Here is a 57,671-nt window from a genome sequence, read left to right as displayed (position 1 = left end):
AACTAAGAGAGTGTGTACAACAGGTGCAATGTGTTTCTTATTTTTCACTACAAAACCTGTTAAAAACCCAAAACTGACTCCGCACAAGGAAAAAAGATAGGCATTCATACTCATTAATAGTATTTGTATATCAAGATACTTTTTATGAATGAAGAAAAAACCAAATACAATAAAAAAACTTGTCACAAAAAAAGTCAGCAGCAGGCTGCCCATCCATAATTGCAAATACAGATTTACTGAAGATACTGGTGCAATTGCAATTCGGTTTTTCAATTTAACACTATTAATAGAAAGCATGATTCCAGCAATGCAGATAATACAAATACACCAAATGCCATATGCCAGATAATTGTAATATTTACAGATTATCGTATAATCTTTTGTTTCCTCCATATACCAAGAAACAGCATTATCTTCCTTAAAATCTTCCCCCGCCTTTTCTACTGCTTCAAGAAGACTCAAACCCTCTGCTTTTTGATATGTTCTAACTACTGAAAGATACTGATCCACTGCCAAATCCAACAAAACCATACTTCTTTGATCGGTAACCTCTTCTTTCAAAATATATGCTTCTTTATCATTTTGAAAGTTTTCCGTAAATCCTTCTGGAATTTTAATTACCGCAGAAATATTGTAAAAAAACAACCTCCCTTCCATATCTATTTGCTTTTCTTTTACTGGAATAAAATTGCAGTAATCTTTTAGATACTGGTACAACCCAGTTGTAAGAACATTTTGGTAATCATCACATTGAAAAGCGACTTGAAATTTTTCTTGATTATACAATGTACTTTTTGTCTTCTCAATGGCTAACATCATTCCTGTTGCTCCAATGAATACCATGCACACTACCATCATAACTAGAATCTTCTTTTTTACTAATTTGAAATAGAGTTTAAAAATCTGCATAATTTCCCCCTTACTTCTTCATTTTCTTACGCCGGATTAAATATACTTGGGTGATTAAGCCAATAAGAAATCCTACTATACTTGCCATACTGCATAATTGTATAAGAAGCAAAATCTGATTTTGATAAAATGCCCCAAATACATAGCTCATAAGAAACAAAACTATTCCTATTTCACTGAATTGAACAGCCAGCGCAGCAAGTGCATTTAGTAAAAATAATCTCCACTTTGGTATAGGTGAAATCTGAAGTCTTGCCCCCAAAACAGAACAACTGCCCTCCATCCCAGCTACTGTTTTTATTCCAGCAATCCATGAAAATCCACACATAATTGCCAGAATCACATAATAATAGAAAACAGAATGCTGCTTGGTAGATTCTATCTCACTATTTCTCACAAATGACAGTTCATTAGTTTGGGTTTTACTATAATGCTCAACAAAATTTTTTACGATCATTTCCTCTACACCCATTTGATTAAAATACAGTTCCATTTTCTTTCCCATTACAATGACTGCAATAACCTTCTGTGCTTTCAATTTTTCTTTTGCCACATGAAACGAATATTTATCAGCCGAAAAAATTCTGGTTCCACTTGCTGATTCCATAGCAACAAGTGCTTGATAAAAACCATCATCCTCTGGCACATTTTCAACAACAGCAACTGGTATACTGTCAAAAGAATCTCCCTTTCCTATATCACTAAATGCAAAATAGACAACCAGACTTAATGCAATAGGCAGGAGTAATGTCCATGAAATATACTTTTTATCTCTTACTATGCTTTTTACCTTCATCAAAAGCTGAATCGAAAACATCACCTCACCTCACATTTCTTAGTTCTTTCCCAGTTATCTCTGAAAACACATCTTTTAATGTAGGTTTTTCAGAAGCTACCTCCCCAAAAGGAATATTGCTTTTACTCAAAAAATCTAATAACGGAAGCAGGTTACTTTTACCTCTTTTTGACTTTACAGTCAAAACGCCATTTTCATAACTTACCATGCAGACATTGGATTTTTCCTCTATTTTTTTTATAATTTCCTTTTCTAACACATCTATTTGAACAGTTATTTTTTCTCCAATTGAAATCATAGTTTTTAATTCATCCTTTGTTCCAACTGCAAGCATTCTCCCCTTATCAAACAGTCCAATTCTGCTGCACAAAGACTCCACCTCTTCCACACAATTGGATGTATATAAAATGGTCGTCCCCTCAGCATTTAGTTTTTTAATCGTTTCGTAAATTCTATTTCTGCTTTGCACCTCCACATTCCCTAACGGATCATCAAAAATAACCAGCTTAGGTTTATGTACAATTCCACAAGCAACATTCAGCCTGCTTAACAGTCCTTCCCCTAATTTTCCTGGATAAAAGTTACAATAGTCCATTAATCCTGTATCCCGAATGGCATCCTGCACCAGCCGTTCTACCTCATCCTTATCTTGTTCATATAAGCTGCAAAAATAAAAAATATTATCATATACTGTTAGCTCATTAAAAACTGCTGGTTCTTGAAAAACAACTCCAATGTTTCTTTTGATGTCTGCTGTGCTGACAAGCATATTGGTATCAAATATTCTTACACTTCCTTTCTCATACTGCAACAGCGACAGCATACACTGGACAGCCGTTGTTTTCCCTGAACCTGAGGGACCCAGAATACCAAACAGTTCCCCTTCCTGAACTTCTAAATTTAAATGATCCAGCACCATCAAATTCCCATATATTTTTACCAGATTATTAACTGCAATAACCACAAAATCACTCCTTTCAAACTCTATCACTATAATAGCAGATAAATAGAAAATTGTTAAGCAATCATCATAAAAGGATTGCAAACCATCTTAAATTCATTCATAATAGAAAAAAATATATTTGAAAGGAAACTGGTATGGACAAGATTATTGATAAGGTGATTTTACTGCTTTGTACTACTGTTCTCTGCATTTTTTCTGTAGGAAATGAATATTTGATAATACCTGTTATCATTTCACTACTAGTCAGTGCTCTTTGCATTTTCTTTGAGCGGTCAGAAATTCATCTTGTCCTGTACCTATTATTTACTGGACTTTGCTCTGTCTACCCACTGTTGTGCATTTTTCTTCCATTAATTGTATACGATTTATTTTTTACCAGATATCAGTATTTTATTTTATTTGTAATTCCATTATTAATAGTAAAGAGTGCTCTGAATAATTCGTCATTATCTACTCTCATTATTATGTTTTGTCTGCTATCATACTTTATGAAATTTAAAACTACACGCTACCAAAAGCTTCTTTCAGCGTATCACGGAGTTATGGACGACAGAAATGAATTAGCCATTATACAGGAGGAAAAGAACAGGAGCATATTAGAAAACCAGGATTATGAAATAAGTGTTGCCACATTGAACGAAAGAAACAGAATTTCTAAGGAAATTCATGATCATGTTGGTCATCTTCTGTCTCGGTCACTGATACAGATTGGAGCTTTACTTACGATAAGCCGGGAACCTGTTATTAAGGAGGAACTGTCGGCATTAAAAGAATCTATATCAGAAGGAATGGACAGCATCCGTGCAAGCATTCACAATATGCATGATGAATCTGTAGATTTATATGCCACACTAGAAAAGCTTGTAAGGGATTTTCAGTTTTGTCCTGTTCAATTTGAATACAACATTACAACAACACCCTTACTGAAAATGAAATACTGTTTTATTGCCATTACAAAGGAAGCCTTTTCAAATATTATCAAGCATTCTGATGCTACCCAGGTATCTTTGCAATTAAAAGAGCACCCAGCAATGTATCAGTTAATTATTTCAGATAATGGCACTGTCAGTGAAAAAACCAAGGCTATTATACGACGTTTTCAACTGGCAGAGAACAGTCTGGATGGAATGGGTCTTCAAAATATGGCTGACAGGGTAAAAGGATTTTCAGGAAATCTGAATCTTACAATTGAGCAAGGTTTTAAAATATATGTGACCATACCAAAAGAATTGGTCAGGGAGGAATATTAAATGAATATTTTATTAATTGATGATGATAAGCTAGTTTGCTCTTCACTAAAAATAATTTTGAGTGCCTCTGAGGGAATCCAAGTGGCTGGGATGGCGCACGACGGGGTAGAAGCAGTTGAACTTTACCGCCAGCTTAAGCCTGATATACTGCTTATGGACATTCGTATGGGTACTATGACAGGATTAGATGCTGGTGAAATCATTTTACAAGAAGATCCACAGGCTAAAATTTTATACCTTACTACTTTTTTAGATGATGATTATATTGTAAAAGCATTAAAAATTGGTGCAAAGGGCTATATGCTTAAACAAGATTTTGAAAGCATTGTTCCAGCACTTCATGCCGTTTATAGTGGTCAGAATGTATATGGAAATGAAATTATTTCTAAGCTCCCTGATTTGATGTCATCCTCCTCAGATAAAGCATGCTACAAGGAATGTGGTATTACCGAGAAGGAACATGAAATTATTCTGTTAATAGCGGATGGTAAATCCAACAAAGAAATGGCAGAAGAATTATTTTTATCAGAAGGTACTATTCGGAATTATATTAGTACTATTCTTGAAAAATTAGAGTTACGGGATCGTACACAAATTGCAATTTACTACTACAAACATAAATAAAAATTTTTTTTAGAAAAATGCTTGACTTTTTTTTATATTTGTATATAATATATTTATGTCAAGCGGGTGTAGTTCAATGGTAGAACACTAGCCTTCCAAGCTAGATACGTGGGTTCGATTCCCATCACCCGCTTTTGTCATACTCATTTTTCTATTTGCAGTGCTTTTTAAGAAATTCTTCCACGTGATATATGGTTTCTTCATTAATATAATGTTCTATTTTTTCAACCATTTCAAGTTCACTTTTTGAATGATTTATATAGCAGAAAAATTTATTTAATACATCGTGTCTGTGTAATAAATATTGACCTAGCTTTTTTCCTTTTTTTGTCAGTTTTATGATGCCATATGGTTCAAATTCCACATAGCCCTGTTCTTTGATTTTCTTTACCATTTTAGAAGAAGATGGCGGACTTACATGTAGCATCTGTGCAAGTTCATTTACCCTTATATATTGGTTTTTACTTGCAATCCGATAAATCATTTCCAGATAATCCTCCATTGTGTGAGAAAACTCACTATGATTTTTAATTTCATAACCTTTTAATGTATAGAAATTTTCTTCCATTTTTCTTGTCCCCTGACATTCATAGTTCTCTTTATACACTATGTTAAAACTTTATATTTTAAACCTGTTGTTCTCCCGGACTTCATTAAAAACAGGTCACAAAGGCAATTTATTGGCATAGTATAAAGAAACAAAGTTAACCTAAGTTAATTATTGAGGTGATAAAATGTCCATCCAATGTACACTAAACGAAATCAAAGAGGGCCAGCAATGTATTGTTAAAACAATTCTGACAAGGGGAGCGATGAGAAGGCGCCTTTTGGATTTGGGAATTATCTCTGGTACACGTATTGAGTGCCGGCAGAAAAGCCCCTATGGTGATCCTGTTGCATTTCTCATACGAGGTGCTGTAATTGCATTAAGAAATGAAGATTCTGTCAATATTATTGTAGAACCACTATTTGAAAGAGGGGATGCAAAAAATGGGATTAACCAGTAAATCAATGGGTATGCATGCACTTGATAACCCGTTTACGATTGTAAAATCACAGCCAGATGATATAATAATTGCCTTAGCTGGAAATCCAAATGTAGGAAAAAGTACTGTTTTTAACAGCTTGACTGGACTAAATCAGCATACTGGTAATTGGGCTGGTAAAACTGTTACGAATGCTCACGGAGTTTTTAAAAAAAATTCTCGCAATTATATTCTTGTAGATTTACCAGGAGCTTATTCCATTTTTCCTCACTCGGCAGAAGAAGAAGTGGCAAGAGATTTTATCTGCTTCGGAAACCCAGATGCCATTTTAATTGTATGCGATGCAACCTGCCTGGAACGAAATCTTAATCTGGTTTTTCAGATTATAGAGGTAACTCCTTGTGTAATGCTGTGCATCAATTTCATGGATGAAGCAAAAAAAAAGCAAATTGATATTAATCTGCCTCTGTTGGAACAACTTTTAAAAATTCCGGTTGTTTCCTCCTCTGCACGCAATCGGAGCGGTCTTACTGATCTAACAAATCAATTAGTAAATTTTTCTGCTTCACCAAGAGCATCCTATGAAAATCCACACATTCTATATCCTGAACCAATAGAAACGGCAATAAAAATAATTTCCTCCGGGCTAGAACATTCTTTTTTAAGCAACATCAATAAGCGGTGGATTGCGCTTAAATTATTAGATTATGATGATTCTCTCTGGAACGGCATTACCAGACATCTGCATTTAAATCCTTTGGACGATGTCAGCCTTCTGGCTGCCTGTAATGAAGCAAGGAAACACATAGAGCAGGCTGGCTACACAAAGGAAAGTCTCCGGGACGAATTAATCCGTTCAATTGTAAAAAAATCCGAGCAGGTTTATCAACAGGTTGTGACCCAGAATACCTCCTCTTCTTGCCAGCGGCAAAAAAGTCTGGATAAATTATTAACTAATCGTGTTTCTGGCATTCCTATTATGCTTAGTTTACTATGCCTTGTATTTTATCTTACTATTACAGGAGCCAACTACCCCTCCAAGTTACTTTCCAGCCTGCTGTTTGGATTAGAATCCCACCTTTCTAAATGGTTTCGATATGCTGGCATTACTGAATGGATTCGGGGTCCTTTAATTGATGGTGCATACCGTGTCCTTGCATGGGTAGTTTCCGTTATGCTGCCACCAATGGCAATTTTCTTTCCTCTTTTCACATTACTAGAGGATTTTGGCTATCTGCCACGGGTGGCATTTAATCTGGATCATATTTTCAAAAAATCTTGTACCTGTGGAAAGCAATGTTTATCCATGTGGATAGTTGCTATATGCTATACTGTTTCACTCACATCTCTTCTCATAAATTTATAATAAATTTTGATTTCCTGCCGTTTCCGTTTTCCTTCTGGTGTCTGTTCATAACCTCCCTGACCAATTTCAATACGGTCAACCAGTTCGTATAGGATTTCCTGAGTCAGCTCTGTTACGTTTAAATACTTACTCAAAAGATTATAGACCATTTCATCGTCTGGTTTACTTGTGGAACTATAAGCGATTTTCTGCTGAATCTGTAGAATTTCTTCTTTAATGTCCTTCTGTTCTTCCTCATAGCTTCCTGATAATTTTCGAAACCTCTCTTCACTGATTTTACCTGAAATGGTGTCCTCATACAGTTTTTTTATTATAAAGTCCAGTTCCCTGTCTCTGGCTTTTAAACATGAAATTTTCTTGTTTTGCCTATCTGATTCCTGTCCGTCGACTTGCAGCACACGATTTTTTAAGACCTTACCAATTACCTGTCTGTCCTCATCCGATAGGATTATCTGTTTTTTTATTTCATTCAGTACAATCTGATATAATATTCCATAGTCCACAAAATGATTGCTGCACTCCTTGCTTCCAAATAATTTGTATCCTCCGCAGACCAGATTGGTAACTGTCCCCTTTTTTCTGGTTCCTGTGGTGGACATGTTTTTCCCACAGTCCATGCACTTTGCAATGCCAGAAAAAATATTTTGAAAATTTCCTTTTTTACAAGAACGTCTGGAAGTCATTTGCCATCTTACTTTTTCAAAGGTCTTTTGACTTATAATTGGCTCATGGGTATGTTCAACAATAATCCATCTTTCCCTTGGAGCAGTTATCATTCTTTGACTTTTAAATGATACCTTCGTTGTCTTTCCCTGTACCATATGTCCAAGATATACCATGTTTTTAAGTATTTTAGAAATGGTAGAAGAAGTCCATTCTTTTCTTTTTGTATAATTTTCAACATTAAGATAAGGTCTGGATAGACAACGATAGAGTGCTGGTGTTAGAATTTTACTTTCATTTAGTAGGTCAGCAATTTCTTTTGGCTTGCTTCCCTCTTCTGCCAGATGAAATATCTTTTTTACGACACTGGCAGCTGTTTCATCTACTATTAACTGGTTTTTATTATCAGGTGCCTTTTTGTACCCATAGGGAGCAAAATTTCCAATAAAACTGCCCTCTCGCATTTTTGTTTCAAAGGAAGATTTAATTTTTTGTGAAATATCCCTGGCATACATCTCATTTACAATATTTTTAAAGGGCGCAATGTCATTATGCAGACTTTCCGAATCATAGCCGTCATTTACTGCAATATACCGAACTTCATGGACCGGAAAAAAAATCTCAGTGTACTGTCCAGTAGTAATATAGTCTCGACCCAATCTAGATAAATCCTTTGTAATTACCATATTCACCTTTTTTCTCTCTATATCCCGAATCATACGCTTAAACTCAGGTCTTTCAAAATTGGTCCCGCTGTATCCATCATCGATATAAATATCCACAATGCGAAACCCTTTTTCCTTTGCATAGGCTATAAGCATTTTTTTTTGTGTTGTAATGCTGGCACTTTCCATTGCTCCATCATCATCCTTGGATAACCGTAAATACAGTGCTGCATAGTACTGCATAGTTTTGCTGTTCAACTTGCTACCACCTCAAATCCTGTTCTACTTTTTTGATCAGCATTTCAATTAAGATTTCTTGGATGGTTTTTGAGCTGCTATAAACAGCATTTATCTCATAGACATTTTTTTCAATGCATTCTATTGTGGAGTTCTGATTGCAAGTCTGCATGATTATCACCTCTGTATATCATATGAAATCACTATTTTGTCCTATACGGCATTCCAACCCCTTCATCCAGAAAAAACACGCCATGCGTGTTTTCTATGGTTGCAATTATCTATTACTATTTAAAAAATGCTCCTGAAATAAAATAAAAACATTCCTCTCCATCTGGACTTGGCACATCCTGTTCCTTTATCTTCGTAAACCCATCTTCTTCAATCTGATATTCATATATTTTAGAATTTTCCACTATAAACAGGCAGCCCTGATTTATATAAAAACAATTAACTGGATGGTCAAACTGATAAGTTTTATACTGATTTGAATCAAAATCATAAAGAGTAATAGAGCCATTATTATTTTTGGAAAAGCCTGAACTGTATAATTTCCCATCATACACCTGTATATCAAACGAATCCTTCTCTGGTATTTCCAAACGGGAAAGACTATAATCCGCTAAAGAAAGCACTCCTATACAATGATTTGGATTATCACTTACATCGCTGATAATATTGAAATATAGCCTGTCATTCTCTATGCAGGTATTATAGGTTCCGATCCCAAGTGAAGTAATGTCAATGGTTTTTAACAAATTCAGTTCATAATCTAGTAGATAAATATAGGAATTAACGCTAGTTCCATAGTTTTGTGCAAATGCAATTAACTGGTTTTCATAGCACAATATAGTATTAATACAAGATACTTCCTTTTTAAACTCCTTAATCTCCTTAGTTCCCTTTGTGCATCTTACAATATGTGATACTTTATTTAGATTATTGCATACAAAAATATAGTCGTCTGATTCTGCGCAATCCGAAGGCCCGACTAATTTATGATTATATTGATTCGTTTTTCCAGATTCCAGATTAATTTCAAGTGACAGTCCCAGATTCTTTTCTCCCATTAAGCCAGCTGCATTTACATAAAGATATTGGTTCCGAGATTCTGGTCTGATAAAAGTACTTCCTACGTTTCCATATGGTATTTTTTTCGTTCCTGCCAATTTTAATTCAGAATCATAGAAATACAAAAATGAACTTTGCTTTTGTTCTGTTGTCAGAATGATTCCCATATAAAAATCAGAAGGAAATTTACTATTTTTCTTATTTATATAGTTACAGGCACTTAATAAAACAATTCCTACGCCTATTACTGTTATTATTTTTACTATTCTCTTCATTCATTTCCTCTCAAAAACAGAGAACTAAGTGATTTTAAACACTTAATTCTCCTATTCTTTCACATTATGTTATGTATTATTCTTTTGCATATATTGTTACAGTTTTTGATGTATTCACTAATTCTAATGGATGAACAGCTGCCCCAAAGGTGGATGTGTTCAAATCAATTCCTAATGAATCATAGTATGCAGCCCATACTAATTGGGAACAATAAAACTTGCTTCTGGTGCTGACATTAAAATAGTTATAATTATATGGCAACCCAACATACCCCTGAGAAATTATGTAATCTACAGTGCCTGCATCCTGACTTACTGTTGTAGAACTACAAGTAACACCATAGCAGGTATCTTTGCTGGAATACCAATTATTACTTCCAAATTGAACACCATCACTTAATGATTCAATTACCTGACTGCTGTTGTAAACGATGGCAGCATGTCCTGTAGGTATCAATCCCTTATAATAATCGCCAGTAACTAAAATAACGCCTTTTCTTGTTGGATATGTACCACTTGTAGATGTAGTGGATGCTGTACTAACTGACAAACTGCTTAATCTACTAGTGCTTTGTGTCTTATCTGATACTACAATGGAATTAGCCGCTTCTTCAGCAAGTCCTTCTGTTATGACACTCTTCTGGAACAGTGAACTATTCTGTGCATTTACTGTGGCAGCTGCATTTACACTGGTAGAAATGCTGCATACAAACGCAAAGGATAAAACAGACGCACATATAGCCTTGGAAAATAAAAACTTAAATTTCATTTTTCGTATCCTCTCTTCTTTCTTTTTTTATTACTTTTCCATTATATTTGTTTTCTCTACAAAACGCAATTGTTTTTACCATTTTTTACTTATAATTAACATATAGACAATGCCCCATAACAAATTAAAAACCAACAAAAAACAATACTAACTTGTCTCTTGTTGGTTTGCCTCATATTATAATATGCACTCTCCTTGCTGATTGTTTCTATTTCCCTGCCTTCCCCTATTAGAAGAACCATATCTTCCTAAACCACTTTTTCCTAACCCTGTACCATCACAATCTCCTTGTCTCTGATAAGCTTGTAAATGCCTGTCAGACGCACTTATTAGTTCTTCAAATACTTCTTTTACGTTATCTGGAAGTGTTTCCTTTAAAAAGCTTTCATACATTTCAATATTATCTTCCTCTGCCTTTTCCCCTGCTTCATATGCTGCCTCCAGTGAATCTGGCAATACAACCATGTTGTCCCAATCCTTCACAGGCAGCTCAATTCCATATTCCTCAAAAAGTGCGGTAAGCAGATTAATATGAACCTCTTCTGCTTTCACATGATTAGAAAACGGTCTGGTTACATCAAACTTATCCATAATTGCCTGATACTGCGCTTTTGCCAAATATTCGTCCTCAATTGCTGTTAGCAACATATTCTGTATCACCGTATTATCCACTACAGCTGCTGCATTGCTTTCTATGCTTGCCGCTGCATAGGTGTTTACTCCTGTTGCCAATCCAGTTGCTAATACTCCTGCTACTAATATACTACCTGCCATTTTTTTAATATTTCTTCTCATCTGAAACATCTCCTTCTAAAGTTTTATTATATGTTTATTATAGTGAAAAGTTTTGATAGAAGTATGATAGAATTCAGAAAGAAGTATGAGAATCAGCCTTGTTCAGCACAAACCAGAAGATAGTTCCTTTTCCAAGCTCACTTTCCACCCCATATGCAGACTGGTGCATTTCTAATATGCTTTTTACAATAGCAAGTCCCAATCCTGTTCCACTGTGCTTTTTCCCATTTACACTTTTTCCTTTGTAATAACGTTCAAATACATGCCCTAAATCTTCCTTTGCAATTCCCTCCCCTTGATCTATGACTTCTATTTTTATTCTACTTTCAGTTTCACTTATTCTAATTTCCACATTTTCAGTTTCAGGCGAATGGGAAAATGCATTAGCAATTAAATTGTAGAAAACCTGCTGAATTCTTTTTTTATCACCTACTACAGCCGCTTCCTCCTTTATCAAACTATAAATATTCAGTTCTCTTTTTTCTTGCTGCAATTCAAATCGTTCTTTCATTTGATAAAGCATTTCACTTAAATAGAATTTCTCACATTCCAGAATAATAGTCCCTGACTGCATCTGGGAAAGACTCAGAATATCTTCCACAATTTCACTTAACCGTTGAGTTTCTTCAATAATGATGCCTATTTGTTTTTCTCTTTTTTCCTGATTGTCACCTGTCACATCACGAATAATTTCTGCATAGCCTCTAATTAGAGATAATGGTGTACGAAGCTCATGTGAAACATTTGCAATTAGTTCTTTTTGCAATACCTCGTTCCGTACCAGTGCTTCTCCCATCTCATTCATTCTTTTTGCTAACTGCCCAATTTCATCATTCCTACTATTTTCTATCCGTTTTTCAAAATTCCCATAAGCATAGGTTTCTGCCATGTTGCTAATTTGTAAAATGGGATTTGTGAAAGAACGTGCCAAAATAAATGCCGTCACAATAGAAACTACAAATAAAATGCTTACAATAATAAGCAGCTGAGTTTTTAATATCTGCTTAGTCTCTTCCACTGAAGCTAATGGTATGATTGCTATCATTGCGCCACTAATGTATTCCCCTTTATAAACTGGCACTCCATATATCATAAAGTGATAATTAAATTTGGGATGAATGACTTTTTCTCGATACACAGTTCCTTTCAAAGCGCTTTCCTCTGCCTTTGCAACAGGTTCCTTCATCGCCCCTGGCATATTGGAACCACTTCCATAAGAAGCCTGATATACGTTATTAAAAGAAGAATCGATTATTACCAACGAAAGTTGCTTTTCATAGATCAGAGTATCCATTTCTTCCATAATATAAGTTGATTCTCTGATTTCAGTTAAACTATTTAAATTGTTAATTTCATTTACAATCTGATTGATATTTTTTGTTACTGTTCCCAATTCCAGTGTCAGATAAAATTTCTCCAAAAAAACAATTTGAAACATCCAGAGCAATACAAAAATAATTGCAATTAATGCCATTATCCAAATCCAGAGCTTTGTTCTCACACTTCTCATGTTGTTTCCTCCGCTTCAAATTTGTATCCAATACCCCAGACTGTCACAATCCACTTTCTGTATTTGCCTAGACTCTCTCGTAACATTTTTACATGAGTGTCTACGGTTCTAATATCACCCACAAATTCATAACCCCACACCAGATTCAGCAATTGTTCCCTAGAATATACTTTCCCAGGATTGTTTACAAAGAAACGAAATAAATCGTATTCCTTAGGAGTCATATTGATTCGTTTTTTACCATAGTATACATTTCTTGCGTCAAAATCGATTTGTATCTCTTGAAACTGTTTTCTATTGGGTTTTGCCGGTTCTTCCCGAACTTTTTCGCTTCGGGAAAATATTGCTTTCATCCTCGCCAATAATTCTTTGGGACTAAATGGCTTTACAATGTAATCATCCACACCTAGTTCAAATCCAAATAGCTTGTCATATTCTTCACCACGAGCGGTCAGCATGATAATCGGCACTTGAGATACTGACCTAATTTCTCTACAAACCTTCCATCCGTCCATTTTGGGTAGCATTACATCTAAAATAACCATTGCAATGTTATTATTCTTAAATTTATTCAGACCATCTACTCCGTCTACAGCTTGTACCACTTGGAAATCTTCTGGACTAAGATATTCATTCACAATATCTCTGATACCTTGTTCATCGTCTACTACTAAAATTATTTTCTTTTCCATACTTTCCGCCTTTCGCTGTATTTTTCTATTATTATACTACGAACAAGGCAAATATAACATTTGTTTTTCTGTGACTTAGTCACAATTATTACAGACTCCTTACACTTTAGTCATTTCTTCCAAGGTCTGGCTTTTCCTGTCCAACCTTTTTCTTTCCAGTAATCCACATCTGCCTTATTCCATCCATGCTTCTGCATCAACCTCATTATATTGAAAAACACCCTAGTCTTTATAGTCGATGATACATGGTTCATATTCTTTTTTACTTTGTTTGCGATTACAGTAGTTTTTTTATCAATACGCCTTTTTGTTTTTGAATTAACTCCATCCCATGACACCGCTGCGACACCTACACCATATTTATAAGTTTTTGCAATACCCCAAAAAAATGTGCTATCTGCCATATCTTTATTTGTACTTTTCATACCTGCACCTGCGGCAGTTGATATACAGATAGCCTGCTTTTTGAACATTTTTTCCTCTGGTCTGTGTACCATCCACCTGTATCCGTAATGGTCTAAAAATGCTTTCATAGCTCCTGTTACGTGATATACATATACGGCACTTGCCAATATGATTACATCTGCACGATCAATAGCTTCGGTTAAGGGAGTCAATTCATTATAATGAGGACATTGCACTTCAGACTTTATAAAACAATTGGTACACCCAACACAAAATGAACTAAAATCTTTTGGAAGAAAAAATTCTGTTACCTCTCCTCCCAATTTTTCTGTAAGCAATCTGGCAATATGATAGGTTGAACCTTTATGGCTTTGACCGTGAATAACCACAATCTTCATTTTATTTTTTCTCCTACTTTTTTGGAAATGATTCGATTTTATTTCCTATATTTATTCCAATTAGTATATACGTTATCAAAGCAATTCTTGCAATTATAAATTGAGAAATAATTATCTCTTTATTAATCCGTCACAAATTTTTCACACTCTGGTCATTTTCACAACATATTTTCCACGTATACTATACTTATAAAAATCAATGAGGGCAGCAACAAAAAGCACGCACCGTTGCTATCCTCGACTAATAAGACAATTAACTTTTTATATAGATTAACTTTTTTTCACACTAAAACTCCCCTTACAGACTGGCTTAAAAGCCAGTCTATTTACATGGAAATTAAATATTACAGCAATCGTAAATAAATCATTAAAATCTAGATTTCTCATAATTATAAGGAATGCTTGTACCAACCAGCACATCCTCAATTTTTTCAATAATCAGCCAATCATCCATATTTCCCTGATGGTCAAAATCAAGAGGTACTATTTCTTCCACCTCATCAAATTCCACTAAGCATAAACATTTTTTATGCCAGCGTTCTTTTTGTTTGACTGTCAAATTCAGTTTTGGCTGATTGTCTTCCACCACCCCAGTTATTTCCTCATCTGATAATTTCACATAATTTTGGACGTTCTTTACCGTTGCCTTAGCTGAAATTTTAGCTGTTCCCTTTTCCATAAAATAAAGTGTTTCTCCCTCGAAAACTCTGCTATGGGGAATTTTTCTTCCCGCCGCACCTCGAACCACCATCGTCTTAGTCCCCTCCAAAATTTTGTTTAATTCCTTTTCTCCAGTTTTCCCTGTATTATCACAATACACCACATGCACCATTTCCCAATTCCTCCTTAATGTCGCTATTATTACACTAATAAACATTAATAAAATGTTTACCAAAATTACTCATAAATGTTTTATATTCTTCTCGCTTTTGAATAGCAATAAACGCTGGATAAGCATTTACTTTTCTTGTTTTGAGCATTTTTAATAATTCAATCTGCAAATCAATTACATAATACATTGTACACATTTTGCATTCCAAATTCAACCATACATGTGCATGGGACTTGGATGCAATGCTGCTGGCGTTATCGGCTGCCGCATTATTGATTCCAAGCGTGAACGGCTCATTGCCATTCTGACTAACAGCTTTATGCCATGCAACGGACGCTTTCCAGCAATTATCGCAATTATTACCATGTTTTTAATTGGATTCCTTCCCCTGCCAGGAGGCAGACTACTTTCCGCAATACTTCTTACTTTAGTTATTCTGCTTGGCATTATGATGACATTCCTGATATCCTTATTGCTATCCAAAACATTACTAAAAGGAGTACCTTCTTCCTTTACTTTAGAACTTCCTCCTTTTCGAAAACCACAGTTTGGAAAAATACTCATACACTCCATTTTTGATCGTACTTTATTTGTACTGGGAAGGGCAGCTGTTGTTGCCGCACCAGCTGGATTACTACTTTGGTTTATGGCAAACATATCAGTAAATGGAATTAGTCTGCTTCAATTCTGTGCTGATTTTCTAGATCCCTTTGCCAGACTTTTGGGACTGGACGGTGCCATACTAATTGCCTTTATTTTCGGTTTTCCTGCAAATGAAATTGTAATTCCAATTATTATTATGATCTATCTCTCTACTGGAAGCTTACAGGAACTGAATTCTTTAAATGAAATGAAAGAACTTTTTATTTTACACGGCTGGACCTGGAAAACTGCAATCTGTACCATTCTTTTTTCCTTGTTTCATTGGCCATGTTCTACTACCTTACTGACCATCAAAAAAGAAACTCAAAGCTTAAAATGGACGGGAATAGCATTTGTTCTGCCTACTTTAATAGGATTACTCCTATGCTTTTCCTTTCATACAATCAGTTCATTTCTAACTTAACATGAAAGGAGTATATTACTGCCAAAACGCAGTATATACTCCTTTCATAAGGATAAATGTTAAATAAGTCTCTATATTTTTATCTAATAAGCATTACACACCGAAATCCAATTCCGTTATTTTTTCCTTCCACTCCATTACAGTTACGATAGGCTGAACGCAGGTATAAAGCACTTTCTCCCCAGCCACCTCCACGCAGAACTTTAGAGTCTCCAGTAGATGGGCCTAATGGATCAACAGAATTTTCATCTAAATATTTGTTTTCATACCAGTCTGAACACCATTCCTGTACATTTCCATACATGTCGTAAAGTCCCCATTCATTTGGTTTCTTTTCCCCAACTGGATGTGTCATTTTGCTAGGATCCGTATCACACCATGCATACTGTGAAAGAAGTGAATCATCCTCACCAAAATGCCACGCTGTATTTGTACCAGCCCGACAGGCATACTCCCATTGAGCTTCTGTTGGAAGTACATATTGAAATCCTGTTATTTCTTCTAATTTTTTTAAAAACACCTGACATTCTTCCCAACTGACAGAATCAACCGGATTATGTTCTCCTATGAATTCGCTAGGATTGGTTCCCATAACTTCCTGCCATTGTTCCTGTGTTACTTCATATTTTCCAATATAGAAAGGTTGAGTAATTGTGACCATATGCTTTGGTGTTTCATCACTATCTCCTATTTCAGCATCAGAACCCATCCAAAATGTTCCTGCTTCAATTCTTACAAAATCCATTGTCACATAATCTCCCAGAGAAATATGCCTTACTTTTTCTATTTCATTATCAAAATCATTTTTATTAGACTTTAAACTATTAATCACTATGAAAACCAAAAAAGTAATTATAAGAAACAAAAATATTGCAATCAAAGACTTCCTTTTCATTACTGAAAACATCCTAAGCCTTTCAAATCGCTGTTGCTCTTTAAATGCATAAAGGTGATAGTAGGTAAAATACCATTTGCACCTCGCGCTTTTGTCATCTGGCTTGCATCTAAGCTTACAAAATCTCCGGAAGAAACAGAAACTCCGCTTTTTGTCCATGAATTATTTGTTATATTTGCTGCTGGTAAATTAGCCTGTTCTATAATAATTCCTTGATATCCTATATTATAATGCAACACTTCTCTTGTCCCTGGAATATCCGTTGAATTTGTCTGGCTGACACGTTCCAGCATATTGTAGTTGCCATGTCTGTTATTGTATGCCGTATTATATGTCCATGTTGCTGATTTTCCTGGCTGATGATTTGCATAAAACCCATGTCCTGCGTTATTAGCAGCAAGGCAGTATTTCACAGTATGTACGGGAACTGTATTTGGTACTTTGCCTGTTCCGTAGCCTCCAATTTTAAATCCGTTGGAATCTCCACCCGCATTCATATTATATGCCCAACAGGTATCAAACGTATTAGCACCATTTGAAGTAAGGCAGTCAAAACCATCATCACTACAATTCCATGCACGGCAATATTGGAAAACAACACCATCACCATGGGCTCCAAATCCATCTGTATTTCCAACAGACGTACTAGTAGTACCAATATTATTATACGAATCACATTTTATACAAGTACCTGTTCCATGATTTACAAAATAGAACCCATTTGCCGCATTGTTATAGCAATATACCTGATTAAAATACGCATTTCCTTCCACTCTGAAGCATTCGGATTGTTTTTGACTCCCTACTGGTACACCCGTTACCTTAATAGATAAAAACACAACCTTCTGCACATTTTTTGCAATACGGAATGCTGCTACGCGTTTTGAAGTTGTTATGTTAGAAAAATCAAAAACAGGTGTTTCTGAAGACTTATATGCCCGATATGTAATTCCACTCTTTGTAATATCATGTACATAATTATAATTGCTGTCAGAATTTGCAATGGTAAAGTTTTTATAAGTACCTCCTCGAATGTAAACCGTATCACCTGACGAAGCTGCTGACTGAGCTTTTGCAATCGATGCAAATGGCGCACTCAAAGTACCTGGATTGCTGTCACTGCCATTGGTAGCAATATAGTAGCTAGCTGCATGAACAGAAACAGCTGGCACAAACAGCAATGACAGGAAACCCAAAAGCATTACTACCGTACCAAAATGAACTTTCTTAATGAAATTTTCCCCATAAATTTCCCCAAAGACTTTCAAAAAAATACCTCCTTTTATTTATTTAATTATGTTTATACTACACAAAAATCTAAAATATTTTAGTATTTTGTTGTATAAAACTAATATAACAACTCCTAACATTTCTGTCAATAGTTTTCAAACAATATTTAAAAACCATTCATAAAATCATCCAATATCTTTGCAAACTTTCCAATGTGAACCCCATCTACAAAGGAATGATGCACCTGAACAGAAAAAGGAAGTATCACTTTTTGCTCCTTTTCATAATATTTTCCCCATGCAAAAGTAGGAATTGCAGCTTCCTTATTAGCAGACACCGTATGAGAAACGTGAGTAAAAGATATCCATGGCAGACATGTCATGTGAAATACATCTTCTCTAACTGGTCCTACAAAAAATTTCTTTTGATTTTCTTCCTGATTCCTTGCTTTTTTCACAAATTCCTCCATGTCATTTATCATATCTACCGTAACAACCTTAAATAACTCTGTTTCCTTATCCAGTCCTGTAAAAGATGGGCTAATGGTATCATATAACAATACTTCACCATTTAAAATTCGATATCGGAACTCTTCAACCTGGTTAGCACACTTCGTAACTGCGTAAATCATTGAATAATAAAAAGACAGATTATTCTCTTTTACTCTACTTAAAAATTTGGTGATATCAACCTCATAGCTAACACTATACTGACCGTTTTCCGCATTTCGGAAAAAGTGATACAGCATATTGCGTTTCCAGTTTTCAACATCAATTTTTGTATAATTACTTTGCATACTGTATTCCTCCATACTATTATTTATCTCCTATCATATAAAAAAACTGCTGTAAACTTGGCAAAGCGCCTTTGTTCACAGCAGATTTATTTATCAATATCGCAATTAATTGTTGATTAGTTTATTTTCGTCATTCCAGCTCATTAACTTACGAAGTTCAGCACCAACTTTTTCAACTGGATGCTCTGCTTCAATTCTTCTAGTCGCATTGAAGTTTGTACAACCAATTTGATTCTCTAATAACCAGTTGCGAGCGAATACACCAGTCTGGATATCTTTCAATACCTGACGCATTGCATTCTTTGTATCTTCAGTAATGATTTTAGGACCAGTAATGTAATCACCGTACTCAGCTGTATTAGAAATAGAATATCTCATTCCAGCAAAACCACTCTGATTAATCAGGTCTACGATTAATTTCATTTCATGAATACATTCAAAATAAGCACTTTCTGGCTCATATCCAGCTTCTACTAATACTTCAAATCCACATTTCATAAGAGCACTTACACCACCACAAAGAACAGCCTGCTCACCAAATAAGTCAGTTTCTGTTTCTTCTCTAAAAGTAGTTTCAAGAACACCTGCTCTTGCTCCACCAATTGCTAATGCATAAGCAAGACCTAAGTCATGTGCATTGCCTGTAGCGTCCTGATGTACAGCGATAAGACAAGGTACACCTTTTCCTTCTTGATACTGACCTCTAACAGTATGTCCAGGTCCCTTAGGTGCAATCATAATTACGTTTACATCTGCTGGAGGAATAATTTGTCCAAAATGAATTGCAAAACCATGAGCAAACATCAAAGTATTTCCTGCTTCCAAGTTTGGTTCAATGGATTCTTTGTATAATTTAGCCTGCTTTTCATCATTAATTAGAATCATGATTACGTCTGCTAATTTAGCTGCTTCTGCTGCTGTGTAAACAGTAAGTCCTTGTTCTTCAGCCTTTTTCCAGGACTTACTTCCTTCATAAAGACCAATGATTACATTTACACCTGATTCCTTCATGTTTAAAGCATGTGCATGACCCTGACTGCCATATCCGATGACAGCAACGGTTTTTCCTTCTAATAATGATAAATTACAATCCTCTTGATAAAAAATCTTTGCCATTTCCTTACTTCCTCTCTGAAATATATATTCTTAATTTATAATTTAGTGCAACGGGGTTAGTCTATCGCGCTAATCTATGTAGTCGGCCATATCCCCAGAACCCCTCGTCAGACCTGTAACACCTGTCCGAACCAGCTCCTTAATATGAAAACCGTCTAGCAGCTTAATAAATGCATCTAACTTTGTCTGATTACCTGTCAATTCAATCATAAGTGAATCTGTGGCAACATCCACAATCTTTGCACGAAAAATATCTACTACAGACATAATCGCCTGTCTCTCTGCCTGACTTGCAAGAACCTTAATCAAAATCAGCTCCCTGCATACAGAATTATCACCCTTAAGTTCTTTTATCTCAAGGACATCTTCTAATTTGCCAAGTTGATTTTTAATCTGCTCCAGTGTAAGTTCTTCTCCTGTAACAGCAACTGTCATTCGGGAATACCTGGAATCTTCTGTTTCACCAACTGTCAGACTATCTATATTATAACCTCTTCTGCTGAATAATCCTGCTACACGGCTTAATACACCAGCAGTATTATCTACAAGAATTGATAAAACCATTCTTCTCATGATTAATCTCCTTTTTTAAACAAATTGCCCAGCATTGCAACGTATTACAATGGGGCAATATAGCTATTTAAATTTTACAACTTTAATCAACTAAAGGTATTGTAACAATTCGCCTATATTTTGTCAAGCCAAAAGCCAACTTACCTATCACTTCCATTATATAAAAAAATAAAATCATGCAATGCTCTCTTATTTTCCTCTAAATCAGGATCAGGAACTAATACAGCTTTTCCACCAATCCTTTCATTTCGAAAAGAATTATCCACCGGAATCCTCATCTGATCCAACTCCGTTGTTCCTAATAATAAAACTGACTTCATATAAGATATAATCTCATCATTGGTCAAGTCCGTGGAAACATTTTGAACAATTTCCTTTGCCAATTCGACCAAGTCACTAAGCGGCATTGACTTAGCCTTTTTAAAGATTGCTGCCAGCACCTTTCTCTGTCGTTCTGTCCTTCCAAAATCCGCCTTTGCATCCTGTCGGATTCTGGAGTAGGCAAGTGCCTGATTACCATCCATATTATTTACGCCTGGCACCAACTCATGAACCGTTCCTGATTTGTAATGTGTAACTAGATACTCCTGCTCTGCGTCTGTCAACTCTATTTCCACTCCGCCGATAATATTAATTACCTTTTTAAAAGCCTCAAAATCAACTACAACATAGCCATCCAGTTTCAAATCAAAATTATCCGCAATGGTCTGATACACCAGGCTGACACCCCCAAACGAATAGGCAGCGTTGAAACGGTTTTCTCCATAGGATGGTATCGTAATATATAAATCCCTCATAATAGAGGTTAGTTTTATTCTTTTATTTTTATTATCTAAAGTTGCAATCATTACCGAATCAGAACGTCCTGTTTCCTTCCAGCTTCCCCGTTTGTCAGAACCAATGAGAAGAATATTAATAATTTTATCATCTGAAACTAAATTATCTGAATCTACCTCTACCGTTGATAAATCCGTAGCTGGATCCCGTTCGACCAAATTCAGAACTTCTTCCATTGAGTGATTAATACGAGCTGCAACATGACCTGACACCACTGCAAGCATAAGGAAAGCAACTAACACGATCCGCTTTATAAGCAAAACCTTTCTGCTCTTTTTCTTTTTCCTGCTCACACCATGATTAGGCTGGGAATTTTTTGTACTCTGATTCAATAGTATGCACCTTCATTTCTATTTTCATTCATTACTAATATAACTTGTTTATTTTCCTTCATTCCAGAATCCTTTATTCATACTCAGTTTTACAACCAACCCTTTTGGAAGTCTTCGATACTTCTTTCCGAAACGGTATCCTAAAAACTTAAATCCACTGGTAAATATTAAATCAGGAATTTTCCAGTACCGTCTGGATTTACACAAATAATCCAATGTATCCTTCACCAGCTTTATTCCTTCCGTTTCCGATTTTACAGCTTCAAATATTTCACTATACTGAGCATGTGAAACACCTAAATCAAAATTTCTGGTAAACTGCTGGCGATAGGTGTACTTATGGGCATGAATTACCCTTGCACTACTTACGTAGTGAACCTGATACCCTTTTATTAAAAAATAATATGCCATGATGGCATCTTCATTAAAAATTGTTTTTTCAACAAATCCACCAATCTCATCAAAATATTTCCTTCTGTACACAGCACATACATCGGAACAGAAAAACGCCTTAATCCCAAGGGTTTTCATATCCTTCTCTGATTTAATAATATCTTCATCTGAATAGTTGAAATTCCTTGTAAACCGCTCGATTTCATCACTATGTTTCCCTGGAAGCTGTCTGGCATAACAAATTCCTATGCTTTCCTGTGAAAACCCATTTAACAGATTTTCAATTAAATGCTTGTCCTCTGGCACCGCATCCTGTGTCATAAATAAAATATATTCTGCATTGGAAAAACCCGCACCTGCATTTCTAGTTCTCCCATGGTCAAATTCATTCTTGGAGATATCATGTACCTCTACTTCAAACTTTTCCTGATAAGGAATCAATATTGACTCTTTACCAGGAACAACTGTATGCATCAGAATAATTTTATTAGGTGGAATCGTCTGCTTTTTCATTCTTTCTAGCAAAAGTTCTAGCTTTGAATCGGGTAAATACACTGGAATAATCACATCCACTGTCCCAGCTCGTTCCATACTCTCAAATCTCCTATCTGTAAATTTAATCTACAAGCTGCATAAGTCTTTTCACTAATTTTACCGCATCTTGTGCATCCTTAGAATATCCATCAGCACCAATTTCTTCGGCAAAATTCTCAGTGATTACCGCGCCACCTATAATAATTTTTGCTCGTATTCCCTCATTATGTGCCATTTCCACAACATTTTTCATTTCCATCATGGTGGTAGTCATTAGGGCGGATAACCCTATAATATCTGCATCTACTTCTTTTGCTGTATCCACAACCTTTTTAGACGGAACATCCTTGCCCAAATCGATTACTTCAAATCCATAATTTTTAAGCATCAGCACTACCAGATTTTTCCCAATATCATGGATATCTCCTGCAACTGTTGCCATAACAACCGTTCCCAGCTTTTTCTCATCCTCACCATTATGCAGCATTGGCTCCAGATAATCAATAGCCGTTTTCATCGTTTCTGCACTGCTAATTAACTGTGGTAAAAAGTAAATCTGCTTTTCAAAAAGATCTCCTACCTTGTTAATGGCAGGAATCAGCATAGTATTAATAATTTCACCGGGAGCTTTCCCACAGTCCAGTGTTTCCTTCACAAGCTTTAGAATCTGCTTACGTTCTCCTTTAATTACTGCCTCTTCCACTGGGCTGCTGCCTTTCTTTTCTCCTGAAGCAATTGATTTCTTTTCACTGACAAAATTTGTCGGATTCTCAGACACACGCTTAATATAACGAACGTCAGCCTCTTCCTTATTTAATAGTAAATCGGTTGCAAATGCCGTATTCATCAAAAGATTTTGTGATGGATTTGCAATTGCCATGGTCAGGCCTTCTCTGATTGCCAGTGCCAGAAATGTAGCATTTACAAAGCTTCTCTCTGGCAGTCCAAAAGAAATATTGGAAAGGCCACAAATAGTAGCCAGTCCTAAATCCTGTTTACAATAACGAATGGTTTCCAGTGTTTCCAATGCCGCCTTTTTATTAGCACCAACTGTGTTCACCAGACCGTCTACTATAATACTTTCCTTTGTCAATCCAAGTTCCAGTGCCCGTTCTAAAATTATGTTAATAATTTCCTTCTTTTCTTCTAAATCCTTTGGCAGTCCTTTGTCCGAAAGAGGAAGTAAAATAAACATAGCACCATATTTTTTTGCAATTGGAATTAATTTTTCAAACTTTTCCTTTTCAAGAGATATGGAATTAATTAATGCCCTTCCCGGATAAATTCTAAGTGCTGCTTCAATAATTTCCACATAGCTGGAATCAATACAAAGTGGTACTTCCGAACTGTTCATTAACTCGTAAATAACCTTCAGCATAACCTCTTTCTCATCAATTCCATTCATCCCTACATTGACATCAAGAATATCTGCACCATTTTCAACCTGTTCTTCTGCCATCTTATTCACAATTTCAAAGGTGTCATTTCTTAGTTCTTCCTGCAATGCCTTTTTTCCAGTTGGATTAATTCGTTCCCCCACTACAAGAAACTTTCCATCCATTTCTATTTCCAGTGTCCGGCGCTCTGTTGTCAATGCCCGCAATGTATTCTCTCTTACTGTGGGAATCTTCATGTCCCTGACTACTTTCACAACCTCTTTGATATGCTCAGGTGTAGCACCACAACATCCGCCTACAATAGACGCACCAGCCTCTGCCAGTTTCTTCACCTCTTCTGCAAACCTATCGGGTTCCATGTCAAACACTGTAACATTATTTTCCAAATGCGGAAGTCCCGCATTTGGCTTGGCAATGATTGGAATAGAAGAATATTTCCGCATAATCTCTACCACGGGAAGCATTTTATCTGGGCCTGTGGAACAGTTCAGACCAACTGCATCGGCTCCCATATTTTCCAAAACAACAACTGCTGTCTGGGGATCTGTTCCAAAAAGAGTCCGCATATCATCGTTAAAGGTCAGCGTTACCATCACTGGCAAATCACAGGTTTCCTTAACCGCCAGAACAGCAGCTCTGCATTCTTGCAGACTCATCATAGTTTCAATGATAAATAAGTCTACTCCTTCCAGAAGCATATAGGAAATTTGTTCTTTATACACATCCACCAGTTCTTCAAACTGAAGCTTTCCAATTGGGTAAAGCTGTTCCCCAGTCATAGTAATATCTCCAGCAACATAAATTTTTCTCTCCAGCCCCTGCTTTTGTTCTTCTCTAATTGCTGTTTTAGATAATTTTATCAGTGCCCGGTTCATAACGCTGATATCTTTTTCCAATCCATATTCTTCCAGCTTTATTCGGTTAGCCGTAAAGGTTGGTGCATACAAAATATCCGAACCAGCCCGAATAAACTCTCTTTGTAATCCAATCATTTTCTCTGGATTCTCCAAAATCCATTTTTCAGGGCATACTCCCACTGGCATTCCCTGTTTCTGCAAATTTGTACCTGTTGCTCCATCTAAAAAAACAATTTTTGATTGTATCAGCTCTTTCCATTCTTCTCTTGTCATCCGTCTTCTCCTATCCATTTATTCAATTGTAATTCGATCCATAAAACTTACTCTGTTAAATGGCAGCATAAAATAATAACCATCTGCAAAGGACTTTATTTCCCCAATTATTTCATTTGCAATATCTGCACCTGTCTGCTCTGCTTCCTCCTTTGTCATATCCATATGATATCTTGCCACGATTTCTTCTGTAACATGAATTCCAGCCAGCTCATTTTTTAAAAAGTTTGCATTCCGATAGCTTACAGGAGGCATAATGCCACATAAAATTTTTGAATCTGTGGTTTTCTTCAGTTGATAAATCCGCTCTATGTCTTCTTTTATATATATAGGCTGAGTAAGAAAATACGTACATCCCACATCCATCTTGCGCTTCATTCGGTCTGCAACCTTTTCCAGCACACCTCTGGCATAATTCAATGCACCACCATAATATATCGGCTCTCTGCTAAAATGCTCTTCATTCATTTCCTTTACAAAGCTCATAAGATTGATTGAATTGTAATCAAATACACCTGTTGTATTCATACGGCTGACACTTGGTACGGGATCTCCTGTTACAAGAAGAAAATTGCGGATATCATTAATATACGCACCTAGTATTGCCGACCGCATGGCAATCATATTTTTATCACGGCAGCAAATATGTGGCATAACGGAAACTCCAATATCATGCTTTAATTTTGTACTCATTAAAATAGAATCTACCCTGCTTCTTCCCATGGGAGAATCTGCCATTGTAATAATGTCGACTTTCTTATCCTTTAATGTCTGGGCATGTTCCATCAGTTTTTCATAACTGGCATCAAACGGAGGATCTAGTTCAACTGCTACTACCTTTTTCCCACTTCGCAGCTTTTCATAGAAATCATTCTTTATAATTTCTTTCTGTACTCCCGCAGGCTCACTGACCACAATGTCTGCTGAGTTCCCTCTCACACTAGGGTCAAGTGAAATACACTTGGCTAGTTTCTCTATATAATGGGGCGTTGTGCCGCAACATCCACCTACAATATCTATTCCCAGCTCTGCTATCTGTGCCATATTATCCACAAAATACTCTGCATTGTCCATAAAGGTCATTCGGTTTTGCAGCTGTTCTGGATAACCTGCATTAGGCATCGCTACTATATATTTGTTATTAGGAAAATTCATACGGCTTAATACCTGATGCATATGTCCGGAACCAATTCCACAATTCAAACCAATTGCATCGATTTCTTCTATTTCAGAAACTGTCTGCCAGATTTTGCTTCCGCTAATGCCCATTTCCGTATATCCATTCTTATTTACACAAAAATCACAGATTACAAATAAATCACTTTTCTGCTTAATATAAACTGCCAGTTCCTTTAAATAGGCCAGATCAACAAAGGTTTCAAAAATAATTGCGGACAGCTTTTCTTCTATGAACAAATCACAAATTCGCTTATATTCCTCTAAAACCTTATCTTCACCAAGCTCCATTACAACAGGAATTGGTCCAATGTCTCCAGCAATAAAAACTAAATCCTCTTCTCTTTGATCCCCTATTGGGCTAATACCTGCAAATCTGTTTCCAGCTGCCGTTTTGGCAATTTCACATGCTTTGCTAATTATCTCAATCTGCTCTTGTACCTTTAGCCCTAGTACCACTGTATTAGCCGCAAAGGTATTGGTTCGGATTAACCTGGCACCCGATTCGATATACTGCCTATGAATCATTTCAATTGTTTTGGGTTCTTTTATATTGCCAAACTCTGCAACTGCTTTATCCTCTTCATGTAAACGGGAATAATAGGTTCCCATTGCCCCATCTGCAACCAGTCTATGCTTTTTCAAATAATCCTGCAATTTCATCCATTTCTTCTCCTTCAAAATTTTCTTTTACACGATTCAGACTGTTATTCTTAATCATATCACAAAGTTGGTTTGTACAGCAAGGATATTTAAGTAGTTTTGTTTTCTAATCCTTTTATTTTCTTTTTATATAAATGAATAAAAAACATTGTACTCAGGGTAACAGATGCAATTTCTGCAATCGGATAACTGTACCAGACAGCATTTAATCCAAAAAGCTTTGCCAGCAGATATGCTGTCGGAAGTAATACAATTAATTGTCTTCCAATGGACACAATCATACTATACAAGCCATCTCCAAATGCCTGAAATACACTTGAAAGTGTAATGCAAAAACCAGCGAATAGAAAACTGGTACTAATAATCCTAAAAGCTAAGACTCCTATTTCCCCTAATTGCCCTGTGTCATCAAACCAATGCAGCAGCTGCCCTGGAACTAGCTGAAATATAATAACCCCTGCCAGCATAATACCTTCAGCGATTAATAAACCTAATTTTATTGTGTCTATAATACGTTTTCTTTTTCTAGCACCATAGTTATAAGCAATAATTGGAATCATTCCGTTTACCAGTCCAAATACTGGCATAAAAATAAAACTTTGCAGCTTAAAGTAGGCACCAAAGACATTGACTGCCAGCTTGGAAAAATCAATTAATATTCGGTTCATTCCAATAATCATAATGGTACCAATTGACTGCATAATAATGGATGGAATTCCCACTCGATAAATTCGCCCTACCACTCTTCCTGAAATCTTATATTTTTTAAAATCAATCTGAATGTCTTTGTTGAAAAAGAAATTAAAATAAGCAGCCAAAAGCATGGCAGAAATCTGACCGATAACAGTCGCTGTTGCTGCCCCTGCAACCCCCATTTTGGGAAATGGTCCTATTCCAAATATTAAAACAGGATCTAAAATTATATTAATAATCGCTCCTGTCAGCTGTGTAATCATACTAAAAAAGCTTCGCCCAGTAGACTGAAGCAGCCTTTCCAGTGTCATTTGCAAAAACAATCCAATGGAAGCGATACAGCAGATTCTCATATAGCTGGTTCCATACTGAATGATTTTATCCTCCACATTTTGCAGTTCAAAATAAGTACGGGAGAACAAAAGCCCAAATAGCGCGAACACAATCCAACTGCATATTGCTAAAAACAATCCATTTACAGCAGCTCTATTTGCTTCCTCATACTTCTTTTCCCCCAAGCTTCGTGACAGCAATGCATTAATTCCCACACCTGTTCCAGCACCGACTGCAAGCATCATGTTCTGTACTGGAAACACAAGGGATAATGCCGTAAACGCATCCTGATCTATTTTTGATACAAATAGACTGTCAACAATATTATATAACGCTATCCCCAACATAGAAACAATCATTGGCAGTGATATCGTTATTAGCAGCTTAGGAATGGGCATGACTCCCATTTTATTTTCTTTCATTTGCTCCATTCTCTTTTCTCTCCCATCTAAAATTATGAATTATTCGCAATATATTGAAATACATCCTCCTTAAATTCCAGCCATTTATCCTCATGCTTAACATAATACTTTGGACATTCTTTTCCCGTAATATCATAATGGCGGATAATATCGTTCTTCTTCAAGTTGAATTTACCACAGAGCCATGCCGTTAGTCCAACGAGAGAATCATAAGCTTCGGTGGTAAAGACACCTGATTCATCCATATGGCACACCTCAATACTAATGGTATCTACATTTCTCTTATTGGAAGCATAAGACATCTCATCTAGTGGAATGCACTGTATAATCGTGCCGTCCAACCCGATCACATAATGACTACTGGCTGATGTTGTATGTGTATCCTTTAATGATTCAAAGTAATTTCGATTTGCCTCTGCATCTGTACCAGGATTTCCCGTATAATGTACTACGACACCCTTCACTTTTTTTAAAGGTGTCTCAGGCCTGGAGTATTCATTTGGTGTCAAATACATCTCCGTCACCTCCATTTTCCCAACCTTTTTAGTTGGAAAAAAAGAAGAAAAAATTTCACTTTCTGTTTTCCCCTGCATTTTAGCCACTATAGAACAGAAAACTCCTATTATGGTAACAGTCATTAATACTAATGTGCTAAATACTAACAACACTTTTAATCTTCTTCGTTTCTTCCATTCCTTTTTTGTCAGCCGCCGTCTGGCCATATTATCCCCCTCTTTATCTCGTACTTTACCCTTACATTATTGTACTTGCACCAAAAAAGATAAAGCATTTTGACAACACTTTATCTTTTCAAACAATTAATGTTTATATTATTCCATATTCTAAAGAATATTACAAGTATATTTTACTTACCTGATACTCTTTGTACTTTAATCAAATTTGTTGTTCCCGATTCTCCTAATGGAACACCAGCTGTAATAACGGTAATATCCCCCGGTTTCAAATACCCTGCTTCTATCACCTTGTCAATTGCATGGTCAAATAATTCAAATGTGTCATTTTTTTCTTCCACTAGTATTGGAATAACCCCCCATGCCAAATTTAGGTGACGGCAAACATAGTCTCTGGTGGAGCAGCCAAATACCTGAGTGTTCGGCCGGTATTTAACAACTCTTCTTGCGGTAGATCCCGACATGGTTACAGAAATAATCGCTTCTGCATCTAAATCATGTGCCGTCATTACAGTGGAATGAGAAATTGCCTCTCTAATAGAATTATCCTTCACTGGACCTGTTTCTAAAAATCTTTTCTTATAATCTATATCATTCTCTGTGGCAACTGCTATACTAACCATCATCTGTAAGGCTTCTACTGGATACTTTCCAGCTGCTGTTTCACCTGATAACATTATTGCACTGGTACCATCATAAATTGCGTTGGCAACATCAGATATTTCCGCTCTGGTAGGCCTCGGATTTTTCTGCATAGAATCCAGCATTTGTGTTGCTGTTATAACCTGCTTTCCAGCCTGGTAAACTTTCTTGATAATTCTCTTCTGAATGGCAGGTACATCCTGTCCAGGCACTTCAACCCCCATATCACCTCTGGCTATCATAATACCATCTGCCACTTTGATAATATCATCGATATTATCTACACCTTCTTTATTTTCAATCTTAGCAATAATTTTAATTTTATCACATTGATATTCTTCAAATATTTTTCGTATCTCTAAAACATCCTCTGCTGTCCTTACAAAAGATGCTGCAATGAAATCATATCCCATTTTAATACCAAAAATAATATCATCTCTGTCTTTTTCACTTAAATAAGGCATACTTAATCTTGTATTAGGTACATTAACTCCCTTTTTATTAGAAACTGGTCCCTCATTTAAAACCTTACAAATAATATCTGTCTCGTTTTTCTCTTCTACCACCATCTCGATAAGTCCGTCATCCACTAAAATAATCGTACCTGCCTTCACATCCATAGGAAGCCCTTTATAGGTAATAGACGCTATCTCGCCAGTACCTTCTACTTCTCGTGTGGTAAGAGTAAATTTTTGCCCCTTCTCCAAAAAAACTTTTCCTTCTTTAAAATCTTTTAGCCGGATTTCAGGACCCTTAGTGTCTAATAATGCTGCAATAGGGCGTCCACTCTCTTCCCGTATTTTCTTTAATGCTTCAAATCTTTTTCCATGTTCTTCATGATCCCCATGAGAAAAGTTAAACCTCGCGCAGTCCATTCCTGCTTCTGCCAATTGTTCTAATACACCAGGCTTTTCTGTGGATGGTCCCAGTGTGCAAATAATCTTTGTCTTTTTCATTCATTTCAGCCTTTCCTATTATTGTTTTATTATTCTCTCCCTAAGTAACAGTTTCTATCAGAATTTCTAAAACTCTACTGCGTACATAAAAGGTACCAGAACAATCTGATACCTTTTACTTATTCACACATACTTATTTTTCTATACTATAATTTGGTGCCTCTTTTGTAATATGAATATCATGTGGATGACTTTCCTTTAAGGAAGCAGCTGAAATTTTAACAAATTTTCCATTTGCCTTCAAACTCTCAATATCTGGCGTTCCACAATAGCCCATGCCAGAACGAAGACCACCCATTAACTGAAAAACGGTATCTTCTACTGTTCCTTTGTATGCAACACGTCCTTCTACCCCTTCTGGTACAAGCTTTTTCGCATCATCCTGGAAATAACGATCCTTACTGCCATTTTCCATTGCACCTATAGAACCCATTCCACGATAAACCTTATACTTCCTGCCTTGAAATAACTCGAAGGTTCCAGGGCTTTCATCACATCCAGCAAAGATGCTTCCCATCATACAGACATTGGCACCAGCCGCAATTGCTTTTGTCATATCACCAGAGTATTTAATACCTCCATCTGCAATAACTGGCACATTATACTTTTTAGCTGCTTCATATGCATTCATAATTGCTGAAACCTGTGGTACACCAATTCCGGCAACTACTCTTGTAGTACAAATAGAGCCAGGACCAATACCAACCTTTACAGCATCTACACCTGCTTTTATTAAATCAAGGGTACCTTCACCAGTTGCCACATTTCCTGCAATAATCTGCAGCTCTGGATAGGCATCTCGAACCATTCTGACAACCTTTAGTACATTGGCTGAGTGTCCGTGTGCTGTATCAATAACAATAGCATCTACTTTTGCTTTTACAAGAGCATCTACTCTGTCCAGAATATTAGCAGTTACACCAACTCCTGCTGCACAAAGCAGTCTGCCTTGGGAATCCTTTGCTGATAATGGATACTTAATCTGCTTTTCAATATCCTTTATTGTAATTAATCCGCTCAAATTACCATCTTTATCTACAATTGGAAGCTTTTCTTTTCTTGCTGCGCCAAGAATTTTCTTTGCTTCTTCTAAAGTAATTCCTTCCTGTGCTGTAATCAAGCCTTCAGAAGTCATACTCTCTTTGATTTTTTTAGTAAAATCCGTTTCAAACTTAAGGTCACGATTTGTAATAATTCCGACTAATTTTTTACCTTCTGTAATAGGTACTCCCGAAATACGAAATTTAGCCATAAGATTATTGGCATCTTCTAGTGTATGTTCTGGCGATAAGGAAAACGGATCCGTAATAACTCCATTCTCTGAACGCTTCACTTTATCCACTTCTTCTGCCTGCTGCTCGATCGACATATTTTTGTGAATCACTCCGATTCCACCCTGCCTCGCCATAGCAATAGCCATTCTATGCTCTGTAACAGTATCCATACCTGCACTCATCATAGGAATGTTTAGTTTAACCTTTTGTGTTAAATTTGTTGATAAGTCAACTTGATTCGGAATAATTTCTGAATAAGCTGGCACTAATAAAACATCATCAAATGTAATGCCCTCGCCAATAATTGTACCCATTACTTAATCCTCACTTTCTTAAGTTATTATTTGACATCTAAAATTTTAGGTGATTTTTAAAAGTATAACTAAATGAAAGTTAATTGTCAAGACAAGATCTGCCTGCCAATTATTAAATTAACTAATAATATTTATTAGTGCCACACATTCTATTATGTAGAACTTCAAATCCGATTCCTACATGATTCCCTTATTCACCTTTCAGTTCATTTCCTTTCTGCCTGCCATCTCCCATTTGAAATGATTTTACTATAATTGATTTTACTGTTTCGCCGTCTTCCTCATATTCTATAGCCAGAATATCTCCTGTTTGAATATCAGCAATTGTAATGCTTTCACTTGTATTATTACTCTCTTTTACTATCTCAGTCTGTTCTGATACGACTATTTCCTTCTCTTCTCCAGTTAAGGAAAGCATGCCGCCTTTTCCTTTTTCCCCTGATGGAACTTCTCCTTCTGGAACTTCACCGTCTGGCTTTTCACCTGATGGTGCTTCTCCTTCTGGTGCTTTACCGTCTGGGGTTTCACCTGATGGTGCTTCTCCTTCTGGTCTTTCACCGTCTGGCTTTTCACCATTTGATCCGCCACCCATCTGTCTTTGAATACCTACTGCTATCGTTACGGAATTCTCAGAAACTGCTGTCACTTCACCAAGTAAATCCGATTCTGCCCCAGCAGCTTCCATTGCCTCGTCATTTTCATCACTCACCTGGCTGCTTTCTGTATTCTCAACTACCGCTGTTTCCTCATTGGTCTTTTCCGCATTGCAGCCAGTCATAAACAAAGCTACACTTAATGCTGCCACATATAACATATATTTTTTTCTCATTTTTCACACCTCCTGCTTGCTATTATGCGGCATATTTGTGAATACCATGTGAAAAATGAATGAAAAAAATAAATCTTCTGACTTCTTCTGTTATACACCTAATACTTTTTTACCTTACTTGGTGCTTTATTATACATACACTCTACCATTTTTTCACTTGGATTAAATAGTATTTTCATTCTCTTAGAATCATTATTAGAAATAATTACGAAAGTCTCTGCTTTCACTCCATTGGAAAAATCCTTAACCTGGTCAAACTTCCCATTTTCATAATTGGATGCATTGGCTGGTCCTGCAACAATCTCTACGGTTTCCATTTCTATCCTTAACATTGTCTTTCTTTTTGCACCACCTGCAATGCGGTCAAAATCCAGTCTTCCATCACAAAAAATGTATTCATATTCTAACTTACTTAATCTTGGAAATGCAAAAAAACATAAAACCACCAATATTGCTGTAACTGGTATAAAAACCACCAGCATTAATCCAATTGCCAAAAAAGCAGATAATACTGTACCAATAATTAATAATACCTTTAAAAATGTCTGCTTAAAGGTTGTCTTTACTTGAATACTAGCTTCTGCATACAACTCGTTCATTAAAAATCCTCCTATCCTGGTTGCCAATTTAAAACATGCTACTATTATACTCGAAATCATTTAAAAAATAAAGGATATTAGTATTATATCAAATAAAAAGATGCAGGCCACCTGATTCAGCCTGCACCTCTTATTACTATATTCACTTATAATAATCTGATTACATCATTCCCATTCCTGGAGCGCCGCCTGGCATTGCTGGTGCATCCTCTTTAATGTTAGCTACAACAGACTCTGTAGTAAGTAATGTAGATGCAACACTTGTAGCATTTTGAAGTGCACTTCTTGTAACCTTAGCAGGATCTAAGATTCCAGCAGTAACCATATCCACATATTCTTCTGTTAAAGCATTGAAACCAGTTCCTGGTTCGCTTTCTTTTACTTTATTAATAATAACGGAACCTTCCAGCCCAGCATTGTAAGCAATCGTATATAAAGGTGCTTCTAATGCCTTTAAGATAATCTGAGCTCCTGTCTTCTCATCTCCCTCTAAAGAAGTTACTAATTTGGCAACTTCCTTAGCTGCATGAATGTATGAAGAACCACCACCTGCAATAATACCTTCTTCTACTGCTGCTCTTGTAGCTGCTAATGCATCTTCCATACGAAGTTTTGCTTCCTGCATTTCTGTTTCAGTTGCAGCACCAACACGTATAACTGCCACACCACCTGATAACTTTGCAAGCCTTTCTTGTAATTTTTCTTTATCGAATTCAGAAGTAGTTTCGGAAATCTGAGTTTTGATTTGAGCAATTCTTCCTTCAATTTCAGCTTTATCGCCTTCACCATCTACAATAATAGTAGTTTCCTTCTGAACCTTAACTGATTTTGCACGTCCACATTGTTCTAATGTAGCTTCTTTCAAATCAAGACCTACTTCATCAGATATCACAGTACCTCCTGTTAAAATAGCGATATCCTGTAACATAGCTTTTCTTCTGTCACCATAGCCAGGAGCTTTTACAGCAACAACCTGGAATGTACCACGTAATTTATTAATTACTAATGTAGACAGTGCCTCTCCTTCTACTTCTTCTGCAATAATCAGAAGCTTTGCACTGCTTTGTACAACCTGCTCTAAAAGAGGCAGAATTTCTTGAATATTAGAAATTTTCTTGTCTGTTATTAAAATGTATGGATTTTCTAGGTTCGCAACCATTTTATCCATATCTGTAGCCATATATGCAGATACATATCCACGATCAAACTGCATACCTTCTACTAAATCAAGTTCTGTCATCATTGTCTTAGATTCTTCAATTGTAATAACACCATCATTTGAAACTTTTTCCATAGCATCCGCAATCATTTCACCAACAGAATCATCACCCGCTGAAATAGCTGCAACCTTTGCAATTTGCTCTTTTCCTGTAATTTTTGAACTCATACCAGCAATTGCCTCAACAGCACAATCCGTAGCTTTTTTCATACCTTTTCTTAAAATAATAGGATTTGCTCCAGCAGCCAGGTTTTTCACACCTTCATGGATCATTGCCTGAGCCAGTACAGTTGCTGTAGTTGTACCATCACCAGCAACATCATTGGTTTTTGTAGCAACTTCCTTCACCAGCTGTGCACCCATGTTTTCAAATGCATCTTCCAGTTCAATTTCTTTTGCAATCGTAACACCATCATTGGTAATCAATGGAGCACCAAATGATTTATCTAAAACAACATTTCTTCCCTTTGGTCCTAAAGTAACCTTCACTGTATCAGCTAATTTATTAACACCAGTTTCTAAAGCTGCACGAGCTTCTGCACCATATTTAATTTCTTTTGCCATATCTATTTCCTCCTGTTCTATTATCTTCTAAATTTAATTTAAATCAAATTATTCCTCAACAATTGCAACAATATCGTTTTGTTTTACAATTACAAATTCTTCTGCATCTAATTTAACATTCGTTCCTGCATATTTTTGATAGATAACTTTATCGCCAACTTTAACTTGCATCGTTACTTCTTTTCCATCAATCACTCCGCCAGGTCCAACTGCTACGACTTCAGCCTGCTGTGGCTTTTCCTGTGCCTGACCTGGTAACACAATTCCAGATTTTGTTGTTTCTTCTGCCTCTAACTGTTTTAATACTACTTTGTCACCTAATGGTACTAACTTCATAATAATTCCTCCTTATACAATTTCTAGTTCTAATTTATCAAAGTTATTAGCACTCATTACAATCGAGTGCTAACTGATAAGCATATATTAGTAAATTTGTTTCTTTATTGCAAATCTGAAACTCTTCCATTATTGCCATATTCTTTAGTATATCATTTATTATCTCACTCATGCTCTTGTTTTCTCAGTTTTTCTAATTTTCTTATTTCTCTTTATTATTAAATTAACTTGTCTCATTTAATTTTTATGTGATCTTTTTTTACTTTATGCTATAATAGTTCTTGCCAATTCAGGTAAATTTTATACGTTAAATTAGAAAGGATGAAAAACTTGAAAGAAAAATTGTATACAATTCCTGTTACCGATGCATTTCGTGAGGACAGCGAATGTCCCCTGTGCTCTATGTATAAACAATTAGAAAGTAATGCAGTTGAGTACACAATGGGTCCCAGCTATATGGAAGATGACGTACGTGCCGAAACAGACAAAAAGGGATTCTGCGAAAAGCACATTCGAATGATGTATAAAAATCAAAATCGCCTTGGTTTAGCCCTGATGCTTAGCACCCACATGGATGAAACCATACGTACCATTGAAAAATTAAGTACATCCCAAAAACCAGCCAGCGGCTCTTTTTTCAAAAAGCCAGCTTGTTCCGATGTAAAAAGCTATATTGACCAATTACATTCCACCTGTTTTATATGTGAAAGGATTGAATCAACTTTTCAACGGTATTTGGCAACTATATTGTATCTTTATAAAACAGAAGACGATTTTAAACAAACCTTCAATGCTTCAAAAGGAATTTGTACAAAACACTATGGCGGACTTTATCAGTTAGCAATCTCCAGCTTAACAGGAAAACAACTGGAATGTTTTTTATCCGATTTAAATAGGATATATCTATCAAATATGAAACGTGTAAGAGAGGATTTAGAGTGGTTTAAAGATAAATTTGACTATCGTAACAATGACGCTCCCTGGAAAAATTCTCAGGATGCTCTTCCCAGAACTGTAATAAAGACTAATTCTGTTTATTTGGAGTAATCCTTATTAAAAGCGGAATCCAACTGGACTCCGCTTCTTATAATAACATATATAATAATGATGAGAAACTATTTCATTAAATCTTTTATCTCTCTTGCCTTATTCTTAATTCTTTCATTGGCATCTCTGGCGGTCAGTACTTTTGACAACCATCTCTTTGCCTCATCCTCATTCCCCATCCTTCTTGCCAATTCAGCAATCAGATATGTAGTAGTAAATTCATCCATACCACACATAGGGAAACTTTCATTAGAAAATGCCGCTAAAAAGCCATCATGAGCCTTTTTAATACAATCCGCTTCCTCTGCCGCCAGTTTTGCTTTCGCATCGTTATAATTTGGCGTATCCTTTGGAAGAGTTTCCTGCTTGCCTCTTAATATCCATGCCAGTTTAAGACATGTAAATGCCCTCTCACTATTTTTCCCTCTTTTAACGACAGTACTAAGTAATGCCAGCTTATGCCGGGCAATGGCATCGTCATAGGAATATACCTCTAATTCTGTGGCAATTCCTTTAAAATTAGCTGAAATAGTTTCTTTCACCAGCTTTGACTGGGCAACAGACAAATAATCATAATACCGGCTCAATGCGCTATATCCACACTGGGGACATACAATGGCATCATACTTCAGCGAATCAACACCTTGATACCGAGGTCTTAAATCAGTATCCGCAGAAATCAGTTTTGCTTTTCCAATACGGACGGTTTTCACTTTAAATTTATTACTGCATGCAGGACACGTATGAGTCTTATCAAACAAAAGATCTGCCTCGGTGATTTTTGGTTTTGCTTCTGCTGCTTCCTCTGCATTCTTTTGCTCTTCTTTCTCAAATACCTCAACATTCTTTAATCCACCAAGCCCAAACTCTTCTAATCCTGAAAATAAATCACTCATTACTTCTCCTCCTTAGGTTAATTTGGTTTATAGGAACTCTTTAGTGAGACAATCCTGTTAAATACAAGTCTGTCATCGCTGGAATCCTTGGAATCCACGCAGAAATAACCATGTCTAACAAATTGAAAACGGTCAAGAGGCTTAACATTCTTTAAATAAGGCTCAACATAGCAAGTATCTAATATAGTTAAGGAATCTGGATTTAAATTTAAACTTCCATCTTCATTATAAACTCCCTTTTCCTCATCAACTATGTTTTCATACAATCTTGTTTCCACGGAAACTGCTGTAGAAGCTTCTACCCAATGAATTGTTCCTTTTACTTTACGGCCAGTAAAGCCGCTTCCACTTCTCGTTTCTGGATCATAGGTACAATGTACCTCTGTCACCCTGCCATTCTCATCTGTCTTATAATCAACGCATTTCACAAAATATGCATGCATTAATCGTACTTCATTTCCAGGAAAAAGCCTGAAATATTTCTTAGGCGGTTCGATCATAAAATCTTCCCGATCAATATACAGTACTTTACCAAAAGGTACTTTTCTCGTACCTAATGCTTCATTTTCCTGGTTATTCTGAACATCAAAATACTCGATTCTGTCTTCTTCATAATTATCAATAACCAGTTTAATTGGATCGAGAACTGCCATTACACGATCCTGCTTCAATTTTAAATCTTCTCTTATACAATACTCAAGCATTGCATAGTCAACAGAGCTATTACTCTTGGACACCCCGCATAAATCCATAAACTTACGGATAGATTCTGGTGTAAAGCCTCTTCTCCGCAATGCTGCAATAGAAACCAGCCTTGGATCATCCCAGCCATCCACAACTTCTTCTTCCACCAGCTTCTTAATATATCTCTTTCCCGTAATTACATTGGTCAGATACATTTTTGCAAATTCAATCTGCTTCGGTGGCTGTTCATATTCTAGTTCTCTTACAACCCAGTCATACAAAGGTCTGTGGTCTTCAAATTCTAATGTACAAATGGAATGGGTTACATGTTCTATCGCATCCTCTATCGGATGAGCAAAATCATACATTGGATAAATGCACCACTGATCTCCTGTATTGTGGTGAGTCATCCTTGCCACTCTATATATAACAGGATCTCTCAAATTAATATTAGGAGATGCCATATCTATCTTCGCTCTAAGTACCTTTGAACCATCCGGAAACTCACCATTCTTCATTTTATCGAATAATTCAAGATTTTCCTCTATTGAACGTTCTCTATATGGGCTGTTTTTCCCTGGTTCTGTAAGTGTTCCTCTATATGTCCTAATCTCTTCTGCTGTCAAATCACAAACAAACGCTTTTCCTTTTTTTATCAGCTTTACTGCTGCCTCATACATCTCCTGGAAATAGTTTGATGCAAAAAAAATGCGTTCTTCAAAACTACCGCCTATCCATTTAACGTCATCAATTATGGACTCTACAAACTCTGTCTTTTCCTTGGTTGGATTGGTATCATCAAATCTTAAGTTAAACTGTCCGTTATACTTTTCTGCCAGTCCGGAATTCAATAATATGGACTTAGCATGTCCAATATGCAAATATCCATTTGGCTCAGGTGGAAATCTAGTTATAACCTTTTGTACTTTTCCTTCTTCTATATCTTTATCAATAATCTGCTCAATAAAGTTTTTTGATATTACTTCTTTCTCTTCAGAAACATTGTCCTTATCCACTATGTCTCCTCCTTCCGTCTTATGAAAATCATTACTATCATATCACATTAAGCATTAATAGAAAAGGGGGTGTTACAAAATAAATGCAACACTCCCGCTTTTTATTCATCCGTCTATTATTTAAATTGGTGATTACCAATTTGTATTCTATATCTTTGTACTCTGCCGCTAAAATAATAGTATCCTTTTAAATTAATCACTTTTCCTTTATACGTAATCTTTTTCGTATCACTTAATGCCGACTTCGCCGCTTTAATACAATCCTTTTCCTGCTTACTTGTAAATTTTCCTGCATCATATTCCTTTAATGCTTTTGCTAATGCACCATTTCTTGCTGGACCAAACTGATATTTCTGATAAATAACACTTTTTATCGTGTCTGGAAAGGCTGATGATTCCTTTCTATTTACAACTACAATACCTACTGCCAGCTTCCCCGCATAACTTTCACTTCCAGCCTCACAATAAATCAACGCAGCCAATAATCGTAACTGCTCCTCTGAATAGCTGACTTTCTTAGTTGACGCCTTATTAGTTGACGTTTTCTTACTTGTAGTTTTTTTCGTTTCCTTTTTTACAACGGTTTCTTCTGCTTCCTCAACCGTTTCTTCTTCTGCTTCTTCAACTATAACTTCTTCATTAGTATCTGTATTCTCAAGGGTTTCCGAACTATTGTCTTCTGCCTCTGTTGTAAGTGCTGACTCATCCTGCCCCGTTATCTGGGACTCCTCTGCTGTGTCATCAGCGGATGCTGTTTCCATTGTTTCTTCCGTTGCAATCTCTCCTGTTGGTGTTACTTCATCTGCATAAACTCTTACACTGGTAAAGCCTAAACAAAATACAGAAAATAGAACAACGAAAAACAAACTTTTTAGTTTCATAAATAATCTCCTTCTACTGTTTTGATACACAAAATATCTGCGGTAGTACGAAATAATTACTTAACCATTCGTAACATTTATGTAACAATTATAACACATTCGTAAAAAAGATCAACACTTTTATTCATTATTTTGGTAAAATGCATAAAACAAAAAAAGGAAAACCCATAAACACAAGGCTTTCCTCAATTTAGGAAAAAAATTATTCACAAATTGTTAACACTTTTTTATACTGCATTTTACCTCCAAACAAGTCAAGAGCACTGCCAATTGTTACATCCAGTTTATTCTTTCCTAGTTTCTTTATCTGCTCCAGATGTTTAAAGTTTCCGATTCCTCCTGCATAGGTAATAGGAATCCCCTCCCATTCACCTAAAAGTTCCACAAGAGGCTCTTCCACACCAGAAGCCTTCCCTTCCACATCAACTGCATGGACGAGAAATTCATCACAATACTGGGATAGGTCGTCCAGTACTTCCTTTGTTATTTTTACATTCGTAAACTTTTGCCATCGGTCAGTCACAATATAGTATCCGTCTCCTTTTTTTCTACAACTTAGATCCAGTACTATATGTTCTTTCCCTGCACAGCCTGCTAATTCATTCAGATTTTCATAAAAGATCCGTCCATTCTTAAAAACATATGATGTAACAATCACATGGGTTGCTCCCTTTTCCAAAAAAAATCTGCAATTTTCAGCAGTAATTCCGCCACCCAACTGCAAACCGCCTGGAAATGCCTCTAGTGCAAGAATCGCTTGTCTTACATCATCTTCATAAAAATCCGTTCCCTCTTTATTCAAAATAATAATATGACCACCTTTAAGTCCATCACTTTTATATAATTCACCATAAAAAGATGCATCCTGTTCAGATACATAATTATCAATTGCATGATTCCCCTGGTCTGTCAGACTAGAACCGACAATTTGTTTTACCCTTCCATTATGGATGTCAATACAAGGTCTAAATTTCATTTTTCTACCTCCAATCACCTGATTCTTCCTCAGTCTGTTTTTCCTTCTTTAGCCAAAAGTAAACGGTTCCTCCTGTCCCCAGAAGCAGCAGTAAAATAATAATCACGATACCATAAAAGAGAATATTTGCTGCTGAAATAAGATACACAACCGCAAACTCTTCCTGTGAACTTGTTTCTAACTCATATTCATATCTCTCCCCCTGCTCCAGATTTTTCAGCCCCGCCTTTCCAAACTTTTCACCCTGCACATAGAAATTGTCTAACTGAAAGCTGGCAGGTATTGAAACTACATACTTTACTGGAACTTCTTCTAATTCCACAAAAGAATTAATATCAAAAACATCTGCAAACCTGTACTGCCGTTTATGTAAATATTTTTTTTCTGACGGCTGAAAGGACAACTCTCCTTCCTCTGTTCCCACCTTGAAATCTTTTACAAAACTAAGATAAAGTATATCTCCTTCCTCTTTGCAGCTGATTTTATCCTCTCTGTTTCCATAAAAATCCACCACTTCCTGTCGGTGAACATCTCTGTTTCCCTTTTCTATGGTCATGGAAACCTGTCGCGTTCCAGTTAAATTACTATCCATCTCATACCGGACTTCAATCTCTCGAAATGTAACAGATTCACTTCCTAAAAACGACATATAGTACGTGTCCAATACTGGGTATGCACCAATATAGTTATAGTATTCTGATTCGGTTAAATCATAAACGTGCTTGATATTAGCAATTTTATACTCCAAATCCTCTGGTACCAAAACGTAATCTTCAATTTTATCTGTTGCCAGGGAAAATTCCTTTAAAAAATTATGAAAATTATACACTTCTGCAACTCTGAACTGCTGCATAAATACAGACTCTTTTCTGTCATCCATAAAATAAGCTGGAACACCACTTTCAAATTCTACATTTAGATTATTCCAGTTCAGTTCTTCTTCTGTAATTCCGTCCGATGCCTTTAAAAAGAAATTCTTCATTTCCTCCTGCCCATTTAACGTTACTGAAAAGCCATTACAGGAACGATCCACTTTAAAATTTTCCGAGTATCTCTTCAATACCTCTAACGCCTTTTCTATATTGATTAAAATAAAATCTTCATACGCAAAGCCCAGCTGAATCTTCTTGGAAGCCTCCTCAGTCTTATCATAGGTAGTGTAGACTGCTATCTTTTCCAACTGAAAGCTGCTGTTTACAGTAAAGAAGGGATTCTCACTTCCCGTCCACACGGTTTCCTCTTCAAAGTCCACTTTATTTTCTGCCAATTCGTACAAATTATCCTCTGAGCCTGTATATAATTCTGTATCCAGTACTGCCCTTATCATCCACTCAATTAAATCCCTTGTCGAAATTGTTTCTGTGTATCTCAGGGAATTAGAAAAACCTGATTCCAACTTGTCCCATTGAATATCGGGACTTTTTCCTGTAATCAGTTCCGTTTTTTCCTTGTAATCCTCAATGCTCTTAAAATCATATTTCAACTCAAAAATTTCTGATTTCCCATCCTCACTTTCCTCTTGTGACACAGAAATGCAGGATGGAGCATTTTCATTCAAAACCTGTTTTAATTTAGAAAATCCACCATTAATTTTACCCTCATCTTTTTTCTTTATTTCTAAAAATGTAATTCGTTTTCCAGAACCATCCTTTTGGAATGTGGTCTCTGTATGGACCTTTGCTCCACAAGCTGATAAAACCACTGCACAAAACAGCAGCATACAAGCAAATAGCACTTTTCTTTTCATATTGTCACCTTACCTTATCATACTTTTGATATTATATCGTAACTTTAATTATCACTCAATCCTTTTTTGTGACAAATATGAATAAATTCAACTGGTTCGCATATCCTAAGTTTGCACTTATTTATATTTGAATGCAATAAATAAATATATGGAGGTTACTATGGAACTACTATATGTTGCAGTTGAGTCTCTCAGCTCCATTTTTGTCCTATTTATACTGACCAAGATAATGGGATACCGTCAAATGGGCGAGCTGACAATGTTTGACTATATTAATGGCATTACCATCGGTTCTATTGCTGCGGAAATGGCAACAAGCCTGGAGGAATTTCAAAAACCACTTGTCGCCATGATAATATATACTTTTGTCGTTTGGTCACTAAGCCATTTAACATCAAAATCTGTCTGGTGCCGTCGCTTTGTTGCTGGAAAGCCTCTTATTATTTTGAACAAAGATAAATTGTACTACAAGAACTTAAAACTTGCTAAAATGGATATTGATGAATTTCTGGTACAGTGTAGAAATAACGGGTATTTTGATCTTTCTGAAATTGAGACAGCCGTTCTTGAGTTTAATGGAAAACTCAGCATTCTTCCAAAAGCTGAGCATCGTCCAGTCACTCCTAATGATATGAATATGACTCCTGAAACAGACGCACTGGTTGCAAATGTGGTGATTGATGGAAGTATCATGTACAAAAATCTTCATCATACAGGAAAAGATGAAAAATGGCTTCGAAGCCAGCTGACTTCTCAAGGAGTAAAGGATATAAAGGATGTATTTCTGGCAACCTGTGATATTCAAAATAAGGTAACGGTTTATTTCAAAATAAAAGAAGTTTTCAAAGAAGATCTGTTATCCTAATACATTCTATTTTTGCTTATTACCACATATAATATTATAAAAAAAGAGTGATAAGCATGTCCGTATCCATTTTATCTATTGATGGCGGTGGAATGAAGGGGATTATTTCAGCGATTGTCCTGAATAAATTTGAGGAACTACTACAGCAGCATAGTCATAGACCAGACGCACGTATTGCAGATTATTTTGACCTTGTAGCAGGAACAAGTGTAGGTTCTATTTTGACCACACTTCTTTTGTACCCTGAAAATGGGAGGCCAAAATATTCTGTAAAAGAAGCTTTAGACCTGCTCTTAACCAAATCCAATGAAATTTTTGTAAAACAGCCCTTCTATCCTCTGTTTGGTGCAAAATATTCTACTCAATGCTATGGAAATCTGCTAAATGATTTTTTTCATGAGGATACATTAGACAGTTTATTAAAGCAGTGCATCATTACTGCCTACGATACCACAGATCGAAAAGCAGTTTTTTTTAATAGTAAAAATGCCAAAGCTGATCCCAACAGAAATCCATTTATAAAAGAGGTTGTACTAGCCTCTTCTGCTGCTCCTACCTTCTTTCCCCCTGTCTGCCTGAAGTCAACCCCTGCCTGTGAGCATAGCTATATTGATGGAGGGGTAGTTGCAAATAATCCTTCCATGTGTGCATTAATTGAAGCACTAAAACTGGATTGCTGCAATGGTCTTCAGGATGTCTATCTTTTTTCGGTTGGTAATGTAGAAAAAGATTCTGCTTATACTTATAAAGAAGTGAAAAAATGGGGCGTTTTGGAATGGGCTCTTCCTATGCTGCACATTTTAATGGATTCCAGCGAACAAACAGCTCATTACCAGCTGCAGATTTTTTTTAATAACTTTAACATGACATCTAATTACCTTCGTACCAGTGTCTATGCTACAAATAAAGTTCCTTCTATGGATGATAATTCAGAAAAGGCAATTGCCTACTTTATAAAGGCAGGAAACGAATTAGTAGAACGGGAACTTGTTAATCTAGATAAATTTGCCAGAACACTTATAAAAAATAAAGAACAAGTTTCTTTACCAGTTTAAACTATATTTTTTATTGAAAAGAGACCTTCTGCCAATCCTGCAAAAGGTCTCTTTTTCTGCTTATCTCACACTAAAAATATGGATAACCCCCATATGAGCTGATGTTCCATCCTGAATAGTATCCTAAACTATTCAAAAAATTAACTAATACGTAGCTTTGCATATCAGAATCTGACATACCAATTACTCCTGGATAATACATACCATTTCCAATATCTATATTATATCCTGCTGGCCTTGGAATACCATCTACTATTTGCAGAGAATCTTTATTCCAAACCAGTCCATTTGTCCTGTCATTTCCAGTTCCAAAACCAATTGCTCCTCCTAAGAAGCTGGATGATGCCGCTGCAATGTCTCCTGTACAGTAACATCCGCCAATTTCTTCCCCATCATAATAGCCTGCAAAGCCACCTACATTACACTCATTTTCAGCAGCTATCTTTGTAATGGAATAACAAGTCGCTGTATATCCATTTTCAACCCATCCATAAAAACCACCTACATGAAACAAATCTGATACCTCAATGCCCCCTGTTGCCAGACACTTCTCTACAATATTTGAAATACCCGATCCAATAAAACCTCCTGTACATGCAGACAAAGAAGAATCTACTGAAGCATCAATGTGTATTCTAGGATGTGAGTAGCATTGATTCATACGAGAAGTTTCTACTCTGCCCCCATAGCCACCTGTAAAATAGCCTCTTTCCATTTCAATTCTTGTACCAACCTTACAATTTGCATGAGTTGCATTTACCCCATACCCAACAAAACCTCCTACGATTTTGCATATCGTATTAGAAGTATGTATAGTATTTTCTGTTCCACAGAAATTATAATTACTTCCACAGGTATCATTTGAAACCATTCCACCTACCATGCCCATACAACTATCCATACAGTTTATTGTGCCATAGCTATATGTTTCTCTTACAGTTAGTGCTCCTTTTCCAATGCAGCCTCCCAAGTTCTCTACATATGAATCGTTCATCACCATCATATCTCTTGAGCAGTTACATTCCGTAATCGTAATTTCATTATAACCATCACCTAGTAATCCAGCTACACAATTAAATTGAGATCGCAAAACTTCTATTGTATTACTCGTGCTGCATCGATAAAACTCACCCTTACACCGTGCAGCAAATCCACCAAGATACGTATATTCTCTTATATTCTCTGCATAAATATGTACATCAGCATCTGATATTCCTACATGCCGCATTCTGTTGCCGTCACCAATAAATCCACCCAATACATACAGTGGTGCATTTGCTGTTTTTATATCTCCTTGTACGTGACAATCTTTTATCCAGCCTCCTGCTCTTGCTGCAAAACCACCTACATACTTAGACGTTTCTGTGGAATAGCGGATTCCTGATAAATGAATTTGCACTGCTGAACCATACATCGAACCAAAGAATCCCATTACTGAATAATTTTGACTCTGTCCTAACCCACCAATAAATACATTTCGAATGGTTACATCATTTCCCATTACGTTACCATAAAATAAACGGTCTCGTCCAATCGGTGTCCATTCATAGGCACCTAAATCAAGGTCAGGCACCATTATTTGAATATACTTGCCGCTAAAATTTGTTCCTCCCATTGCAGTTGAGACATTGGAATAATAGCTTAGTCCTGCTAGATCCTGCTCTGTATAAATTTCATATGGATCTGACGCAGTACCTGTGTTTCCTAAATAATCGCACCCCGTATAGGAATTATACCAATAATACGTATAATTTCCAGGATCAATCCAGAACCCAGGTGGTGTTGCCTTTACTGTCTGCTTTGGTATGAGCATCACCATAAACAGCAATGCCAAAATTACTAAAACTGAACTTCCCTTCTTCACTCTTCGTAACATACGAAATACCTCCTCTTACCCTATTTGAGTTATGTTTTCTTCACTTTTGTATGTATTCTATATTTTACCATATTTGTTTAATAAATTAAATCTTTTCACGTATTCTGCATATATATATTACACAATATGTAAATTTTCTTAATTATCTTTATTCTTACACATTAAAAACCGTGGTTTATGCATTGCAAACTATGGCAAAAAAAGAATACCTAATTAATTGTAAGGTATCCTTTTTCATGTTTTATAAAATAATGGTTCCTATTACATTTATTAAAAGAGCAACTATATATGCAACAAGCATTTGAAAACCAACTGCTGCAAATGTCCACTTCCATGACTTCATTTCTTTCCGAATAGCTCCCACTGCTGCAAAGCATGGCATACATAATAAATTGAAAGCCATATAAGAAAATGCACTTACTTTATTAAATACAGCTGAAATTTCAGGCAGTGCCTGCTCACCAGTCATAATTGCCTCTACAGCAGACTCATCATGAATCCCACCAAATAACTGCCCAAACGTTGCAACAATATTTTCCTTTGCAATCCATCCTGTTACTACACCAACACTAGCTCTCCAGTCTGAAAAGCCAAGAGGAATAAAGATTACTTTTATTGTATTTCCTATAGAAGCAAGAAAACTATCTTCCATGTCGCACATTCCACTAAAATTAAAATTAGAAAGAAGCCAAATCAAAATAGTTGATGCAAATATTACAGTCCCTGCTTTTATAGCAAAGCCCTTAACCTTTTCCCATGCATGAATCCCAATACTTTTTATGGTAGGAACACGATACTGTGGAAGCTCCATAATGAAATTAGATGCTTCTCCGTGGAAAACAAATTTATTAAGTATTAATGAGCTGATAATTGCAACTACCATACCAAGCATATAGATAGAAAATACAATTACTGTCTTGTTATAGTCTGCAAAAAGTGTAGCAGCAAACATGGCATATATAGGAAGTTTTGCCCCGCAAGACATAAATGGAGTAATCATCATTGTTATTTTTCGATCCTTTTCACTTTCCAGTGTCCTAGATGCCATTAACGCTGGAACAGAACAGCCAAATCCCATTAATAACGGAATGAAGGATCTTCCTGACAAACCGAATTTTCTAAAAATACGATCCATAACAAAGGCAACTCTTGCCATATAACCACTGTCTTCCAGAAAGGATAGTAATAGGAATAGCACTAATACCAATGGTAAAAATCCAATTACAGCTCCCACCCCATCCATAATACCACTGATTACTAAAGATAATACCCATTCAGAGGCACCTGCATTTGTTAAAACCCCTTCTATGGCACCAGCCAGTGTGCCCCATGCCTCTTCTACGATTCCAGCAAGCCATATGCCTGGACTTGGAAGTCCTGAAATAAATAAAAAGTTTTCACTAAAAGTACATGCAAACAGCAGATACATCACTCCTGCAAAAATTGGAAGTGCAAAAAACCTGTTTGTAAGAACCTTATCCAGTTTATCTGATTTTGTTTCGACATGTCCGTGGTTAGCCCTGCTTATGGTTTCTTTTGCTAATCTGGTTATATACTGATATCGGGCATCTGCAATCATAGATTCCACATCACCTTGTGCGTCCTTCTCAATTTTTTGGATCCAATAAGATGCTTTACCCTTTTGGATATTTGATAATGCTTCTGAAATAATTTCATCACCTTCCAGAACCTTTATTGCTTTCCACTCTCTGTCTTCTTGTAATGGTTCTTCTAGTGTAGCTGCTATCTCTTCAATTGCAGCATCTACCTGGTCATTATAAAGGCTGAGACGAGAAGGTGATTGTTTCTCTCTGGCAACTACTGCTGCTGTTTCCATAAGTTCGTTTAAGCCTTTACCTGTTCTTGCCGTAATAGGAACAACAGGAACTTCCAGCAATTTTGACAGCTTTACAAAATCAATTCTGTCACCCTTTGCTTCTACTTCATCCATCATATTAATTGCAATCACCATTGGAATTCTTGTTTCCATAAGTTGTAATGATAAATATAAATTTCTCTCAATACTTGTTCCATCTACAATATTAATTACTGCATCTGGCTTTTCTTTTATGATAAAATCTCTTGCCACTATTTCCTCGGCTGAATAAGGTGATAAGGAATACGTACCTGGTAAATCTATTATTGTAATTTCTTTATCTTTCCGATATGTACCCTCCTTCTTTTCAACCGTAACACCAGGCCAGTTTCCTACGTGCTGTCTGGCACCTGTCAATTCGTTAAATAATGTTGTTTTTCCACAATTGGGATTTCCAGCTAATGCAATCGTATATGACATTTTTTTCCTCCTGTCTATCTGTCTCTACAGTAATTCGGTTAGTTTAAGCTAACTCCAATACAAAACACTACTCTTACTGTAGTAATACATATCATTTTCTATTTGATAACGAATATCATTTACATTTAGAAGTATAACGTCATTTTAATCGTTTGTCAATATCTATTTTGAGAATTATTCTCATTTATTATCTTACTCCAGAAATGTCCTTCACCACTTCTCCCGCTACAATCAATCCTGCTGCTGCTGGTACAAATGCATTACTTCCTGGGATTGCTCTTTTATTGGAAACCTCATCACTTTTATTGTCAATTGTTTTACGAGCCACTTCCTTAGAGTACACCACTTTCAGTTTATCTATATTACGCTTTTTTAATTCCCTTCTCATCACCTTTGCCAATGGACAAATAGATGTTTCATAAATATCTGCAACTTCAAAACTGGAAGGATTCATTTTATTCCCCGCCCCCATACAACTAATAACAGGAACATTGAATTCCTTCCCCTTAACTACTATATCAATCTTTGCTGTAACTGTATCAATTGCATCTACAATATAATCATATTCCGAAAAATTAAATTCCTTTGCATTTTCTGGTAAATAAAAACATGGATATGTATTCACAACTGCATTAGAGTTAATCTCCAAAATTCTTTCTTTCATAACATCTACTTTGTATTTTCCAATGGTACTGTTAGTAGCAATAATCTGACGATTCAGATTCGTTAATGAAACTACATCATTATCTACGATATCTATTCTGCCTATACCGCTGCGTGCAAGTGCTTCCACTACGTATCCACCTACACCGCCAATTCCAAACACCAAAACCTTTGCCTCATACAATCTCTGCATTCCATCTGCACCAAATAATAATTCACTTCTTGAAAACTGATTTACCATAATAGTATCTCCTAACACAATTCCTTTAGATTTAATGTGAATAAGTATAATGCATTTTACTTATCACGTCAATGAAATGTACCTTTAATTTGGCACAAGCACACGGCAAATGGGTGTACACCCTACCCATTTGCCACTAAATGCCAGCAGCTGTTTTTTTGCAAATAGTAAAAAGTTGTCTTTTAACAAGTATATGGTGCCAGTTCTATTCTAATAAAATATCCTTTTTCGTGTTGGCAAACAGGGCATTTACCTGGCACCTCTCGTCCCACATGAATATAACCGCAATTTAAACACATCCAGCCCGTTTCTACCTCAGAAACAAACAGCATTCCTCGTTCCAGCAAATCTGCAAACTTTTCAAATCGCTCTGCATGTGTTTTTTCGATTTCTGCAATTTGATGAAATACAGCGCCAATTCTTGAAAATCCTTCTTCATTAGCCTTATCACCAAATGCCTTATACACTGTATCATGCTCCTCATACTCATTATGCTGTGCTGCCCTCAGCAAATCAATTATTTTGTCGGATAAATCTACAGGATAGGTCCCGTCAACTTGTATCGTTTCACCAGAAAAATCATGTAGAAATCTATAAAAAATTTCAGCATGCTCACTCTCCTGATTGGACGTAAATTTAAAGATTGCTTCTATGACTGGCAACTGCTCTTCTTTTGCCTTGGCTGCTGCTAAATCATATCTCATCCTGGCTTGACACTCACCTGCAAATGCTCTCATCAAATTTTCTTTTGTCTCACTATTCTCAAAACTAATTCCCATAATCTCTCTCCTATTCTAGTAGCTTTTTGAATTAGTGTATACTTCTCTTACATTTTTCATTCGTATTTTCATAGATTATGTGGTATCATATGAGCTGTACAAAAAGGAGCTGATTAGTAAATGAACCAACAAAAGAAAATGTCTGAATCTCTTTATACTGCTTTTCTTCTGGCAATTGTAGGTGGTTTTTTAGATGCCTATTCATATATTGTAAGAGGTCACGTTTTTGCAAATGCCCAGACAGGAAACATTGTTTTATTAGCACTAAACCTGGCAAAATCAAATTTTTCCCTAGCCTTTTATTATCTGATTCCCATACTGGCATTTATCACTGGTACTCTTACTACTGAAATACTGAAATATCTTTTTTATAAAAACAGGTTTATTCATTGGCGCCAAATTATACTTTTAGTCGAAGTACTATTTCTAATTATTGTATCCTTTCTTCCCAACGGGTCAATGAATTCCTTTGCTAATATCATTCTTTCCTTTGTTTGTTCCATGCAGGTACAAAGCTTTCGAAAAATTAACGGTAATTCTTACGCTACTACTATGTGCACTGGTAACCTGAGAAGTGGAACTGAACAGTTATTTTCTTTTCTCCTGACAAAAGAAAAAGCTCATGTATATAAATGTTTTTCTTATTTTGGAGTCATAGTATTCTTTCTATTGGGGGCATATGTAGGAAGTTTTTTGATAAGTTATTTTGGGATTAAATCCATTCTATTTTGCTGCATACTTCTTATGGCTGTATGTATCCTTCTATCCCCCTCCATTAGTCTGCCAGAACAATAAAAAGATTTGCTGTATGTTAAAATGTCCCCTTGGATGGTCTGCTTACACTGATTATCCAAGGGTGACCTTATAAATTTAAGAATCAATATCCAAAAATTGTTCCTCCTTAAGTAAAATATATCTTCCATATCCAGAGGCGGCCCTAATACTTAACATTACCCCCCTTACGATAACTGCAATTTTTTTATATGGCACAGTATCTGGAAATGTAGATACAAATGCAATTGAGCGATAAGTCCCTGTCATAAAGTTTTGAATAAATTTTAAAATATATTCTGCCCTCCATGCTTTTTGATTCACTCCTTCTGGTTCTTCTTCCTGAATTTGCATACCAAGAGATACAGCAGCTGCTATTGCCATTCCAACACCCAATACAGATTCTATATAACATAGGGAAGCTTTTAATGAAGAATCTACTCCAAATTTCCGCTTATACACTGCCAAATAAGTGTCTTTAATACGTATTGGCAATTGCCCGGTGGTCAAGGTAGAATCTATTACACATCTAGCTATATTATGCGGTGTTTTAACAAAGCTAAGACTAATTGACAGATTGATTACACTAAAGCAGTAATTTCCCCAATCGAAACCAACTTTAAATTCATTTACTACATTCTTTACGCAGCCTTGAGAGGTTTCCCTTACTGTATAAGCTACTAATGAAAGCATACGACAAATATTCGAAAACAGTAAGAATTTTAATGAAGTATCTATTAGTTGTTGGTTAATAACTTTACTCTCCCCATTCTGACCCATTAAAAAATCCTGCTGTTCACTTGCCTGAAAAGCATGCATTAGCTCTTTCCAGTTTTCTGCCTGTTTAATTCTTTCTGCCTGTTCTTCTAAAAACATATTCTTTTTATTTATAGTTTTATAAATTACAGTTGCAGGAATAGATATGAACAAGCATACTGCATCCAACAAAGTTAATTTGCTGCCATCTCCGTTACAGATAATTTCTTCATAAACATATGAAATTACAGGTATATTCCATCGTATATTTAGTAATACTTTCAATGCTTTAACAAGTATGGCAGCAGCGTCCACAAATGTTAAGGTTACATTTTCCACTGTGTTGATTAGAACGCTGCCCACAATGTCCACAAACAAACTAATAATATCCCCAAGCGAAGCCGAGTTGAAATTATCTACAACCTGGGTTTGAATCTGATCCACTGCATTTTTAATTATTGTTATCTGAGAATCCGTTAAATCCTTAAATAATTCACTGATGTCGTCAAATACTCCGTCTTGTGAAGTAGTGATATTTTCTGTATTATTTTTAAATTGCTGTATTGCCCAATTAGCCTGTGGTGTATCATAGGCATCATTTTCTTGAGGCTGGTGACGCACACGTTCTTTAAATATTTCATCTGACTGTTCAAGGACAATTTTATCATCCACCAACTGCTCACGTATTTTATTAAAAATTTCGTGTACTTTCTCTTTAGAATTTAGAATGTCAATGACTACTTTATCTAAACTCAAATTGATAATTTGACCTATTACACGGTGATTTTGTAAAATGTCTTCCCAATTGAAAACAAAACCAAGCCATTCCACAATGTCATCAAAATCAATTCCCAAAATAGATTCAAGTGACCAATTAATAGCCGATATCACCTGAGAAACCGTTGTAAAAATGAAATGTGCACACTGCTCTCCCAAATCTATAATAAACTCCCATATGTCATTTGCTATCTCCTTGATTCGAAATTTTAGAAAATCATGAACTCTACTAATCAATGACATAAATAAATCTCCTGCATCGACAAGGAAGTCTTTTTCATTTTGAGATGTAATCTGATATTTATTTTGAAATAAACTTTTATCCATTGCTCTTTTAGTAGCACCTGATTCTATAGAATTTTGTACTTGAATTAGCTGTGCTACTATTTGTGCGGCATTGTCACAGGAAGAGGCTTCTATTCCATTGGGGAATAATGGCTTCCCATTACTTCGACAGGCCCTTGCAATATCCTTGCCTGATTTAATATCATGAATCCTTTTCATAACATTGACGGATGGATTTATTTGCATTTTACTTTTATTGTAAATAATGCTATACTCCGGGACTAAGAGTTCATGAGCTTCATATATTACAGTAATAATGCCATCACCATCCGCCTCAACTGACTTAGCCACAGCAGCTTTTAAAGCGTAATATTTTCCATTAATTAATGTAGGACAATCAAAACTCGCTTGCATATCTACTATTTGGTTAGCAATTGGAATATTGTCATTATCAAAGAACTGTATTCTAGTTACATAGTTTGAAATTTCATATACTTTATCTACATGTGGTAAAACAACACTTTGCTGCTTCCATAAATTACTTACATTATCTCGAAGCAACAAGTACAGACTACCGTCTGACTTTCCAAAAGCCAGTCCAGAATCAATGGACTCATTCACCTTCATTTTAGAACAATACGCTGTTAAAGTTGTAACCTCTGAATCAATGTATAATGGTTGTCCCCATTCTATTTCATTATTTTTCATAGTTCCAAATATTTGCACCAAAGTATCCGATTCATTATTTGCCCATATTCTAATTTCTTTTTCTGATACATCATTTGCAATATGAAGCTGCTTAATACCTCGAGTTAGTGAAGACTGGGTTATCCACAATCCCTCTAAATTGGATTCTTGCTGTGCCTCAACAGAAAAGCGGTATAATCCGTTTCCCGCTACATATAGTTCCGTATATCCATTTTTTTCTTCCAAGACAGCCATTGTATTAGGTTGAAGCTGTGTTGGTACTAAAAGACTGACTGAATTTGTAACCACATGGCCTTCTACTATTACTGGAAGACTTGTAAATGACAAATTTATGCTTGTTTCAAGTTTGCATAGTGCATACACACCAATACCATATTGTTCTGATACACCAACCTTCGCATCTAAGCAAACACTGACATTTTGAGGTAAAATTAAGGGCATATACGTCCAGCTGCTATCAGCGGTATCTGGATTAACCTGAAAGTGCCTATGCATCTCTCCCGGCTTGCTTGCAACAAAAATTACTAATGTATTATCTTCCGAACCTCCTATATCTAAATCTGTCACAACCAATCCGTCTTTTAGTTCTCTTAGTATCAAATGAGATGAAAATTTATTCCATTCTTCTGATAAAAGATTATTTGAAAATTTTTTACTGACAAATAATTTTGAATGCCCTTGTATTGTATTTGAAACCGCTATGACTATCATAATAGTTCCATCACTATTTTGTATCACTGAAAAGCATTGTATTTTGGGCTTGCTGCCAAATCCATACTTATTTTTTAGCTGGTCACCCAAATCAATTTCCATCCAGCCTGTCGGTGAAGATACAGAAGCCATTGTAAGTGTAAAAGCATTATTTTCATCTAACGAAAACAGCATAGCCGATTGATCCTCGGCATAAACCGCTCTTAACGATTTCTTTGCAGAAATTCTGCTTCCAGTAATATAGTTTTTCATTAGTTCTGATTGAGCAGTGACTTTCATAATAATCCTCCATAGAAATTTAGCGAGTCAATAAACAGGCAAATGTCCTTTCACATTTTGTATTGTAACCCAATTAATAAATCTCCTTCATTATTAAAACTTGGATCTCTCATAAATAATTGACTTCCATACGGGAATACAAAAGGTTCCAATCTAAGGCTGTTTTCTATTTCATCCTTGAGCTTTGGTAGAGTTCCTTCTAAAATTGCAAGTTTTACAAATTTTGTTATTTGTTTTTCCATCTCTTCACCCACACCTTTCCAGCCAGGAATTCCACCTTCAACACCTGTACACAGCCAGCCGTATTCATCTGAATAAACAGCACTTGGATCAGGTTCTGGCATTTTACTCGTTATATTAACGGCTAGTTTACCTTCACTAATTCCAATTAATTCTATCGTAATTGCTACTGGTACATGATAATAAACTTTTATATGGCTGTTGAGGGCATGGTTCTTAATACCATACCAATGAACCACCTTAATATCAAAGTCAGTTACTCTTTTAATCATAATTTTATTTGTATTTTCAACTGGTGAAAGTGTTGTGGTTACGGAAAAATTAAAGTATGCGTCGTTAGCAGCTGTAGCTGAATATCCACTTGTTACACTAGAATTAAATTTTCCTCCTGTAGTAGTACTAACAAATTCACCTGATTTCTCTGTATATTGAGGATCTAAAGATTTTGTATTGTTTGTAAAAGTCCAATATTTATTTACGAATTGTGCAGTTTTCACAAGTATATATTTCTTTATAAAAAGGTCGTTTGAAATTGCCATGGCTCCATATCTTCCAAGTTTGTCATCCCCTGGAACAATATAATTGCCCCAATATTTATTTTGAATATCAGGAAGAGACTGCCCTTGCGTCATCAGCAGATAATGAATCGTATCTAAGCTTGTATCAAACTTTGATGATCCACCTTGATATTGATTTGTAACCAAATTCACACTAGTAGGAGGAAATGTCGCAACGGGGTCTTGTACTTGTCCAGGATTATTTATGTTTACGGCATAACCCAGTACATTTCCTCCTGCCTTTTTCAATTCAAGTAAATAAACTTCTAGATACTTATGAAACATTTGCTTTGCACTGGCATCCATTGAGTCAGGGAATACTGTAACCGTTGCATCATACTGACTTAAGGCTGCATTTTGAAAATCCATAAATAGCTGCTTTATTGTTACTGCACCTTCCCCGTAATTATTTAATAGCTTTTCTACTTGTTTTTTTACGTCAGCTGATATTATTTTATCACTTTTCAAATTCTCAATACTCAAATCCACATCAAAACCAAACTGAAGTCCATCTATTTTTGCCTGTTTCTTTTCAGGTGGTACCTGCTCAATATCATAATAGTCCATGCACCCCTCTGCAAAGGATATTATAAATTTTACTTTATTGGTAGTTCCGTTCACATAAACATTAGTCCACATTTTTGATATTTTTCCAGATAGCCAACAATTGGAATTCTTAAATTGTAATTTTACATCCTTAAGAGATTCACCCTTTTCTGTCTTTCCATTTTTGAGCAGCAAAGCTAGATTATAATTTAAATACCACTGTGGGAAAGCAACAATCAAATGTACACCTTGCATAATTGTATTTTGCATATCTTCACATTCCTCACCTTACTTTTTCATCTAAAACATTTTTTACCGCCACTGCAACAATTATATTTCCAATAGCTTTAGATTAGTATGAGCAAAAGTACACGAACTATGCATTTACGTAAAAAGGTGTGTGGAACACACACTTTGCCGCGCCTTGGGGTGTGGCTGTCCTTTAGCCAATAAGGTTCATAAACTACTAGTTTAAAAAAATAAAACTTTCCTGACACACAAAAAAACAGCCTTTCGGCTGCCTCTTTCCTATACCTTCAAAACTACACACTGTATTCATCCAAACTTTTTGATTAAGCCTTCGACCTATTAGTATCAGTCAGCTCCATGTGTTGCCACACTTCCACCTCTGACCTATCTACCTCGTAGTCTGCAAGGGGTCTTATTGCCTTTCGGCAGGGATATCTTATCTTGAGGGGGGCTTCACGCTTAGATGCCTTCAGCGTTTATCCCTTCCAAACTTGGCTACTCGGCCATGCCTTTGGTAAGACAACCGATACACCAGAGGTTCGTCCATCCCGG

50 protein-coding genes, 1 tRNA gene, 1 rRNA gene and 1 pseudogene (1 of these 53 running past the window's edge) are annotated in these 57,671 nt (G+C 36.0%); 10 read left to right on the top strand and 43 right to left on the bottom strand.

Annotated elements, in window-relative coordinates:
- The 3 genes in view from BM305_RS12880 to BM305_RS12870 are tightly spaced (at most 10 nt apart) and all read right to left on the bottom strand, a layout consistent with a single transcriptional unit that may run on beyond the window.
- Positions 1-909, bottom strand: the 5' portion of a protein-coding gene (locus tag BM305_RS12880; RefSeq protein ID WP_092561480.1) for an ABC transporter permease. The gene continues 252 nt to the left of window position 1, outside the view; 909 of the gene's 1,161 nt are visible here — the first part of the coding sequence; its start codon is at positions 907-909; its stop codon lies off the left edge, out of view.
- Positions 910-919: 10 nt separating this feature from the next.
- Positions 920-1,726: an ABC transporter permease gene (locus tag BM305_RS12875; RefSeq protein ID WP_092561478.1), complete on the bottom strand. Its 807-nt coding sequence runs from the start codon at positions 1,724-1,726 to the stop codon at positions 920-922.
- Positions 1,727-1,730: 4 nt separating this feature from the next.
- Positions 1,731-2,669: an ABC transporter ATP-binding protein gene (locus tag BM305_RS12870; protein ID WP_092561476.1), complete on the bottom strand. Its 939-nt coding sequence runs from the start codon at positions 2,667-2,669 to the stop codon at positions 1,731-1,733.
- Between the two features lie 134 nt (positions 2,670-2,803).
- Between BM305_RS12870 and BM305_RS12865 the strand changes: the two genes are divergently transcribed.
- The 3 genes from BM305_RS12865 (at position 2,804) to BM305_RS12855 (ending at position 4,676) form a co-directional block, all read left to right on the top strand.
- Entirely contained in the window at positions 2,804-3,919 is a 1,116-nt protein-coding gene (locus BM305_RS12865) for a sensor histidine kinase (RefSeq protein ID WP_092561474.1), read from the top strand.
- Positions 3,920-4,543, top strand: coding sequence for a response regulator transcription factor (locus BM305_RS12860; RefSeq protein WP_092561472.1), 624 nt, complete (start codon positions 3,920-3,922; stop codon positions 4,541-4,543).
- A 62-nt stretch (positions 4,544-4,605) separates the two neighbouring features.
- Positions 4,606-4,676: transfer RNA gene (locus BM305_RS12855), tRNA-Gly, on the top strand.
- Between the two features lie 18 nt (positions 4,677-4,694).
- Here BM305_RS12855 and BM305_RS12850 read toward each other — a convergent pair.
- Positions 4,695-5,111: a metal-dependent transcriptional regulator gene (locus BM305_RS12850; protein WP_092561470.1), complete on the bottom strand. Its 417-nt coding sequence runs from the start codon at positions 5,109-5,111 to the stop codon at positions 4,695-4,697.
- A 166-nt stretch (positions 5,112-5,277) separates the two neighbouring features.
- On the opposite strand from BM305_RS12850, the gene BM305_RS12845 reads away from it, so the two are divergent.
- Both BM305_RS12845 and BM305_RS12840 read left to right on the top strand, forming a co-directional pair.
- Entirely contained in the window at positions 5,278-5,550 is a 273-nt protein-coding gene (locus tag BM305_RS12845; protein ID WP_092561468.1) for a FeoA family protein, read from the top strand.
- On the top strand, positions 5,534-6,895 hold the full coding sequence (locus tag BM305_RS12840; protein WP_092561466.1) for a FeoB small GTPase domain-containing protein: 1,362 nt from the start codon (positions 5,534-5,536) through the stop codon (positions 6,893-6,895). Before BM305_RS12845 ends, BM305_RS12840 begins: the two co-directional genes overlap by 17 nt.
- Here BM305_RS12840 and BM305_RS12835 read toward each other — a convergent pair.
- The 9 genes from BM305_RS12835 to BM305_RS19180 all read right to left on the bottom strand — a co-directional run bounded on the left by BM305_RS12835 (position 6,856) and on the right by BM305_RS19180 (position 15,394).
- Positions 6,856-8,481, bottom strand: a complete 1,626-nt coding sequence (locus BM305_RS12835; protein ID WP_242940538.1) for a recombinase family protein — start codon at positions 8,479-8,481, stop codon at positions 6,856-6,858. The genes BM305_RS12840 and BM305_RS12835 overlap by 40 nt on opposite strands.
- 266 nt (positions 8,482-8,747) lie before the next feature.
- A complete protein-coding gene (locus BM305_RS12830) occupies positions 8,748-9,806 on the bottom strand; it encodes a hypothetical protein (protein ID WP_092561464.1) in 1,059 nt (352 codons plus the stop codon).
- A 76-nt stretch (positions 9,807-9,882) separates the two neighbouring features.
- Positions 9,883-10,575, bottom strand: a complete 693-nt coding sequence (locus tag BM305_RS12825) for a YiiX/YebB-like N1pC/P60 family cysteine hydrolase (protein ID WP_092561462.1) — start codon at positions 10,573-10,575, stop codon at positions 9,883-9,885.
- Between the two features lie 177 nt (positions 10,576-10,752).
- Complete coding sequence (locus tag BM305_RS12820; protein WP_177214724.1) at positions 10,753-11,370, bottom strand: ferritin-like domain-containing protein; 618 nt, start codon at positions 11,368-11,370, stop codon at positions 10,753-10,755.
- Positions 11,371-11,443: 73 nt separating this feature from the next.
- Positions 11,444-12,880: a sensor histidine kinase gene (locus tag BM305_RS12815; protein ID WP_092561458.1), complete on the bottom strand. Its 1,437-nt coding sequence runs from the start codon at positions 12,878-12,880 to the stop codon at positions 11,444-11,446.
- Positions 12,877-13,572: a response regulator transcription factor gene (locus BM305_RS12810; protein ID WP_092561456.1), complete on the bottom strand. Its 696-nt coding sequence runs from the start codon at positions 13,570-13,572 to the stop codon at positions 12,877-12,879. Before BM305_RS12810 ends, BM305_RS12815 begins: the two co-directional genes overlap by 4 nt.
- A 110-nt stretch (positions 13,573-13,682) precedes the next feature.
- Positions 13,683-14,375 carry a flavodoxin family protein gene (locus tag BM305_RS12805; protein ID WP_092561454.1) on the bottom strand — a complete coding sequence of 231 codons (693 nt, stop codon included), beginning with the start codon at positions 14,373-14,375 and terminating at the stop codon, positions 13,683-13,685.
- A gap of 367 nt (positions 14,376-14,742) precedes the next feature.
- Positions 14,743-15,207, bottom strand: coding sequence for a hypothetical protein (locus BM305_RS12800; protein WP_092561452.1), 465 nt, complete (start codon positions 15,205-15,207; stop codon positions 14,743-14,745).
- A 34-nt stretch (positions 15,208-15,241) separates the two neighbouring features.
- On the bottom strand, positions 15,242-15,394 hold the full coding sequence (locus BM305_RS19180) for a hypothetical protein (protein ID WP_207649490.1): 153 nt from the start codon (positions 15,392-15,394) through the stop codon (positions 15,242-15,244).
- Positions 15,395-15,427: 33 nt separating this feature from the next.
- Between BM305_RS19180 and BM305_RS12795 the strand changes: the two are divergent.
- Positions 15,428-16,273, top strand: a pseudogene (locus BM305_RS12795) (nucleoside recognition domain-containing protein); the annotation flags it as partial.
- Positions 16,274-16,352: 79 nt separating this feature from the next.
- On the opposite strand, the gene BM305_RS12790 reads toward BM305_RS12795, so the two are convergent.
- From BM305_RS12790 to BM305_RS19655, 18 genes are all read right to left on the bottom strand, one after another.
- Positions 16,353-17,168 carry a formylglycine-generating enzyme family protein gene (locus tag BM305_RS12790; protein WP_092561448.1) on the bottom strand — a complete coding sequence of 272 codons (816 nt, stop codon included), beginning with the start codon at positions 17,166-17,168 and terminating at the stop codon, positions 16,353-16,355.
- Positions 17,168-18,436 (bottom strand): DUF1565 domain-containing protein, encoded by a 1,269-nt coding sequence (locus BM305_RS12785; protein WP_242940537.1) that lies wholly within the window; start codon positions 18,434-18,436, stop codon positions 17,168-17,170. Before BM305_RS12785 ends, BM305_RS12790 begins: the two co-directional genes overlap by 1 nt.
- Before the next feature lie 128 nt (positions 18,437-18,564).
- Positions 18,565-19,194, bottom strand: a complete 630-nt coding sequence (locus BM305_RS12780; RefSeq protein WP_092561688.1) for a chloramphenicol acetyltransferase — start codon at positions 19,192-19,194, stop codon at positions 18,565-18,567.
- 105 nt (positions 19,195-19,299) lie between these two features.
- The gene (gene ilvC, locus BM305_RS12775) at positions 19,300-20,310 is read right to left on the bottom strand and encodes a ketol-acid reductoisomerase (protein ID WP_092561446.1); all 1,011 of its coding nucleotides are present in this window, start codon (positions 20,308-20,310) and stop codon (positions 19,300-19,302) included.
- A gap of 69 nt (positions 20,311-20,379) precedes the next feature.
- Complete coding sequence (gene ilvN / locus BM305_RS12770) at positions 20,380-20,883, bottom strand: acetolactate synthase small subunit (RefSeq protein WP_092561444.1); 504 nt, start codon at positions 20,881-20,883, stop codon at positions 20,380-20,382.
- A gap of 140 nt (positions 20,884-21,023) precedes the next feature.
- Complete coding sequence (locus BM305_RS12765; protein WP_092561442.1) at positions 21,024-22,052, bottom strand: LCP family protein; 1,029 nt, start codon at positions 22,050-22,052, stop codon at positions 21,024-21,026.
- A 48-nt stretch (positions 22,053-22,100) separates the two neighbouring features.
- The gene (locus tag BM305_RS12760; RefSeq protein ID WP_092561440.1) at positions 22,101-23,036 is read right to left on the bottom strand and encodes a glycosyltransferase family 2 protein; all 936 of its coding nucleotides are present in this window, start codon (positions 23,034-23,036) and stop codon (positions 22,101-22,103) included.
- 25 nt (positions 23,037-23,061) lie between these two features.
- Positions 23,062-25,506: a homocysteine S-methyltransferase family protein gene (locus tag BM305_RS12755; RefSeq protein WP_092561438.1), complete on the bottom strand. Its 2,445-nt coding sequence runs from the start codon at positions 25,504-25,506 to the stop codon at positions 23,062-23,064.
- A gap of 18 nt (positions 25,507-25,524) precedes the next feature.
- On the bottom strand, positions 25,525-27,345 hold the full coding sequence (locus tag BM305_RS12750; protein WP_092561436.1) for a bifunctional homocysteine S-methyltransferase/methylenetetrahydrofolate reductase: 1,821 nt from the start codon (positions 27,343-27,345) through the stop codon (positions 25,525-25,527).
- A gap of 89 nt (positions 27,346-27,434) precedes the next feature.
- The gene (locus BM305_RS12745) at positions 27,435-28,802 is read right to left on the bottom strand and encodes an MATE family efflux transporter (RefSeq protein WP_092561434.1); all 1,368 of its coding nucleotides are present in this window, start codon (positions 28,800-28,802) and stop codon (positions 27,435-27,437) included.
- A gap of 23 nt (positions 28,803-28,825) precedes the next feature.
- Positions 28,826-29,515, bottom strand: coding sequence for a peptidoglycan recognition protein family protein (locus BM305_RS12740; RefSeq protein WP_242940536.1), 690 nt, complete (start codon positions 29,513-29,515; stop codon positions 28,826-28,828).
- Between the two features lie 143 nt (positions 29,516-29,658).
- Positions 29,659-31,083, bottom strand: a complete 1,425-nt coding sequence (gene pyk, locus BM305_RS12735; protein WP_092561432.1) for a pyruvate kinase — start codon at positions 31,081-31,083, stop codon at positions 29,659-29,661.
- A 133-nt stretch (positions 31,084-31,216) separates the two neighbouring features.
- Positions 31,217-32,671, bottom strand: coding sequence for an IMP dehydrogenase (gene guaB / locus BM305_RS12730; RefSeq protein WP_092561430.1), 1,455 nt, complete (start codon positions 32,669-32,671; stop codon positions 31,217-31,219).
- Positions 32,672-32,861: 190 nt separating this feature from the next.
- Positions 32,862-33,500 carry a prolipoprotein diacylglyceryl transferase gene (locus BM305_RS12725; RefSeq protein WP_092561428.1) on the bottom strand — a complete coding sequence of 213 codons (639 nt, stop codon included), beginning with the start codon at positions 33,498-33,500 and terminating at the stop codon, positions 32,862-32,864.
- Between the two features lie 98 nt (positions 33,501-33,598).
- Positions 33,599-34,099, bottom strand: a complete 501-nt coding sequence (locus BM305_RS12720) for a hypothetical protein (protein ID WP_092561426.1) — start codon at positions 34,097-34,099, stop codon at positions 33,599-33,601.
- 160 nt (positions 34,100-34,259) lie between these two features.
- Complete coding sequence (gene groL / locus BM305_RS12715; protein WP_092561424.1) at positions 34,260-35,882, bottom strand: chaperonin GroEL; 1,623 nt, start codon at positions 35,880-35,882, stop codon at positions 34,260-34,262.
- A 48-nt stretch (positions 35,883-35,930) separates the two neighbouring features.
- The gene (locus BM305_RS12710) at positions 35,931-36,218 is read right to left on the bottom strand and encodes a co-chaperone GroES (protein ID WP_092561422.1); all 288 of its coding nucleotides are present in this window, start codon (positions 36,216-36,218) and stop codon (positions 35,931-35,933) included.
- A gap of 46 nt (positions 36,219-36,264) precedes the next feature.
- A complete protein-coding gene (locus BM305_RS19655) occupies positions 36,265-36,390 on the bottom strand; it encodes a hypothetical protein (protein WP_272481963.1) in 126 nt (41 codons plus the stop codon).
- Positions 36,391-36,539: 149 nt separating this feature from the next.
- Here BM305_RS19655 and BM305_RS12705 point away from each other — a divergent pair, with 149 nt between their 5' ends.
- Entirely contained in the window at positions 36,540-37,265 is a 726-nt protein-coding gene (locus BM305_RS12705) for a DUF6062 family protein (RefSeq protein WP_334292825.1), read from the top strand.
- A gap of 68 nt (positions 37,266-37,333) precedes the next feature.
- Here the strand turns inward: BM305_RS12705 and BM305_RS12700 are convergent, their stop codons facing one another.
- The 5 genes from BM305_RS12700 to BM305_RS12680 all read right to left on the bottom strand — a co-directional run bounded on the left by BM305_RS12700 (position 37,334) and on the right by BM305_RS12680 (position 43,465).
- Entirely contained in the window at positions 37,334-38,161 is an 828-nt protein-coding gene (locus tag BM305_RS12700) for a DUF2225 domain-containing protein (protein ID WP_092561417.1), read from the bottom strand.
- A gap of 17 nt (positions 38,162-38,178) precedes the next feature.
- The gene (locus tag BM305_RS12695) at positions 38,179-39,861 is read right to left on the bottom strand and encodes a glutamine--tRNA ligase/YqeY domain fusion protein (protein ID WP_092561415.1); all 1,683 of its coding nucleotides are present in this window, start codon (positions 39,859-39,861) and stop codon (positions 38,179-38,181) included.
- A 116-nt stretch (positions 39,862-39,977) separates the two neighbouring features.
- Positions 39,978-40,742, bottom strand: a complete 765-nt coding sequence (locus tag BM305_RS12690) for a cell wall hydrolase (protein ID WP_092561413.1) — start codon at positions 40,740-40,742, stop codon at positions 39,978-39,980.
- Positions 40,743-40,944: 202 nt separating this feature from the next.
- Positions 40,945-41,718: a phosphoribosylformimino-5-aminoimidazole carboxamide ribotide isomerase gene (gene hisA / locus BM305_RS12685; RefSeq protein ID WP_092561411.1), complete on the bottom strand. Its 774-nt coding sequence runs from the start codon at positions 41,716-41,718 to the stop codon at positions 40,945-40,947.
- A gap of 4 nt (positions 41,719-41,722) precedes the next feature.
- On the bottom strand, positions 41,723-43,465 hold the full coding sequence (locus BM305_RS12680; RefSeq protein ID WP_092561409.1) for a hypothetical protein: 1,743 nt from the start codon (positions 43,463-43,465) through the stop codon (positions 41,723-41,725).
- A 160-nt stretch (positions 43,466-43,625) separates the two neighbouring features.
- Between BM305_RS12680 and BM305_RS12675 the strand changes: the two genes are divergently transcribed.
- Together BM305_RS12675 and BM305_RS12670 are read left to right on the top strand one after the other, a co-directional pair.
- Positions 43,626-44,330, top strand: coding sequence for a DUF421 domain-containing protein (locus BM305_RS12675; RefSeq protein WP_092561407.1), 705 nt, complete (start codon positions 43,626-43,628; stop codon positions 44,328-44,330).
- Between the two features lie 56 nt (positions 44,331-44,386).
- Positions 44,387-45,385, top strand: coding sequence for a patatin-like phospholipase family protein (locus BM305_RS12670; protein WP_092561405.1), 999 nt, complete (start codon positions 44,387-44,389; stop codon positions 45,383-45,385).
- Between the two features lie 70 nt (positions 45,386-45,455).
- On the opposite strand, the gene BM305_RS12665 is transcribed toward BM305_RS12670, so the two are convergent.
- The 4 genes from BM305_RS12665 to rbr form a co-directional block, all read right to left on the bottom strand.
- Entirely contained in the window at positions 45,456-47,261 is a 1,806-nt protein-coding gene (locus tag BM305_RS12665; RefSeq protein WP_092561403.1) for a hypothetical protein, read from the bottom strand.
- Between the two features lie 241 nt (positions 47,262-47,502).
- Positions 47,503-49,557: a ferrous iron transport protein B gene (feoB, locus tag BM305_RS12660; protein WP_092561401.1), complete on the bottom strand. Its 2,055-nt coding sequence runs from the start codon at positions 49,555-49,557 to the stop codon at positions 47,503-47,505.
- 187 nt (positions 49,558-49,744) lie between these two features.
- Complete coding sequence (locus BM305_RS12655) at positions 49,745-50,461, bottom strand: tRNA threonylcarbamoyladenosine dehydratase (protein WP_092561399.1); 717 nt, start codon at positions 50,459-50,461, stop codon at positions 49,745-49,747.
- A gap of 182 nt (positions 50,462-50,643) precedes the next feature.
- The gene (gene rbr, locus BM305_RS12650; RefSeq protein ID WP_092561397.1) at positions 50,644-51,240 is read right to left on the bottom strand and encodes a rubrerythrin; all 597 of its coding nucleotides are present in this window, start codon (positions 51,238-51,240) and stop codon (positions 50,644-50,646) included.
- A 120-nt stretch (positions 51,241-51,360) separates the two neighbouring features.
- On the opposite strand from rbr, the gene BM305_RS12645 reads away from it, so the two are divergent.
- Positions 51,361-52,035 carry a YoaK family protein gene (locus BM305_RS12645; protein WP_092561395.1) on the top strand — a complete coding sequence of 225 codons (675 nt, stop codon included), beginning with the start codon at positions 51,361-51,363 and terminating at the stop codon, positions 52,033-52,035.
- Between the two features lie 75 nt (positions 52,036-52,110).
- Here the strand turns inward: BM305_RS12645 and BM305_RS12640 are convergent, their stop codons facing one another.
- The 3 genes from BM305_RS12640 to BM305_RS12630 all read right to left on the bottom strand — a co-directional run.
- Entirely contained in the window at positions 52,111-55,527 is a 3,417-nt protein-coding gene (locus tag BM305_RS12640) for a hypothetical protein (RefSeq protein ID WP_092561393.1), read from the bottom strand.
- 50 nt (positions 55,528-55,577) lie between these two features.
- Positions 55,578-57,140 (bottom strand): hypothetical protein, encoded by a 1,563-nt coding sequence (locus BM305_RS12635; protein WP_092561391.1) that lies wholly within the window; start codon positions 57,138-57,140, stop codon positions 55,578-55,580.
- 298 nt (positions 57,141-57,438) lie between these two features.
- Positions 57,439-57,671 (bottom strand): 23S ribosomal RNA (locus tag BM305_RS12630); the annotation flags it as partial.

Origin of the sequence: Anaeromicropila populeti, from assembly GCF_900112775.1 — a bacterium.
Lineage (GTDB): Bacteria > Bacillota > Clostridia > Lachnospirales > Lachnospiraceae > Anaeromicropila_A > Anaeromicropila_A populeti.
Note: the sequence above shows the minus strand (reverse complement) of the source record. Positions and strands in the feature narration are given on the sequence as shown.

Coding starts and splice junctions, on each gene's coding strand:
- BM305_RS12875 (WP_092561478.1), bottom strand. CDS start 1,726: ATGTTTTCGATTCAGCTTTTGATGAAGGTAAAAAGCATAGTAAGAGAT.
- BM305_RS12865 (WP_092561474.1), top strand. CDS start 2,804: ATGGACAAGATTATTGATAAGGTGATTTTACTGCTTTGTACTACTGTT.
- BM305_RS12860 (WP_092561472.1), top strand. CDS start 3,920: ATGAATATTTTATTAATTGATGATGATAAGCTAGTTTGCTCTTCACTA.
- BM305_RS12850 (WP_092561470.1), bottom strand. CDS start 5,111: ATGGAAGAAAATTTCTATACATTAAAAGGTTATGAAATTAAAAATCAT.
- BM305_RS12845 (WP_092561468.1), top strand. CDS start 5,278: ATGTCCATCCAATGTACACTAAACGAAATCAAAGAGGGCCAGCAATGT.
- BM305_RS12840 (WP_092561466.1), top strand. CDS start 5,534: ATGGGATTAACCAGTAAATCAATGGGTATGCATGCACTTGATAACCCG.
- BM305_RS12830 (WP_092561464.1), bottom strand. CDS start 9,806: ATGAAGAGAATAGTAAAAATAATAACAGTAATAGGCGTAGGAATTGTT.
- BM305_RS12825 (WP_092561462.1), bottom strand. CDS start 10,575: ATGAAATTTAAGTTTTTATTTTCCAAGGCTATATGTGCGTCTGTTTTA.
- BM305_RS12820 (WP_177214724.1), bottom strand. CDS start 11,370: ATGAGAAGAAATATTAAAAAAATGGCAGGTAGTATATTAGTAGCAGGA.
- BM305_RS12815 (WP_092561458.1), bottom strand. CDS start 12,880: ATGAGAAGTGTGAGAACAAAGCTCTGGATTTGGATAATGGCATTAATT.
- BM305_RS12810 (WP_092561456.1), bottom strand. CDS start 13,572: ATGGAAAAGAAAATAATTTTAGTAGTAGACGATGAACAAGGTATCAGA.
- BM305_RS12805 (WP_092561454.1), bottom strand. CDS start 14,375: ATGAAGATTGTGGTTATTCACGGTCAAAGCCATAAAGGTTCAACCTAT.
- BM305_RS12800 (WP_092561452.1), bottom strand. CDS start 15,207: ATGGTGCATGTGGTGTATTGTGATAATACAGGGAAAACTGGAGAAAAG.
- BM305_RS19180 (WP_207649490.1), bottom strand. CDS start 15,394: ATGTATTATGTAATTGATTTGCAGATTGAATTATTAAAAATGCTCAAA.
- BM305_RS12790 (WP_092561448.1), bottom strand. CDS start 17,168: ATGAAAAGGAAGTCTTTGATTGCAATATTTTTGTTTCTTATAATTACT.
- BM305_RS12780 (WP_092561688.1), bottom strand. CDS start 19,194: ATGCAAAGTAATTATACAAAAATTGATGTTGAAAACTGGAAACGCAAT.
- ilvC (WP_092561446.1), bottom strand. CDS start 20,310: ATGGCAAAGATTTTTTATCAAGAGGATTGTAATTTATCATTATTAGAA.
- ilvN (WP_092561444.1), bottom strand. CDS start 20,883: ATGAGAAGAATGGTTTTATCAATTCTTGTAGATAATACTGCTGGTGTA.
- BM305_RS12760 (WP_092561440.1), bottom strand. CDS start 23,036: ATGGAACGAGCTGGGACAGTGGATGTGATTATTCCAGTGTATTTACCC.
- BM305_RS12755 (WP_092561438.1), bottom strand. CDS start 25,506: ATGACAAGAGAAGAATGGAAAGAGCTGATACAATCAAAAATTGTTTTT.
- BM305_RS12750 (WP_092561436.1), bottom strand. CDS start 27,345: ATGAAATTGCAGGATTATTTGAAAAAGCATAGACTGGTTGCAGATGGG.
- BM305_RS12745 (WP_092561434.1), bottom strand. CDS start 28,802: ATGGAGCAAATGAAAGAAAATAAAATGGGAGTCATGCCCATTCCTAAG.
- BM305_RS12740 (WP_242940536.1), bottom strand. CDS start 29,515: ATGGCCAGACGGCGGCTGACAAAAAAGGAATGGAAGAAACGAAGAAGA.
- pyk (WP_092561432.1), bottom strand. CDS start 31,083: ATGAAAAAGACAAAGATTATTTGCACACTGGGACCATCCACAGAAAAG.
- guaB (WP_092561430.1), bottom strand. CDS start 32,671: ATGGGTACAATTATTGGCGAGGGCATTACATTTGATGATGTTTTATTA.
- BM305_RS12725 (WP_092561428.1), bottom strand. CDS start 33,500: ATGAGAAAAAAATATATGTTATATGTGGCAGCATTAAGTGTAGCTTTG.
- BM305_RS12720 (WP_092561426.1), bottom strand. CDS start 34,099: ATGAACGAGTTGTATGCAGAAGCTAGTATTCAAGTAAAGACAACCTTT.
- groL (WP_092561424.1), bottom strand. CDS start 35,882: ATGGCAAAAGAAATTAAATATGGTGCAGAAGCTCGTGCAGCTTTAGAA.
- BM305_RS12710 (WP_092561422.1), bottom strand. CDS start 36,218: ATGAAGTTAGTACCATTAGGTGACAAAGTAGTATTAAAACAGTTAGAG.
- BM305_RS19655 (WP_272481963.1), bottom strand. CDS start 36,390: ATGAGTGAGATAATAAATGATATACTAAAGAATATGGCAATAATGGAA.
- BM305_RS12705 (WP_334292825.1), top strand. CDS start 36,540: ATGAAAAACTTGAAAGAAAAATTGTATACAATTCCTGTTACCGATGCA.
- BM305_RS12700 (WP_092561417.1), bottom strand. CDS start 38,161: ATGAGTGATTTATTTTCAGGATTAGAAGAGTTTGGGCTTGGTGGATTA.
- BM305_RS12690 (WP_092561413.1), bottom strand. CDS start 40,742: ATGAAACTAAAAAGTTTGTTTTTCGTTGTTCTATTTTCTGTATTTTGT.
- hisA (WP_092561411.1), bottom strand. CDS start 41,718: ATGAAATTTAGACCTTGTATTGACATCCATAATGGAAGGGTAAAACAA.
- BM305_RS12680 (WP_092561409.1), bottom strand. CDS start 43,465: ATGAAAAGAAAAGTGCTATTTGCTTGTATGCTGCTGTTTTGTGCAGTG.
- BM305_RS12675 (WP_092561407.1), top strand. CDS start 43,626: ATGGAACTACTATATGTTGCAGTTGAGTCTCTCAGCTCCATTTTTGTC.
- BM305_RS12670 (WP_092561405.1), top strand. CDS start 44,387: ATGTCCGTATCCATTTTATCTATTGATGGCGGTGGAATGAAGGGGATT.
- BM305_RS12665 (WP_092561403.1), bottom strand. CDS start 47,261: ATGTTACGAAGAGTGAAGAAGGGAAGTTCAGTTTTAGTAATTTTGGCA.
- feoB (WP_092561401.1), bottom strand. CDS start 49,557: ATGTCATATACGATTGCATTAGCTGGAAATCCCAATTGTGGAAAAACA.
- BM305_RS12655 (WP_092561399.1), bottom strand. CDS start 50,461: ATGGTAAATCAGTTTTCAAGAAGTGAATTATTATTTGGTGCAGATGGA.
- rbr (WP_092561397.1), bottom strand. CDS start 51,240: ATGGGAATTAGTTTTGAGAATAGTGAGACAAAAGAAAATTTGATGAGA.
- BM305_RS12645 (WP_092561395.1), top strand. CDS start 51,361: ATGAACCAACAAAAGAAAATGTCTGAATCTCTTTATACTGCTTTTCTT.
- BM305_RS12640 (WP_092561393.1), bottom strand. CDS start 55,527: ATGAAAGTCACTGCTCAATCAGAACTAATGAAAAACTATATTACTGGA.
- BM305_RS12635 (WP_092561391.1), bottom strand. CDS start 57,140: ATGCAAAATACAATTATGCAAGGTGTACATTTGATTGTTGCTTTCCCA.